The following is a 57,671-nucleotide window of genomic DNA, read 5'->3' as shown; positions in this document are numbered from 1 at the left end:
TTGACGATATTCCATTGTTCTTTATTCCAACTGTGGCCTATTACGGCGAACACTGGTTCTTCGACAATGGTAATTTAGGTTATACCTTAGCCGAGCAAGAAAGCTTTACAATTAACTTAGTAACAAGTTATAGCTTAGATAGAGCCTACTTCTATCAATGGGACCCATCAAATATCTTTTTGAATCGTGGTACTCAAGTTGAAGCCAAAGCCATAAATAGTATGTATTTATCGACTGAGCCCGAGCCTGAGTTTAATTCCTTAGAGACTCGGAACTTCACCTTACTTGGCGGTGCCGAAGCATTCATCTATACACGGCTCGGTATTATTAGATTGGCGTACACTCATGATATGTTTAATGTTCATCAAGGTTCAGAAGCACAAATAAAATGGACCTATGGCTGGGATTACGACCGTTTCATTTTTGAGTTTGCATTGGTATTTGATTGGAAAAGCCAAGATGTAGTGGATTATTATTACAGCGTTAGACCCAGTGAAAACGCCTATTGGAGCGAAAGATATCAAGCAAAATCAGGTTGGGATAAAGGTGCGGAAATGACGGCCCGTTACATATTAACTGACAATTGGGATCTACTGTTGGCAGTTCGTTACACTCTAATTGCCGATGAGATTGCCGCCAGTCCCTTGTTAGACCAAGACTATAGCAGCACCTACTTTATCGGCGCTGCCTATAGGTTCTAACGTTAGTGACACTGCCTCAGTTAAGCTTGCTTTGCTTTATAGGTCTAAGCCTCGGCTTGATGGGCCAAAGTTCAGCACAAGCCAAAACTCGCGACTCGGCACTCAAACTCACACCCGAAATTTGCATCACAAGTTCAGAAACTGAGGCCTGTGACGTCTATATAGAACTACAGTGGGAACTCGCTAAAGATGAGCTTATCTGTATCTTGTCCGACAACGCTGCCTACCCCAAATGGTGCAGTGATTCAGTTTCAACCCATACGTTAAGCATGAAAATCCACACTATGACGGATATTCAATTTGTCATGGTGAGTAAAGACAGTAACCAAACTTTGGCTGGTGCCAAACTTAAAATCACTTCTGCATCACAACCTCAGGTTCGCAGACGTTACCGCAACCCTTGGAGTTTATTTTAATGACAAGCCCACAATCGAACCACAGAGTATTATTGGTTGAAGACGACGTTCGCCTAGCAAACTTGATTGTAGATTACCTAAAATCCCATGGTATGCATGTTGAAGTTGAACGCCGTGGCGATACAGTGCTAACACGATTAATCAATTACAAGCCAGATATCATACTGTTAGACATTATGTTACCGGGCATGGATGGTCTCACTCTGTGTGAGAAACTGCCCGATTATTTCGCAGGTCCAATCCTATTGATGAGCGCACTTGGCTCAAGTGAAGATCAAATCAAAGGACTAGAACTCGGTGCCGATGACTATGTAGTCAAGCCCGTCGATCCTGCTCTGTTAGTTGCGCGGATCAACAACTTACTTCGCCGTCAGAATCAGCCACCACAGGCAGAATCACACTGTCTAACCTTCGGTAAATTGAGTATCGACCCGCATACCCATGCGATTCGTCTTAATGAAACTGAAATTGATCTCACCAGCCATGAATTCGAATTGCTGTGGTTACTGGCCTCGCAAGCGGGCCAAGTGCTCAGCCGTCAGTATATTTATCAGTTGTTACTCAATATTGATTTCGATGGTAAAGATCGAAAAATTGACGTGCGGATCTCTAGATTACGTAAAAAACTCAACGATAATATTGAGACACCTTTCAGAATTAAAACCGTTTGGGGACAAGGTTATCTCTTTGCTCCTGAAGCTTGGAATAACTAAGCACAAATACAGTGAAACGTCTCTTTATCAGTTTATATCTGCTACTCAGTCTCAGCGTGCTAGGGATTGGCTGGACACTCGACAGCCTGTGGCAGAAGAATGTTGATGACAATAATGCCCTCGATGCGCCGTTAGTGGCATTGGCGCAATTATTAGCGGAATTACCTCCCGATGCCCGCCAACGGTATCTGGAGGCGATCCCAGCGAACCCTGTGATGCCACTGCAATTACTCAATGCAGATCAAGTCGCGCTGGCAGATAATCAAGCGTTAAGCACAAGCAAGGTGTTCACCACCACGGCCAATGATGATAGCTTGCTGCAATTTATTCGAGTAGACGATCAAGTCTTAATGGCGGGGCCGCTGGACATAGATCCCAGAGCCAACCTTCGCAGCCTGTTCACCCTGTTCTTTTATTTATCACTCGCCCTTGTTGCGCTAATTTGGGTCGGCCCGCTTTCACGGGATTTGAGCATACTGCGTAAGGCCACCAAAGAATTTGGCGAAGCCAAATGGGACACGCGGATTACCCTGTCAAATCGCTCCCAAGTTAAGCCCTTAGCCAATACGTTTAACGAAATGGCGCGACATATCAGCGCCTTGATTGAGAACCAGAAACACTTATCTAATGCGGTATCCCATGAAATCCGCACGCCACTGGCGAGGCTCAAATTTGCTCTTGCACTTATGCCTATGTATTGTCAGCAAGATTCGGACGAACAGAAGCGACAAGACTTTCTCGATGAAATGCAGCTCGACATCAAAGAAATGGAAGACTTACTTCAAGAACTGCTGACCTACGCCAGCTTAGAGTCACAGCGAGAAGGTATCCAGTTGGATGAGTACGATTTAATTAATCTCATCAATCAAAGTATTAAGCGCCTAGAAACCTTAAGTCCAACGCCTATAACGCTCAAGGCCGAAGTCGAAAAACTGCCCTTATTCGGAGAACCCGCATTAATCGAACGGGCACTACAGAATTTACTGACCAATGCACAACGCTTTGCCCGCACTGAAATCATCATTGAAGTTAAGCAGACCCAGCACAGGGTCAATTTAAGTGTGAGTAACGACGGCGAACCTATCCCTGCGGTGGATTTACCGAAAGTGTTCGAGCCATTTTATCGAAGCCAATCGGTACAGAATGGCAATAAAGGACATGGTTTAGGCCTTGCGATCATCAAACGGATTATGCAACGACATCAAGGGAATGTAAGTGTTACCAGTGATGCACAACATACTCGATTTAGTTTAATCTGGCCGAAGAAGCGTAAGCTGTAATAGGAAGTGAGATTAGACTATTGTAAGTCAGTCATTAATCCCACTCGCGAATACAAAAAGCGAGTTAAACAAGTCAATTCAACCTATTAGTCTAGCTCGAAGCCACCAAAATCCAGATCGGCTTCGGGCTCAGGCTCAAAATTCAACTGTGGGTTTAACGCTGCCCTTTCTTGCTCTATTTGTGCTTGCCTTGCTTTCATCATCGCTAACTGGCGACGACGTTTACGTTGAGTACACAGGCGAATGACATCATACTTTTGCGCATCTGAAAACGTTAACCAATTGAATCTTTCGTCACGGCTTCGCAGGCAACCATTACAGTAACCGCGCGCATCGGTAACACACACACCGATACAAGGACTCGGGATATCAAAAAAGGCTAACTGTTCCATAACCCGCCGCTATTCCTATCTAAAAATGAACCATACTCAAAACGACCCGCGCTAAAAAAAGATACCGTTGGATTGCATTCAAAGCGATTCAAATACAACACACTTATCTAAAGTACTTGCAGAAACAACCTTAATCAAGGCACATTGAACAGAGTTTGTACAACTTGGAGCACTATCATGGGATACCGTCACTTTGCCAGTCTGCTCGTCGCTGTTGCCTTATTAAGCGCTTGCAGCAGTAAACCGAAAAACGATTATGATCTCAATTACGACTTCACCGCACTACGCAGCTTTACCCAGTTAACACCACAGCCGACGGATGACCCGTTAAGCGCCCAGCGTATTCAAGTAGAAATTAACAACCAATTGACTCAAAAAGGGTTTGTAGAAAATACAGCGTCGCCCGACTTTAACGTCGCCTACGCCTTACTCACCCAAGATAAGCCCAAAGATTCAGGGCTATCCATTGGATTAGGCACAGGCACATTCGGAAATTCGGGCGGGATTGGCATAGGCACCAGTGTTGGCGTGCCGCTGGGGAGTGATACCGCTAAAATTCAAACCATTCAGATAGATATTGTCGATCCTAAGACCAAAGCTCTTATTTGGCGTGGCAGCGACAGCTATGATTTCGATGCAGGCGGTAACGAGAAAGCCCAAGATACCGCCAAAGCCGTCAACCGAATTTTGGCGCAATTCCCACCGAAAAAATGATCACGTTTAAAAGGGTAAAAATGGGCGTGTCTCGCCCATTTTTACCCATCAAACATTCATACCGCTCAATATGCTTAAAGTAAAAATCTAGGACTCAGGAAAAAAGCCCTGACGAAAGGTAACGATCGCCCCTATCACAGACAATCGCCACGACCACAGAACCCGGATATTGTTTAGCAATCTCCAGCGCAGCAAACACGGCACCGCCCGAACTGACTCCTGCACAAATCCCTTCCTCTCGCGCTAAAGTTCTCGCCATGGCTTTTGCATCTTGCTCTTCAATATCCATAACTAAATCAACCCAAGAAGCATCAAAAATCCCAGGCAAATATGCCTGCGGCCAACGCCGAATCCCAGGAATAGCACTGCCATCGGCGGGTTGAAGGCCGACGATAGTAATGTCTGGATTACAACTTTTAAGGTATTTGGACACACCCATTATGGTACCTGTCGTCCCCATACTTGACACAAAGTGGGTAATTTTGCCTAGACTCTGTTGCCAGATCTCAGGGCCTGTCGTGAGGAAATGGGCATTAGCGTTATCTTGGTTATTAAATTGATCCAGCACCTTACCTTTGCCTTCGCTTTGTAACTGCAGCGCCAAATCCCGCGCAGTCTCCATGTTATCCACTAGCATGAGCTCTGCGCCATAGGCTTGCATCGCATCCTTACGCTCCTGAGTCGAATTATTCGGCATAATCAGGATCATCTTGTATCCTTTGATTGCCGCCGCCATAGCCAGTGCAATCCCAGTATTGCCACTCGTTGCCTCAATAAGCGTATCACCAGGGCTTATTTCTTGGCGAAGTTCGGCCTGAATAATCATATTGAGTGCAGGACGATCTTTTACTGAACCCGCGGGGTTATTGCCTTCCAATTTTAATAGTACAGTGGAAGTACCACAGTTAAGCCGCTGCAAGCGAACCAGCGGAGTTTGCCCAATGCAGGCTTCAATTGTCGGAAAGTCAGACACTAGGATTATCCTTTACTTGATAAAAACAACTAAGCGATAGCCTATTCTAAGTCGGTTACCACTGACAAACACGGTGAATACTGCTTATAACATAAAATAAATCGCTCATAGTTATTCAAAAAAGTTCTATTCAACTGGCTTTTTATAAACAATTAATTCTATTACTCTAGGTGCCATAACGCTGACAAAATTGCCAGATTAAGGAGTTAAAAATGTCCGTAAAATTGATAAAGGCCCTGCTAGGAACCCTCATTTTGGGAACCTCACTCAATGTGACTGCCGCAGATCAAACCCTGCTTAATTCCTCTTATGATATCGCACGGGAATTATTCAATGCCTACAACCCCGTTTTTGCCAAACATTGGGAAGAGAAAACAGGTAAAACCGTCGAAATTAAACAATCCCATGCAGGCTCATCTGCACAGGCACGCTCTATTCTGCAGGGATTACCCGCAGATGTGGTGACCTTTAATCAAGTGACAGACGTACAAGTTCTGCACGATCGCGGTAAATTGATCCCAGAAAATTGGCAACAATTACTGCCTAACGCCAGTTCACCTTACTATTCCACCATTGCATTTTTGGTGCGTAAGGGTAACCCAAAGCAAATCAGCGACTGGGGCGATTTAGCTAAAGATGACGTTAAACTGGTCTTTCCTAACCCAAAAACCTCTGGTAATGCTCGCTACACTTATTTAGCCGCATTAGGTTATGCTCAGAAAAACTATGGTAAGGATAATCAGGCTAAACTGGATCAATTCCTGAAAAAATTCCTCGGTAATGTCGCAGTATTTGATACTGGCGGCCGCGGTGCGACCACCTCCTTTGTTGAACGTGGGATTGGTGATGTATTAATTACCTTTGAATCGGAAGTGAACAATATACGCCAGCAGTATGGTACGGACGATTACCAAGTGGTTGTACCAAAAACCTCAATTCTGGCAGAGTTCCCCGTCGCTGTGGTTGAGAAAAATGCTAAGCGTAACGGTACACAGGAACTCGCAACTGAGTATTTAAATTATCTCTACAGCGAAGAAGCGCAGCGCCTACTTGCAGGATTCAGCTATCGTGTACACAACGAAAAGGTAAAAGCTGAGTTTGCTAAGCAGTTCCCTACCGTTGACCTACTGACTGTTGAGCAAATCATCGGTGGTTGGGATAATGCCATGAAAACGCAGTTTGCTAACGGTGCAAAACTAGATGAGCTATTAAAGCGCTGATATCGTCCTTAATGTAGTAAGATATCAACATTGAACCCGAGCAAAGTCTCGGGTTTATCGCTAATTGGCATTTATCAATCAGTGTTAGCCGTAAAGATTGCATCCAACAAATGGCTTGAGCCAACAACGAGCGAACCGTATAAATAGTATTGGTTTAACGCAATTAACCTGATCGGGTGATTATTCTGTGATTTTTAATAACGGGCGTTTACGCCATAAGCGGGTTCTTCCCGGTTTTACCATCAGCTTAGGTGTGTCCCTACTCTTTGTCAGCCTAATCCTATTATTGCCGACCACAGGCTTAATTATGCAGACCAGTTCAATGAGCTGGTCCGAATACTGGGGCGTGATTGCCGATCCCAGAGTGGTTGCCAGTTACCGAGTTACCATACTATCGGCGCTCGCGGCATCATTATTTAACTGCCTTTTCGGATTATTACTCGCATGGGTACTCGTGCGTTATGAATTTCCCGGCAAACGCATTTTAGATGCCTTGGTAGATTTACCCTTTGCCTTGCCGACCGCCGTTGCCGGTATCACCTTAGCCACCCTTTATGCGGAAAACGGCCAAATCGGTAGTCTATTAGCAGAATGGGGCATAAAAGTTGCCTACACCCCGCTAGGCATAGTGGTCGCGATGATTTTCACCAGTATTCCCTTTGTGGTTCGTACGGTACAACCCGTTCTCGAAGAGTTATCCCACGAGGAAGAAGAAGCGGGAATGACGCTTGGCGCCTCGGATCGTTCGGTATTCTGGCGGGTTATTTTGCCCTCCCTTTGGCCAGCATTAATGATTGGAACGGCACTGTCTTTTACCCGCAGTCTGGGTGAGTTTGGTGCAGTGATCTTTATCGCTGGCAATATGCCTTATATCAGTGAAATCACTTCGTTAATGATCTTTGTCCGCCTACAAGAATTTGATTTTGCAGGTGCCAGCGCCATTGCCTCAGTGGTTCTGATGACCTCGTTACTGCTATTACTGCTGATAAACCTGTGGCAGGCGCGTTATCTGCGCCGCATTCATGGACGATAAGGAGCAAATATGAACTCATTTAAACCCTTAAGAGTCGGTGAAGCGCCCCTGATCAAATGGAGCCTTATTACCCTCGCCGTGCTCTTAGGCTTGCTATTGTTGCTATTGCCGTTGGTGAGTATTTTTCAGCAAGCGTTTGTCGGAGGTTGGGAGCGTTATATTGGGCACCTAACTCAACCGGATTCGCTGCATGCGATTGGTTTAACACTGATGGTGGCAGCACTCACAGTACCGATCAATTTAGTGTTCGGAATCATGCTGGCCTGGAGCGTGACTCGCTTTGAATTCCCCGGTCGCAAGTTACTGATCACGCTAATTGATATTCCATTTGCGGTCTCCCCTGTCGTCGCAGGTTTGCTCTATTTGCTGCTCTATGGCAACAGTGGCTGGCTGGGCGAATGGCTATATGAGCACGATCTGCAGATCATGTTTGCTTGGCCGGGAATACTATTAGTGACCATTTTTGTCACTTGCCCCTTTGTGGCAAGAGAACTGCTCCCATTGATGCAACAACAGGGCGCATCGGAAGAAGAAGCCGCAGTGATCCTCGGGGCGTCATGGTGGCAACTCTTTCGCCGCGTGACCCTACCCAACATCAAATGGGCACTGATTTACGGTGTGATCCTCACCAATGCCAGAGCCGTAGGAGAATTTGGTGCAGTTGCTGTCGTGTCAGGCAACATTCGCGGCGAAACCAATACCTTACCTTTACATGTACAATTATTGTATGAAGATTATCAGGCAGAAGCCGCCTTCGCGAGCGCGTCATTACTGGCCCTGATCGCCCTATTTACCCTAATGTTAAAAGCCGTAGTGGAATGGCGGCAACAACGCAGTTTAACCGCCAATGACAATAAAGAGCAGAGCCAACTATGAGTATTCGTCTTACTAATATTTCCAAGAAATTTGGCCAATTTCAGGCGCTTTCCCCACTTAATCTCGATATTCAAGAAGGGGAAATGATTGGTCTGCTAGGACCATCAGGTTCAGGCAAAACCACACTGCTGCGGATTATTGCCGGTCTTGAAGGAGCCGATAGCGGCCAAATTCAATTCGGCAACCGAGATGTCACTCATGTGCATGTGCGTGAAAGACGCGTAGGTTTTGTGTTTCAAAACTACGCGCTGTTTCGCCATATGACGGTCGCCGATAACGTCGCCTTTGGACTCGAAGTCATGCCGAAAAAACAAAGGCCTTCGGCGGCAGAAATTCATAAGCGAGTGACACAACTGCTAGAAACAGTACAACTAGGCCATCTCGCACAGCGCTATCCTGAACAACTCTCGGGAGGACAAAAACAGCGCATTGCGTTGGCCCGCGCACTCGCAACCCAACCAGAAGTCTTGCTACTGGATGAACCCTTTGGCGCCTTAGATGCTAAAGTGCGTAAAGAACTACGCCGCTGGCTACGCAGCCTGCATGATGAATTGAAATTCACCAGCGTGTTTGTGACCCACGATCAGGATGAGGCGCTTGAGCTCTCAGATAGAGTGGTAGTGATGAGCAATGGTCATATAGAGCAGATTAATACACCTGCTGAGCTATACTCACACCCCAATAGTCGCTTTGTGTTTGATTTTCTTGGTAACGTCAATGTCTTTGAAGCCAGTTGGCAACAAAAACGTTGGGAAAATGGTCAAGCATTTTTAACACCTCCAGAACAGCAAACCCTGCAGCAAGATGGTGTTCTCTATGTACGCAGTCACGAATTAGCGCTGTCAAATAAGCCCAATAGTCAGGCCAATTTGCCGTTCAATATTGTCGCCATGACCCCCATTGGCGCCGAAGTAAGACTGGAATTAGCCCCACACGGCTGGCATAGCGAAGAACTGTGGGAAGCCAAATTCACCCACCATAATCTGCAGGAACTCGGGTTGCAAAAAGGCAGTGTAGTTTACGCTACCCCAAGAACAGCTTACTTCTTTGGTGCGCAGGGTGAGAGTTCACCGACGCGTCTTAACTGGCCATTCCTGACTCCGGGCAGTCTCGCCTTTGATATCTAATGTCATCATAATAGGAATAAGCAGCATTAGCGGTACCACAGGGAGTGGATACCGCTAAGATTCAAACCATTTAGAGAGATATTGTCACGCCAAACACTGAAGCACTCATTAGGCATTGCCGCGACAACTTGTGGTGATAGCGACAGCTTTGATTTTTGATGCAAGCGGTAACGAGAAAGCCCAAGATACCGCCAAAACGTCAGCTAGATCTTGGTGCTGTCCCCTCCGAAGAAGTAATTAATCATGGATGGCATATACAGCCCATCCATGCTGAATCAATAGAGCTGATAAGCAGGTTTACATGTAGTAATCAACATATTAGATGTTTATAACAAATAATTGTTGCAAAAGTACTCATAAAATCAGCGGGTAAACGAATTAACTAACCGAGGTTAATAATTCCAGTTTCAGCCTATACATTTCATCAACTGACACCACTTTCACGCTGCTTATTTCAATAGAACCTTCTTTCGCCCATAAAAATGGATAAAAGCTCAGGCATTTATCTGTAGCTATCTGTGAATAGGTTTTTTGAAAGCGTTCTTTACCTAAACTAGCATAAAACTCATTGATTCTCTTTGTAGCTGACCATTGAAAAAAATCTGTGAACCCGATTTCTAACCCTTCCCAATGAATTGAGTCTGGCGACCAATAGTATATATTCCCAACATCTGCACCTAAACCGCCGCCGTTGATAGCAAAAAATCCACCAACTACGTCATTCGCCACTAAAAGATAATGTGCACTTCTATTCCAATCAGTAAGGTTTCTAGACAATCTTTCATGTCCAGAGCCGAAAAAACGAATCCATCCATTGTCGATCAAAATCCCACCGGTTTCGTAGGCAATTGCCCCTAATACCGAACGAGTCGATACCTGAAGTGATTCAAGTACTTCAACCCGATCCTTTGAAGGCGGCAGTATCTCTACACAATGCTCAGCACCAGCAACCATTTCATTGACTACTTTTATGCCAGAGTCTTCGATATCAATCAGTTCATATATACTTTTCAATCTCTTATCCTTGTATCACTAATATCCAGTAAAACGACTCATCATTCATAACAGTACCTTGGAAATCTCGAAAATAACTAAGCCAATATAGCGTTTAAAAATGCTAGTTAGCACTCATGGTACTAAGCAAAAATCTTACTCATGGGCATTCACGGTTCGGCCTGCAGCCCATTGTCGTAGCGCATTGATTTTATCGCTCATGACCACAGATAAAGGCCGTGTCTTACTAAGTTCTTCAAGTAATAGCACTTGGTCGACACTGCGCTCGACACTTCTTGCGGTATACATGGCAGCAATAACTGCTTGTTCGATTTCGGCGCCGGAAAATCCTTGGCTACGCGCCGATAACTGGGCGAGATCTAAGCTCGCTACATCGATTCCACGGCGCTTACAGTGGATTAAGAAGATGGCTTTGCGTATAGCTTCGTCGGGTAAATCGACAAAAAAGATTTCATCCATCCTGCCCTTTCGCATCAACTCTGGCGGCAGAGCTTGAATATCATTAGCGGTAGCCACCACAAACACTTCAGATTTACGCTCCGCCATCCAAGTGAGTAAGGTGCCGAGTATCCGCGTCGATGTGCCCTCATCACTGCTACTCCCGCTTAAGCCTTTTTCAATTTCATCTATCCAAAGCACACAGGGCGACATCATGTCAGCCAGATCCAGTGCATTACGCAGGTTCTTCTCTGTTTCGCCTATGTATTTGTTATATAAGGCTGCCATATCGAGCCTAAGCAAAGGTCGTTGCCAAACGCCCGCAACCGCCTTAGCCGCGAGGCTCTTACCACTGCCCTGAACGCCCAGCAGTAAAATCCCCTTGGGCGCATCGAGCGCTTTGACGTGCTGAACTGGAGTCGGCTGGCCGCCTTGGTCAATGGCGCTGACAGCCACTATGGGCGAGCGCTGCTTGAGCCATTTTTTAAGGTTATGTAGTCCTGCGACCTGTGAAAAATCACTGGTGTCGTATTCAAATTGCAGCACACCATTAAGATCGAGTAGCTGAAACTTGGCTTTATTGATGGCATCGATATCTGACAAGGTAATAGCACCGTCATTGACTATGGCTTTGCGTACGAGACGACGGGCATCGTCTAAAGTCACGCCCCGCAGATTATCGGCTAATTTGACCACAGCCGCATCATCGACCTGTAGCGGCGTACCTTGGTGACGAATTTTATCAACTTCAAGATAAATCAGATTTTGCAATTGCACTGTACTTGGCAAAGTTAAGTGAAAATATGCGCAATAACGTTTGATTTCAGGCGGGATTTCAAAGGCATGGCTCACCAGCACTAATGTGTGTTGCAGCGTCTCGTACTCAAGGGCGATTTCTTTAAGCAAACGGACATTCTTAGGTGCATCAATCACAAAGGGATGGAAGTCGCACAGCACATAAATTCCCTGCTGCGAGGTTGATTTAATTTGCCCGAGCAAATCTATAGGTTCGCTATTAAACTTTTGCGCCGCCAAGGGCTTATCGACCCGTGCCAGACCTTGGGTGATGCTCCATGTAAACACAGGTTGATAAAGCACACTGGCGACCCGCTTAAGCAGCTCAACCACGCGATATTCTTCATAGGTTTCAATCACTACAATTGGCGTATTGGAGCGCAGCACTGAGGTTAAATCGTGAATATCTTGCATGCTTTCAAATTCCTTTTTATTCACCCAAAAATGTGTCACAAAAAAGTCCAGCGAACTGGACTTGATACAACAGACAAAAGTTAACCGATTAAGGGTTAATGTCCATCAAAAAACAAGTAATTCAACCAACCTTGCATCCTCAGCAATACTTTACGCATCACAGCGACATGATGGAAATGTTCAGTATAAATTGCAACCTGCCCAGAAACACCCGCAGGAAATTGCTTACGGATAGCATCATCTTCGATATCAATCAGCACAATAACGCGACCATTTTGAAATAAACGAGCCGATGACTGCAGCGCGCCGCCCATTTGAACTTCACCTTCAGCCATAGCGGGTAATATTTTCGCCACTTTCCCCTTAAAGATTTGTCCTGGAGCGGCATCCAATATCACTTCAGCTTCATCACCTTCCTGCAAACGCATTAACGAGTTTTGCCAGAATGCCCCCGCAAAGTAGCGCTGCTCGTCGGGAATAAAGCTCATTACTGGGCGTAATGGTAAAGGCACTGCCATCGCTCCCGCACGAAGTGCCATTTGCGTCACCACACCATCAGCAGGTGCCCGCACGACTGTCTGTTCTAAATCGTAGAGTGCACTGGCTAAATCAGCTTGCAAGCCAGCCACTTTAGTATTGACACCATCAATATTAGATTCATAGGCCAGCTTGACACGCAGTTCTTCAGCATTCGCGACGGTCAGTTGTGCCTCTGAGGCTAAGTACAATTGACGCCTATTATCGAGTTCCAGTTCAGTAAAAGGCGAATTCGCGCCCCCTTTCTTGCGGCCTAACTCATAACGCTCGAAGGCAGATTTATTACGGTCTTTATCGGCCCTAGCGCGCTCTACATTAGCCTTAGCAGACTCCCACGCCGCGGCGAGTTGTGGCACTTGGAGCTCAGCTTCCATCAAAGCTGCGCGTTTACGTTTAACAACGGCCTCGAAGGGAATAGGATCGAGACGAAATAACACATCCCCTTGTTTAACAGGCATATTAGGCTGCACTTCCACCGAAGTCACTAAGCCTTTTACTGCGGGTGTGATAGGGATAGTGACAAAATATTCACGGGCAAAACGAGAATAAGGATGGTTGTAATTCATCACGAGCAATAAGGTACCAATAATGAACACCCCGCCCAGCACTGCGGTGGGAACAGTCCATTTATTCATCGGAATTTTAAAGACTTTAAAGATAGCAATACACACGGCCGCATAGGTGAGTATGAGTAATAAATCCATGTTATACCTCAACTTTGTCTGTTTTTATCGCATCCACAGCAGGCGCTATATTCATGGGAGTTATTTGCTCTAACTGTTCAAGCCGAGTCTGAAGCCCTCTGACCGTCTCGCGCAATGAATTCACATCCTCCTCTAAAACTAATTCTCGCTTCATTACAGTATTGAACCCCCAACCGCGATCTTCACGGTATAAAGTCGCCCAGATCCATAAAAATGGCCAAATTGCATGTAGGGTGAATAGACTCACCCACCCGGCGATATGCAATGCATCTTGCTGGGGATGATTACGCTTTTTGGCTATTTCATAGGGGATATCATGAATGGCAATGACACCATAAAACATGATAATGATGACAAAAAACAAAATACCTAACGCAAAGTAATCTAAGAACATCCGCATCTCCTTGTATTAATAATATCTATTCCATCCCAAAGATTAGTGGATGGTCCCCAAACATGCTACCAACATGACATTAACATTTGACTTTACTCTCAACCTCAGCCCCAATATTAACCAAAGATATGCTGTTTCGTTTTTGCCCCCAGTGATCCGGGACACACTTGTCGATTTACTCCATGATCCTAAAGCCTGTTCAGGCTAAACTAGCCACATCATTGCGGCATAGAACGCAAGCATAAAACTCATCATCCCTACAATCTCAAAGGTACCCACACATGATAGGCACTCCCTACACTGAGGGCGCACGACGCGCCATGTTGCTCGGCTGCGGTGAACTTGGCAAAGAAGTTGCCATTGAACTACAACGCTTAGGCGTTGAAGTGATTGGCGTTGACCGTTACGCCAACGCCCCCGCCATGCAAGTCGCGCATCGCTCCCATGTGATCAATATGCTCGATGCCAACGCCCTGCGTGCGGTTATCGAGTTAGAAAAACCGCACTTAGTCATCCCAGAGATTGAAGCCATCGCCACCCAAACCTTAGTGGATATGGAAGCCGAAGGGGTGAATATTATCCCAACAGCTCGGGCAACGAAGCTCACTATGGACAGGGAAGGTATTCGTCGTCTCGCCGCTGAAACCTTAGGTTTACCGACTTCTCCGTATTTTTTCTGTGATACCGAAACCGAATTTAATCAAGCGATTAGTGAAATTGGCGTTCCCTGTGTGGTGAAGCCAGTCATGAGTTCCTCGGGCAAAGGCCAAAGCGTTATTCGCGATATCGCCCTCAGCCATAAAGCGTGGCAATACGCCCAAGAAGGCGGACGCGCCGGCGGCGGTCGCGTGATAGTTGAAGGCTTTATTCCCTTCGATTATGAAATCACCCTGTTAACCATCAGCGCAGTCAACGGCATTCATTTTTGTGCTCCCATTGGCCACAGGCAAGAAGATGGCGATTATCGCGAGTCATGGCAGCCACAAGTCATGTCTGATGAAGTGCTAGCAAAATCCCAAGCGATTGCGAGCAAAGTCGTCGAAGCCCTTGGCGGTTATGGACTATTTGGCGTAGAACTGTTTGTTAAAGGCAATGAAGTGTATTTCTCTGAAGTCTCGCCAAGACCCCACGACACAGGCTTAGTCACACTCATCAGCCAAGATTTATCGGAATTTGCCCTGCATGTTAGAGCGATTCTCGGCCTACCTATTCCCAATATCCATCAGCATGGTCCAAGTGCCTCAGCGGTAATTTTGGCCGAAGGCACCTCAAGCAATATCCGCTACCAAGGGATTGGTGCGGCATTAGAAGCGGTCAACACTCAGCTTAGATTATTCGCCAAACCCGATATTGATGGTCGCCGCCGTTTAGGTGTCGCGCTTGCCCGTGATATCGATATCGACAGCGCAATCAGCAAAGCTCTCGATAGCGCCAGTAAAGTGAAAGTCATCTTTTAAGCGGGTTTAACCGTTTAAAATTGGCTTTAAGTACAAGCTACACATCAAAGGGAAATGCGCTTTAATGCCATTTCCCTTTTTCAACACAGAGCCACACCAATAAAAAGTGACTGCCCAAAATCGACAGAGTAAACTAACGCCCTTTCTTGCTTGCCCTCAGCTTGCATTTAGGTAAATCCTAAGTTGTGGCTTAACTCTGATAATTACCCCAGATAAGTAAAACCAACAGTAGACCCCAATATGCATCTTCAGCCTTCTTGCTTTACCTCTTTCACACAAGCCATTGATGCCTATGCCCTGCCGCAACGTTTTACCTTTCCTTTCTATTACGAACCGCATCCATTATGCGTGATCGCAGCCAACGAATTACAACGCCACCTTGAGACTCAAAACGATTGGCAACATAACTTTGGCCTCACGGGGGAGTTAACCGGTGCCATTGGTAAAATGTTTGGTGTACTTTTAGTGCAAGATCCGCAGGGGAAAGTGGGCTATTTGTCGGCATTTTCGGGCAAGTTAGCTGAGCAGAACCATTGGCCACGCTTCGTTCCACCTGTGTTTGATATGCTGGCTAAGGACAATTTTTTCCACGCCGAAAATCTGCAAATCAACCAAATTAACGAGCAGCTACTTGCAGTAGAAAATCATCCCGATATTCCTCGGCTATCGAGCGAACTCAACGCTGAGCAAGCTCAAGCACAAGCCAAGCTTGCCGCCCACAGGCAAGTGATGATCGACGGCCGTCAATCCCGCAAGACGCAGCGCAATCAACTCGCAGTGCAATGGGCTACCAATCCAACTGATGAGACTTTAGGTGAAAATACTGTAATCGAAGCCAAACTCAGCCAAGAAAGCATTAATGAAAAGAATCAGTTAAGAGATATTAAACGCTATTGGGATGAACGTATCCATGCCATCAGCCAAGCGTTAACTCTGCTCACTGATAAGCGTGACGCGTTAAGACTACAGCGTAAACAGCTCTCGGCGGCGCTGCAGCAAAAGCTGTTTGAGCAGTATCGTTTTTTGAATATTCGCGGCTCAGAAAAAAGCCTTAACGGCATATTTAACGGGACGGTTGAGTTAACACCGCCCGCAGGCTCGGGAGAATGTGCCGCCCCTAAGTTGCTACATTACGCCTTTAAACATGGTCTTAAACCATTAGCGATTGCCGAATTTTGGTGGGGGGCGCCGCCAAAATCAGAAATTCGCCAACATAAGCAATTTTATCCCGCCTGTCTGCGTAAATGCCAACCTATCTTGGGGCATATGCTCAACGGGCTCGTCGTCGATGATAATCCGCTGCTGACGAACCCCGCAGAAGGCAAAACCTTAAGCATCCTCTACCAAGACGAGGCGATGGCGATTGTGAACAAACCCGCCGAATTTTTATCAGTGCCCGGCAAAGAGATTGAAGACTCAGTGTATTCGCGCATGCGGCAAACGTTTCCCAATGCCACAGGACCACTTATCGTCCACAGGCTCGATATGTCGACCTCGGGATTAATGGTGATCGCATTGACAAAAGACGCCCATAAACAGCTGCAAAAACAGTTTATCCAGCGCACAGTGACTAAGCGTTATGTGGCACTTTTAGCAGGGATCCCTACAGCAATGGCAGATAAGCAGGCAGCGGGACAAATCTCTTTACCCCTACGTGGCGATTTAGACGATAGACCGAGACAACTCGTTTGCCATGAGTTTGGCAAAGCGGCCCAAACCTATTGGGAATTAAGCCATATCGATGAAATGGCACGTACAGCCCGCGTATATCTATCCCCAAAAACGGGCCGAACCCATCAACTCAGAGTTCACTGCGCCCACTCAGAAGGGCTAAATACGCCCATTGTGGGTGACGATCTGTACGGCACTCGCGCCAATCGCCTGCATCTGCATGCCGATTTATTGATGCTTCAACATCCCGTCACCCGTGAACAGATGCGCTTTCAAGTCGATCCTGATTTTTGAGATCTGAGTTCTGATATTGATTAACAAGGCACCAAAAGGAAAACCAAGCTTAGTGGGCATTATCAGAAGTTTGACCGCGATGTATAAGTGGCATTTTTCGGGCATAGTAATGCCTCACTCAAAACGAAATCGACAGCGGTAGTATGGGCATAGGCAATCTGGTTAAAAACATAAGCCGAAATCAATGGTTCTTATTTGCTTTGTTGAGCGCCACCGTATTTATGAGCGCCTGTCAGCCAGCATCGAACGCTAATGAAACCACGGCTAGCCCAAATACCAGTGTCGCAGTAAAAGCCGCTACAGAAGCAACAACGCTTCGAGCGCCACTTTCGCAGCAAGTCTATATCTGGCAGCGCCAATGGCGCCCCGCCAATCAAACGGCATTAGTGCAAAGCCAAGGTGCATTCCAAGGATTACGTATTTTAGCGCTGCAAGCGCATCCAAAACCCAATGGTGCCGATATTTGGTTTGAAGTTGCGGTCAATCATGCTTGGTTGCAGGCGGATCCTAGGCCAAAAATTGCCGTGATTCGCTTAGATGGTCAGTTCGTGCATTTAAATGATGAACAAGTGATCAATAAAATCAACCAAGTACTGACAGATTGGCAGGCAAAAGGCACGCACATCGCGGGGGTTGAAATCGACCACGACAGTGCCAACAGTAAACTGCCAGCCTATCGGGATTTTCTTACAAAGCTTAAAGCGCAGTTACCCACAGAACTCAAACTCAGCATTACTGCACTGCCCGCTTGGCTCAATAGTGCCGATTTCCCCGCATTACTCACCAGTATTGATGAACTCGTGCTACAAATTCACAGCGTAAGCGATCCACGCCTCGGGCTATTCGATGCTACTCAAGGTTGGCAGTGGGTGCAGCAACTCTCAAATATCAGCACTGTGCCTTACCTTATTGCGCTCCCCGCCTATGGTTCGGCGGTCATCAGTACAGCTTCAGGTTATCAAGTTGAAAGTGAAACACCGCTGCGCGATCAACTCCAATCAGCCAATGTAGTACAGGAACTGATGGCCGATCCTCTAGTATTACAAGCCTTTGTGCAAAAACTACACACTCAAAAAGATGCCAAACTCAGAGGCATTATCTGGTTTCGGCTGCCGCTGGAAGGGGATAAAAGGGTTTGGCCACTCGACACCTTAATCGCCGTTGCACAGCAAGGTGAACTTGCCGCCAAGATTGAATTAGTGATCTCGAGCGATAACAAGGCCACAACCCAAACGACATTAGCCGCTGAAAATAAGCCAAAAAATCTGGAAATCCGCAAGCCACAGCTATTCCAACTGAGCTTAATGAATCACGGTAATATTGCAGGTGAAATTCCTCCTCTTTTGTCGCTAGCGGGACAAGCTTGCAGCGGGTATGATGCGCAAAATGGCTATAGCGTAATACAAAAAGATGGGCTGTTAACGTGGCAATGGCGAGCTGAGAATACAGCAGCGTTGACACCAACCAAAACAGTTTCACGCACTGCAATCATGCCTATGCCGCAATCAAACAGAGACATTCAAACACACATGCTCAACCCTGGCGGCCAAAAAGTGATAGGCTGGGCACGTTGTGAGTCATTATATTTACAGGGAATTTATGCGCCATAAGCCAAAACTATCGTTTACCATGGCAACACCCAATCGGGCTTTTATGCTTAAAAAGACCACGCTCATTTGTTTAAGCTTATTTTCCCCTATGCTATTGGCCTGCGGCCCCGATTTTCCTTTGCAACTCACTCAGGATAGGCAGAGCAATCTCAGTTATTTACCGCAAACCTCCTTTAGCCAACAGCTCACCGCCCTCGCAAAACCTTTGCCTTGGCAGTATCAAGATGCACCCGCTGCACAAGAATATCTCTGGGATGAAGTGCATAGCCGTTATCTTTCACAAACTCGCGCCTTTGAAAACAGCGAGTTAAGTGATGCCCATTTGGCCTTAGTGAACACTTTGCGGGATGCAACGGGTCCCATTGAAGCCGAGCAAATGGCCGCTAAGTTAGACAAAGATCTACCACAAGCGCTAACTTGGTACACCTTAGGTGCCGTAGCGTTTGAAGCAAAAGATTATGAGAGGGCGAGTAACTATTTCAGCAAAATCATTAAATTACCACAAAACGAACGCGCATCTCGTAGCCTGTGGGCACTCTATTCGCTGTCGCGTATTGAGCTTATCTTAAGCAAGACTTCGGCTGATCCTGAACATTTTAATCGTGCCAATGCTTACCTAACACAATTACAAACCGAAGTCGCACAAGGCGCCGCCGATCCCCTGCGTTTGAGTTTAGCGAGCTTAGGTGAGCAAGCCTATATCCTGCTACACCAAGGCCAGCCGCTCCCGCAATTGACCAATCTAGGGGCAGGTGAAACTGAGTCAGAGCTGAAAATGACTCTCACCCCTGATGCACTGAATAAAGCTATTGAGCTCTACGCCACCCAATCGGTACAGGGTGATAGCGGCGGTTATGATTCCTTATTGATGTTAAGCCGCACTTTGATGGGTAAAGAGATTGCTGAACTTAAACCGCTACTGCAACAGGCGAGCGTGCAGCAGTTATTGATTGCCTATTGGCAAAGCAGCACTAATGAATTCGCCTACAATGGCCAGCTTTCAGAAATGGGATTAAAGGTTGCAGAGCTCCTTAAAGTATTTCCAACCGATGGCTTACAGCTCAACCATGGCGATAAATTAGCGGCGATTTATTACCAGTTAGGTGATTATGCCAGTGCTGAGCGCCTATTAACGCTAGCGAAACCGAGCGGCCTCACTTGGTGGCTCAACGCAAAATTAATGCTACAAAAGGGCGATCAAGCAGAAGCGGCCAAGGCCTATGCTCAGGCAGCGCGTCACTTCCCTGAGCAACTCAATAAGATCTCGGCCACTGTTGACGCTAAAGAAACTCAGCAACAAGCCATTAATGCCGATGAAGATACAGCCACTTACTGTCGTATTCGTGCCGAGCAAGGAGTGTTGTCACTAGAGCGTGGCGAATATGTCGATGCGCTCAATCACTTACTCGCCAGCGGTGATGAGTACTGGCAAGACATCGCCTATGTGGCGGAGCGCGTGCTCACCACGGCTGAACTTAAGTTATTTATCGACGAACATGTGCCATTTATCGCCTTTGAATACCCTAAAGACAGCGACTGGTACGATAATATTGAGCCAATTAACAACCGCTTGCGCTACTTGCTAGGTCGCAGGCTATTACGCGAAGGCGCGATAGCTGAAGCGCCGGTTTACTTCCCTAATCCTAAACTGAATGCCAGCGCCCTTGCCTATGGCACAGAGTTGAATGCAGCGAAAAAAACAAAAGGCATTGATAGCGCTAAGGCCTATTGGGCTGTTGCCGAACTTGCCCGCCACCAAGGCATGGAACTCTTAGGGTTTGAATTAGCCCCGGATTACACTATTTACCAAGGTGTCTTCGATCTAAGCGATTGGAATGAACCGAGCAAACTGGCAGAGAAAGAACAGCTGCGGATCAGTGCCAGCCAAGCAATCCCCGATAAACGCTTCCATTATCGCTACACGGCAGCAGAACTAGCCAACAAGGCATCGGATCATGTACCCCACAACAGCCAAGCCTATGCAGCGCTACTCTGCCAAGCCACAGGTTGGGTATTGTATCGAGATCAAGAACTTGCCCTACGTTACTATAAAAAATACGTCGCCAACGGCCCCTTTGTGCCTTGGGCCGAGAACTTTGGTTTGCAGTGTGAAGCGCCCGATTTTGACGGTGCAGTAAAACGAGCGCAGGCGAATGAAATGGCAGAATGGAACGCCCTGTACCACAAGCTGAAAAAGCCCGTCGTATTTGGCGTATTAGCCCTCACAGGCTTATTGGGTGTGTGGTGGATGCGTAGAAGAAAAACTCAATAATAAATAACCATTTACGTCTTTCTCTCTCAACATCGACATGATGAAAAGAGAGAAAGACGCATACCGCTTTACTTGTTCACACAGTTAATCACGTCACCCTTCAAATAACCGTTCAAATTCGCCACGGCAATATTGAGTAGACTTTGTCTGGCTTCCTTAGTCGCCCACGCATTGTGGGGACTAATGCTGATATTCGGTGCATACAATAAGGGATTATCCGCGCTGGGCGGCTCGGTCGATAATACATCGACACCGGCAAATAAGCGGTTTTGTGAAAGCGCAGCAGCAAGCGCGGCCTCATCAATTAATCCACCGCGCGCCGTATTAATCAGCAGCGCATTAGGCTTCATCAAGGCAAGAGTTTGTTGATTGATAAATTGCTCAGTTTCAGGGGTAAGTGGGCAATGCAGCGAGATAATATCTGATTCGCTCAGCACAGTATCACGCGGTACCCAAGTGGCACCTTGGGGCAAGTCTTTGATAACTGAACGCGTATTGACGAGCACTTTCATCCCGAATGCGAGGGCGAGTGTTCCCACCTGCTGACCGATATCGCCATAACCTATTAAGCCTAAAGTCTTGCCTTTTAAAGATTGCAACGGCATTAAAGTAAAACAAAAATCTTGGCAGTTCACCCACTGGCCATCGACCACAGCTTGATGATGGGCGGCCACGGCTTGGGTGTGATGCAGTATATGGGCAAACACCATCTGCGCTACGGCATCGGGCGCATAGGCCGGCACATTCGTAACCACTATGCCTTGCGCTTTAGCTGCCGCGATATCAACAACGTTCGTGCCCGTTGCCAATACACCTATATATTTAAGTACGGGAAGTTGCGCCAGAGTCTTAGCATTAAGCGGCGTTTTATTGGTGAGAATGACTTCAGCACCTTGGGCTCGCGCGACAATATCAGCGCCACTTGTGCGGGGAAAACACGCAAACTCGCCTAATTCATTTAAGGATTGCCAGCTGAGATCGCCAGGATTTAAGGTTTCACCATCAAGTACGACTATTTTCATGCCACTAAATCTCCTTTTAAGACGATGTGTTAGTGCTAAAAACTGACTTTGAACCCAAGGTTAGCCTGAGCCTGCCACATCACATCTGACGTAATATGCCATAGGCAATCATCTTCATTGCAAAACAGCGAAGTGTCACTGTTGATAAACGTCGCATAACCCCGAATATCCGCAAACAAGCCAAAGTGTGGCGTTACTTGATACTCTACCCCGCCACCAATCCCCATGGAGAAACGCGTTTCGCTCGACCAACCGCTGGGCAGCATGCGAGTGATCCCCGCGCTGGCAGTGACATAGGGCTGGATATCGCCACGGGGGAAATATAAAGTGCCACCCAAATGGATATAATCTAAATCTAACGAGGTAAGAAAGTCTGGCGTAAACAAGCCGCCACTTTTCAGTTCAGAGGCTTGATGACTATATAAAAGATAAATATTACCGGGATCATTCGTACCAATACCCACCATCAAACCGTAATGACTCGACTCCTCGACCTTCACATCGGCCTTATCACCCGTTTGATCTGTGTTGACCTCATATTGATTCACATCAAATTGACCGCCCCCCAGACTATAACCACCAAAAGGAGCGATAAACACCTCGGCCTGCGTAGACATAGCCACAGGTAACAAACTCGCCAACAGCAACAAACGGTAAGTGTTTTTCATAATGAATTCCTTATCTTTTACAAAAACCAATTTTATCAAGGCTAACGCATACCGCGCTCAGACTTGACTCTGTCATAGGCTGCTTGAATATCCTGAGCCTTACGATTAGCTAGCTCCATCATTTCCGGTGGCAACCCTTTCGCCACTAACTTATCGGGATGATGTTCATTCATCAATTTACGGTAAGCCCGTTTAACTTCTTGGTCGCTAGCTTCGTTCGTAATGCCAAGTAAACTGTAGGCATCAGTAATCGATGTTTTATTGCCACTCGATGTTTGATGGAAACGAAACTCCGCCTGCCAGCGTTTAAGTAATTCATCTAACTGCGCTCGACCATAACCTAACTCTTGAGCAATCGTCATCAAGATAGCGTGCTCAGCGGGATCCAATTCACCATCAGACAGTGCCGTTTGGATCTGGATTTCGATGAACATCTGCACTAACTCTTTGCGTCCCATCGTAATAACACGGAAAGCTTGTAAGCTGCTACGTAGATCAAAATCCGCCGATTTACCTTCACGAAATGCCTGTTGCGCCTCTTTACGGGCTTCTCCCGTTAAACGCATTTGATCCATTAATAAGGTCGCAATGCGAATATCGGTTTCGGTAACATGTCCTGATGCTTTCGCCACATGCCCCATTACTGCAAATGTGGTATTAAAGAAAATGGCTTGGCGATTCTTAGCCTGCCCTAGAATCTGTCGAAAACCCACGCCCGATGCTGCACGCTTATCGTAAAGATGACCGAGCCACAAACCTAGCAGCGCACCAAAAATACGGCCGAACATAAAGCCAATGACAAATCCAAAAAACTTACCCCAAAGCCGCATCTTATTTCCTGATTTCTATTATGTATTTGATGCACTAGCTTAATCCTATGGATATGCCAGCACCGAAATTTACTTGTTACTTTGTAACCTTAGTTCAAGCGCTTGCAATCGTGCAATGGTACCGACATCACACCAAAATCCATTAAACAAGGCACCACTAACTCTGCCTTGAGCCATTTGCGATCGGAGCAACGGACCCAGTGCAAAGGCGCCCTGCGGCGTGTCATGAAATAGCGCAGGGTGATACATGCCCATGCCCGAAAACGTGTACTTAACATCGCCACGCTCCTGCACTTGATGACCATTCAAAGCAAAATCGCCATTTGGATGCTGCTCAGGATTAGGCACTAACCATAAGTGAGCGAGCCTATCCGCTGCCAGTTGCGTGATTGGCGGTAAAGCATCAATAAACACATCACCATTAATCACTAAAAAAGGTTCGTCGCTTCCGTCCTCACACAATAAAGACAAAGCGCGTTTAATACCGCCGCCGGTTTCTAACGCACTCTCTTCAGCGCTATACCGAATGCGCACCCCAAAAGTGCTGCCATCGCCCAGAGCTTCGACTAACTTATGCCCTAGCCAAGCATGGTTGATGACGATATCGACTATGCCTTTCGCGGCAAGTTTTTCAATATGATAAACAATCAGCGGCTTACCTAACACTGGCACCATAGGTTTAGGCAAACTGTCCGTTAACGGCCGTAACCTTTCCCCTCGTCCAGCGGCCAAGATCATGGCTTTCATTGCTTAACCTCAGATGAAGACTGACTCACACTAAACGCAGGTAACACACGACGAGTTAACCAGTGTGCAAATGGCACGAGTTCAGGATACTGCAGCGAGATGTCAACAATATACGTTAATGTCAGTGGAATATCCGCCATATACGCAGGTTTACTATCGCGATAGTTTAATCGTGCAAAAATCCCCACCGCCTTAATGTGGCGCTGTAAGCCCATGAGATCAAACCAAGTTTGATATTGCTCAAAAGGAGTCTGTGCAGGAATAAAACCAAGCGCTAATGCTTGCTGATAATGATACCGCATCAAGTCTGCGACTAACGGCTGCGGCCAACGAATATAACAATCGCGTAGTAGTGATACCGCATCGTAAGTCACAGGACCAACGACAGCATCCTGAAAATCAATCACGCACAGCTTGTCCGCTTGCAGCATAAGATTACGGCTATGGAAATCCCTATGCATTCCCACACTAGGTTGAGACAGCGCATTGCCGACGAGGCGATCAAAAGTATCATTCAGCAACTGCAACTCTGCCGCGTCCAAAGACAAATTAAGATGTGTTCCTAACAGCCACTCAGTAAAAATGTGTAATTCACGGCGCACAAAGGCTTCATCGTAGTTAGGTAATGCCTGTACTAAACCGCTATCAAAATTCTTACACTCAATCACAGCGGCCACTTGCGGTAATAAATCGAGCGCCTGACGGTAAAACCCTTCCACATTTTGTACTGTCAATACAGATAAGAGTTGGGTATCGCCCAAATCACTCATCAACATAAAACCCAAATCGGCATCGGCGTGGATTACTTTTGGAACTGTCAGTCCCACGGCTGAATAAGCATTCGACAGGGCAATAAAGGGGGCGATAGGCACTAACTGAGGCGGTGAATCGGCGGCGATAAAGGTAGCATCAGGCATCGAAATCCGAAAGTAACGCCTAAAACTTGCGTCTCCGGAAATCAACACAGGCATCACCTCACAGGAAAAATAAGCATTCAGCCACTGATTAAGGGAAAGAAATCTCGGATCGGATAAAGTCATTTCATGGCTCTTAAAGAAAAATTGCTTTATTATAGCTGGCATAGAATTTGGAAACAGCTAAGAAATTGAGAGATTTATTAAGCGATGTTGCGTTTGTCAATTGCAACTTTCCCCATCCATACTTGTCCAGAATAAGAAATCATAATTACTGACCTAAAGATGCAGATCCGATACCTTCTGGCCCTGAGCCTGTTACCGCAATTAGTCCTGGCAGACGACTCTCTAACCGCTTCGGCATCCCAATGCTTAATCGAACCGCCAGTACCCCGTATCGTATCTCAAACCCAAGGGATGAGTGCGGCTGAACTCAACAAAATTCGTATTGCGTCTGATAACACCAATGCCGAAATGGGGAAGCAGGCGATTTTCCGTGGCGATGTGGTTTTTAGCCAAGGCGATAGGCACATAGCAGCCGATGAGGCGATTTTAGATCAAGCCACTGAACAGTTTGATGCCAATGGTAATTTAGTCTTTCAAGACAGTAACTTCACCGTTACAGCCGAATCCTTACAAGCTCAAATGCGGACAAACCGTGCCACCCTTAAAGGCGCACAATATTGGATCCATGGCCAACAAGTTCACGGTGATGCCGAAAAACTGCAAATTACTATCAATAACAATTTAATTTTAACGAATACCAACTTCACTACTTGCCCTCCTGACAATGTGTCTTGGCTACTCGAGGCCGAAAAGATCAAGATCAACAGTGAAGAAGAATGGGGCGAAATTTGGAATGCCAAACTAAGAATTGGCGGTGTACCTGTATTCTATATTCCCTACATGACAGTCCCCGTTTCAGACAAACGTAAATCTGGCTTTCTCTACCCTAGTTTTAGCACTAGCACTACTGATGGTGTCGAAATTTCCGCACCCTATTATTGGAATATTGCCCCAGAGTACGATTTAACATTTACGCCTAGCTATATGTCAAACCGTGGTTTATTCACTAAAACAGAGTTTGGTTATCTGGCGGGTGCAGCCCAAAATGGCCGAGTCAATCTAGAATATCTAGGCAATGACCAATTGATCGATGGTAGCCCGAATCGCTATTTATATAACTGGCAGCATCAAGGGGCGATCGACAAAAATTGGCGTGTATTAGCGAATTTTACCGATGTATCAGATAACAATTATTTCAATGACTTAAAGTCAGATGTTAACCGTGCAACCGATAACCAGTTATCACGCATAGGTGAAATCAGCTACTTCGAAAGTAACTGGGATCTAAGCACCCGAGTACAAGATATTAAAGTACTGGGTGAGGATGAAAAACCATATCAAGTCATGCCTCAGGTTAACTTTAACTATCGTGCCGCTGATTTTTGGAACAATTTAGATTTTGGTTTCAATTCAGAGCTAACAAATTTTGCCCATCAGGACAACAATGTTAATACGGCGACTCGTTTGCACATGTCACCGAGTGTAACTCTGCCAATACATGGGCCTTCAGGCTCGCTCACCAGCCAAGTTAAGCTGATGCAGACCAATTATTGGCAGCATAACGAAGATCCTGACATAGTTGTTGACGACACAGTGAATCGCACCATCCCGCAGGTACGGATTAATGGTCAAATCAACTTCGAACGTTTTACTGAGCTTTTCGATCAAAACTACCGCCAAACGCTCGAGCCACAATTTCAATATCTTTATGTCGGCTACGAAGATCAACGCAACATAGGCATTTATGATACGGCTCAATTACAGGACGACTACTTTGGTCTATTCCGTGATCGTCGCTTCTCGGGTCTGGATCGAATTTCCGATGCAAATCAAGTCACTCTAGGTGTTACCACACGCCTATTTGATAGTCATAACCAAGAAGCCACTAAATTCAGCCTAGGACAAATTTTTTACCTGCAAGACAGTAAAGTCGGTTACGAAGACAGTATTTTTGAGTCTAATCAATCAACTTCAGTACTTGCTGCAGAGTTAGATACCCGCTTGTCCCATGATTGGTATATGGGGGCTGCGATTCAGTACGATACCAACACCAGTGACAATAAAAAATCTGAAGTCACCTTAGATTTCAGACCTGAAGCGAATAAATTGCTGCAATTTAGCTATCGCTATGTTCCAGATTTATTGAACTCAAATACCAATGATACAGTGAACATCTCCCAAGCGGGCGTTCGTGGCGCTTGGCCAATCAGTGATGACCTCTACTTTGTTGGTAATTGGTATTATGACCTTAACGAAAGTCGCAGTATTGAAACTTACACAGGTATCCAGTACGAATCATGCTGTTACGCAGTAAGACTTAGTTATCATTACCGCATTAAAACCAACTATGACGACAATATAGGTTCTGCCACAATTGATCCTCGTGAGCAGTTTGATAGTGGTGTCTACCTGAACTTAATCATTAAGGGACTCGGTGGTTCTGGCCCATTAGGCGTATCCGATATGCTCAATGACGGCCTGTTTAACTACAGAAAACCGCTTTATCTGAGGAATTAGCAAAGAATTGTGATAGATTGCTGAACCTCAACAAGGACTAAGAGTCCAAACAGATTAATGAGTGCTTTACCGTTCACCTTTTGCTAAAGCGAATAAAAACGGATCTTAAGGTCTAACCTTGCACTCAAATGCGTCGCCAAAAAATTACATTAGGGCAACTCACTGTAATTTCGATATAAATGGTAAAGTTATTTCAATTAAGCCGTCGAACCTGACCTTAGAACGTGCCAAGGATTTTGTGGATGAAACCCAGTAAACATCTGATTTTTGCTTTATTTGCACTCGCGATCAGCCAACCTACATTGGCCGCCCCCCAGCCGCTCGACCGCGTTGCAGTCCAAATTAACGACGGCATAGTGCTCGAAAGTGAAATCACTAACATGATTGACACTGTTAAAGCGAATGCCAAAGCAGCAAACCAATCATTACCTTCTGACAGTGCCCTGCGCACTCAGGTGATTGAGCGTTTAATCTTAACTCGCCTACAATTGCAAATGGCCAGTCGTATAGGGCTGAATATTGGTGACTTACAACTAGACCAAGCGATTGAAAACATCGCGCGTGAACAAAAAATGTCTGTCGCGCAGATGCAACAAAAAATTGAAAGCGAAGGTTTAAGTTTCAGCCAATACCGCGAACAATTGCGCGAAGAAATCACTCTAGGTGAAATTCAACGTATTCAAGTACAACGCCGTATTCAAGTATCACCACAGGAAATTACTAGCCTAGTCAAACTCATCCAAGAACAAGGGATGAAAGATGTGGAATACCAAATTGGCCATATCCTGATTGACGTGCCTAATAACCCCACCAGTGAACAACTCGAAGCATCAAGCAAACGCGCCAATATCGTCTTAGAACGTTTGAAGAGTGGTGAGGATTTCCGTCGTACCGCTATCGCTTCTTCTTCAGGTCCTAAAGCACTCGAAGGTGGTATTTGGGATTATATGAACATCAACGAAATGCCAACTCTGTTCGCCGAAGTGATCAACGGTGCGAAAATAGGTGACATTATCGGCCCGATTAAGAGTGGTGCAGGTTTCCATATTATTAAGATCATGGATGCTCGCGGCCTACAAACCAAAGAAATCGAAGAAGTTAGAGCGCGCCACATTTTGCTCAAGCCATCGCCGATCCTGTCAGAAGACCGCGCTAAAGCCATGCTTGAGCAATTCCTGAAGCAAATCCGCTCAGGTGAAGCTAAGTTTGAAGACCTAGCGCGTCAGTACTCAGAAGACCCTGGTTCGGCCACAAAAGGTGGTGAATTAGGTTGGGCAGAACCAAGCATTTACGTACCTGAGTTTGCTCAAACGCTCAACAGTTTGAAAAACGACCAAATTAGTGAGCCATTCCGTACCACTCACGGTTGGCATATCACTCAGTTAGAAGAACGCAGAAAAACCGATGCCACAGATCAGTTCAACAGCAACCGTGCGCACCAGTTGATCTTCCGTCGCAAATTTAACGAAGAACTGCAAAACTGGCTAGACGAAATGCGTTCAGACGCATACATTGAAATCTTCCAGCCAGAGACCAATCGAGGTTAATTCTAATTGAGCACTAAACGTATTGCCGTTACCCCTGGTGAACCCGCAGGTATTGGCCCCGATTTAGTCGTACAACTCGCTCAGCAGGCTTGGCCTGCTGAGTTAGTCGTTTGTGCGGATCCAGAATTATTAACCAGCCGTGCTAAACGACTCGGTTTGCAAGTGACTTTCCGTCCTTACCAGCCAAATCAAGCGCCTAAACCGCAAGAAGCGGGCACATTAACCATAGCGCCCTTCAAGCTAGTAAGCGAAGCAATTTGTGGTCAACTCGATGAGCAAAACAGCACTTATGTGGTTGAGACCTTGCGTTATGCGGGCGAGAAAAACATGAGCGGCGAGTTCGATGCAGTCGTGACAGGTCCGGTACACAAAGGCATTATCAATCAAGCGGGTATTTCCTTTAGTGGCCATACTGAGTTTTTTGCCCATCAAGCAAATTGCCCAGATGTGGTGATGATGCTAGCAACGCCGGGATTACAAGTGGCACTCGTGACCACACATATCCCGCTGGCCTATGTTGCAAAAGCGATAACACGTCAACGCCTACAGCATATTATCAAGATTTTACATGCCGATCTCATCAGCAAATTTGGCATAGTTTCACCGAAAATTTATGTTTGTGGCCTCAATCCACACGCAGGTGAAGACGGCCATTTAGGGCGTGAAGAAATCGACGTGATTATTCCTGCACTCAACGAGTTGCGAGAAGAGTTCCAGATGAATATTGTCGGCCCATTACCGGCCGATACCCTGTTCCAACCTAAATATTTACAGGACGCCGATGTCGTCTTGGCCATGTACCATGACCAAGGACTTCCCGTTCTCAAGTCACAAGGATTTGGCAAATCGGTAAACATCACCTTAGGTTTACCTTATATTCGTACCTCGGTTGACCATGGTACGGCGCTCGATCTCGCGGGTACAGGCAAAGCCGATATTGGCAGCTTTGTGTGTGCTCTGAATAAAGCCATTGAGTTATCCTCAAAGAACTAAACGATTACATTATTAATGAGCAACAAAGTACATTTAGGCCACACGGCCAGAAAGCGTTTCGGACAAAACTTCCTTACCGACGGCAATGTGATTGACCGCATTGTGGGTGCTATTGCCCCCGATAATCACCATGTGATGGTCGAAATCGGTCCAGGCCTTGGCGCCTTAACCGAACCCGTAGCCGAAGCTGTAGATAACCTGACCGTCGTCGAACTCGACCGCGATCTGGTTGAACGCTTACATCAACACCCTGTCCTTAAAGATAAACTGACCATTCACCAAGGTGATGCTCTGCAGTTTGATTTTGGCCAATTGAGTGTGCCTGGCAAAAAGATGAAAGTGTTCGGTAACTTACCTTACAACATTTCAACGCCGCTAATGTTCCACCTGTTCGAATTTGCCGAACAGATTGAAACCATGCACTTTATGCTGCAAAAAGAAGTGGTGCTGCGTTTATCGGCAAGCCCTGGCTGTAAAGCCTATGGTCGATTAACGGTAATGGCACAATACTTCTGCCAAGTGGTTCCGGTTCTCGAAGTGCCACCCCACAGCTTTACGCCCGCACCTAAGGTCGACTCAGCAGTCGTACGCTTGCTGCCATACGCGGTCAAGCCATATCCTTGCAAAGATGTGACCGTACTACGTCACCTTTGTACTACGGCGTTCAACATGCGTCGTAAGACTCTGCGTAATAACTTAAAGCACATGTTATCTGACGATGAGTTCGAGCAATTAGGGATTGACTCAAGTCAACGCCCAGAGCAGATTAGCGTGCAGCAGTATGTTGCTATGGCTAACATGGTTTGCGATAAGAAAGCATAAATATGTCTGGGCACTTAGGTGCCCTTTAACCAGAGCCTAGGAACAAGAATGAGCGCATTGGACACCTCCATTCGGGTTGAAGTTAAAACTGAATATATAGAGCAGCAGTCCTCACCCGAGGATGAAAAATACCTCTTCAGCTATACCATCACTATCATCAATTTAGGTGAGCTGGCCGCAAAACTCGAGACCCGTCACTGGATAATCACAGATGCCAATGGCAATACCAGTGAAGTCCAAGGCGCCGGAGTTGTCGGTGAAACGCCCACCATAGCGCCAAATACCGCCTATCAATACACTAGTGGCACTGTGCTCGATACGCCACTTGGCATAATGCATGGCACTTATGGCATGGTCAGCGAATCGGGTGAGCGTTTCCAAGCGACGATCCGTCCCTTCCGTTTAGCGACCCCAGGCTTACTACATTAATATCATTAGGAAAGGGGCACTGTGGCGCATTATTTTGTTGGTGATATTCAAGGCTGTTTCGCTGAATTACAAAAATTACTCGCTAAGGTTGATTTTAATCCCTCCCGTGATGAACTCTGGGCTGTAGGTGATCTTGTTGCTCGCGGACCAGACTCCTTAGCTACACTGCGCTTTTTTCGTTCTTTAGGTGATTCTGCAAAAACGGTTTTAGGCAATCACGATCTCCACTTAATGGCGTTGCACGGCAAGCTCAAACGCGCAAAGCCCAGCGATAATTTAACTGACATTCTTGAATCACCCGATATTTCAGCCTCAATTGACTGGCTGAGACAGCAACCCCTAATGCGTGAATTACCCGAACACCAGCTCATCATGAGTCATGCGGGTGTGCCACCGCAGTGGTCGCTTGAGATATTAAGAGAAGAAACCGCACTCGTCAGCCGTGCACTCAAACAAGATGATTATCTTGAGGTACTGATAGCCCAAATGTATTCGGATAGCGCCGAGCAATGGGACCCAAGTGCAATTGGCATAGAACGCTTACGTTACTGCATCAATGCATTAACACGCATGCGCTACCTCTATGTCGATGGCCGACTCGATTTTGATTGTAAACAACCTCCTGAAAACTGTACTAATCCACAACTCAAACCTTGGTTTGAGTTTGCTTCGCCCCTGCGCCAGAGTCACACCTTGGTTTTCGGCCATTGGGCTGCGCTGATGGGCAAGGTTGGCGATACTAAATTAAAGGCTTTAGATACAGGTTGTTGTTGGGGTGAACACTTAACACTATGGCATCTTGAAAAAGACCAAAAAATTACCCAAAAAAAGTTAAAAAAGAGTTAAACTAAAACAGCTTAAAGTCGATAACAGACTGAGCCGCCTAACCCTGAAATCGCCCTGTTTTCATTTGGAAAAATATAATAAAAATCGGAGTATCCTATGAAATTTAATGTAGCCACCAGAGTGATTGGCGGTTTTGGTATTGTCACGCTTTTGCTCGTGGTGCTGGGATTTACATCCTACCTCACCAACAACAGCCTAAAAGTCAGCTCTGCTATGATGCAAGAATTAAGCTTACCTGCGCTTAAGTCGACCACTCACCTCAGTGAAACCTTGAGCGAGCAACAAAGACAAATCCTGATTGCTTATCACACGCCTAAATCGGCCAATATTCCCAGTATTCGTAAAGTGTTCGATGATCATGCGACTCAATTTAAAAATGAGATAGCCAATGTCACTCAATTAGTGAAAAGTCAGCCAGCGCTCTCCTCCTTAATCAGTCAATTAAGCGGTAGCTTCTCAACCTTTGAGCAAGACAGCCTTGCCATGATCGCCGAACGTGAAGCTTCATTAAGCAAGCAAGAACAGTTAGTTAATCTAAAGAAAAAACTCGAAAATGCCGCAGATGATGCCTCATCGGAACTGCTCGATATTGTTGATTTAGAAAGCAGTCAAAATCCCGATGAGCAGAGTCTAGCCGCATCAGCCAGCGCGATTGATACTAGCCTCGGGAATATCATCACCACTATCGCAGACTTAGTGACTAATGAAGAAAACAGTAAACACGAACTGATCTCTAAAGAACTGGACTACATTATCAGCGAAACGAAGAATAAGCTTGAATATGTAAATCGTCACGGTCAAAGTATCATCGATGCGGATACTTTAAGCTCAGTCGCTAAAAATATTGAAAAAGTTTTAGCGCTCGTCACCGGTCCGCAATCTATGTTGCAGCTGAAATCGAGCCAGCTTTCCCATGCTAAAGAAGCCACAGTCAAGCTCGGTATTATCGAAAAAGATGTGAAAGTCATTAATTCCAACATGGAGGACGTAAGTAATAACATCGAACTTGTTGCCGCCAACATGAGCAACGACACCATAGCTAAGATTGACTCTGCTAGCATACAAACCATGGTTGTAGTGTTAATTGCCATTGTTGTCGCTGTCATTGTGAGTTTTGCTGTAGTGAATCCGCTCAAACGCTCACTCAGCCAAGTGAACAATGCCCTAAACGTCTTAGCCTCAGGCAACCTTACCCATAAGCTGGATGACTCTGGACACGATGAATTTGCGGAGCTAGCGAAAAACTGCAACCGACTCGTCGATAGCTTGCGCAGTTTGATTATCGGTATCTTGGATAGATCGAACCAACTGGCCGCGGCAGCTGAACAAACGTCGGCAATCACAGCGCAAACGACCTCAGGTATTCAAGAGCAAAAAAGCCAAGTGGACCAAGTGGCCACAGCAACCACAGAACTGAGCTCTAGCGCGCAACAAGTGTCGTTAAGTGCCGATCAAGCCCTTGAGCAAATCAAACAAGCCGACCAAGAAACTCAGCATATGCGCGCCATTGCCGAAGAGAACAAACTGACGATTTTGGCTTTAGCCGATGAAGTCGCAAAGGCAGGCGTTGTGATCAATAAAGTACAGTCTGATAGTGCCTCAATTGGTTCAATTTTGGATGTGATCCGCGGCATTGCAGAGCAGACTAACCTACTCGCCCTTAACGCCGCCATTGAAGCTGCTAGAGCAGGTGAACAAGGTCGTGGCTTTGCGGTGGTTGCCGATGAAGTCCGTAGCTTAGCCTCACGCACTCAGGTATCGACCCGAGAGATCCAACAGATGATCGAAGTGTTACAGCAAGGTGCAGAGCAAGCCGTTGCCGCCATGGATATGGGACGCGCTCAGGCAAATGCCTGTGTTGAAAAAACGGAACAAGCCAACATTGCCCTCGAAACCATTAGCCAGTCTGTACATAAGGCCTACGACTCAGGCACTCATATCGCCCATGCAGCTCAAGAGCAGAATTTAGTGAGTCAGCAAGTGTCTGAGAAACTGGAGCATATTGCTGCCATTTCGGAAGAAACGGCTATCGGCGCAGATCAAACGGCTCAGTCTAGCCATCAAGTTGCTAAATTAGCCGAAGAGCTTCAAGCTTCAGTCGGCGAATTTAGAGTCTAAATTTTAATGATTAAAATCCTCTAAACCAAGGGTCGCTTAGCGGCCCTTTCTTTTGAGCATAATTCACTTCCCCGATCTTACCGAACACTCAGCTTGACCGACTTTACACAAATTAAGGGCATAAAAAATGCCGAACTTAAGTTCGGCATTTATCTAATTCAAGGCAAAGCGTTTAATCCAAAGCGCTTAATACTCGTGAAACTAAGCAGCAAAATAGGCTAAAGTGCCGCTAGTTTGGAGCAACAAGTTCAGCTCAGCGATTACTCTTCTTCGCCGCCCGCTGCAGCGCCAAGACGCTCTTTCACTGCTGCAGTGATAGGACTATCTGCATGACCGTTTGCTTCGGCCCAAGCTTGGATAGTCATACCATCGGCCTCTGCGACACTCAGTTCAGTCACAGACAAACGTTTAGCAACAAACTCACCAGCGTCATTCGCACTCGCGCCGTAGGCAGTACGCAATAGACTTGCACCATCGCAACTGATGCCACTGTAAATCTGACGTAGCTTAACACGGCTTTCTTTTAATTTTTTACGTAGACGGTTTTTATCGTTAGCTTTTACGTAATCGCAAATACTCGCTACGAGTGGGTCAACACCCGCAACAGCAGGGGTTGGTACAGCAATATAGCTAAATCCAATTAACGCAGCCAAGGCCACAGGCATAAGACGCATCCGATACTCCTTAATACTTTCTTATAGTTTTATTATCAATTTTGTATGGGCTGCATCTCGTCTCTAAATAGTATTGATCTCTTAGCTTTAGCTCTTGTTCGAAATCTAGGATAACGGAATAGGCTATCTCTTTCCGTGAAAACTAAATGTCCGATATGATGCAATACGTTAGATAAACTGACGCCCCATACACACAGGGTACACAACAGAAGCTGCAATTTAACATTTTTTTACCAAATTGATAAAGCGATATTCCAAACCAGCCGCATTTATACTCGTCAAAGATTCAGTTTCCTTCCAAGTCCCATCGTCCCAGTGGGGGAAAAATGTATCGCCTTCCACCTCAAGATTGATTTGCGTCAAATATAAGATATCGGCGCAGGGCAATAACTCGGCATAAAGCTGGCCACCACCTATAACCACTAACTCTTCACACTCACCAGCAGCTTGTTTGGCTGCATCAAACGAGGTCACACAGGTCACGCCCTCAATCACAAGATCCGTTTGGCGTGAAATCACTATGTTATGTCGACCAGGAAGGGGCCTACCGATTGACTCAAAGGTCTTACGTCCCATCACAACAGGCTTGCCTAGGGTCATCGCTTTAAAGTGACGTAGATCTTCTGGAAGATGCCATGGCATTTTATTATCTTTTCCGATGACTCGATTGTTTGCCATCGCGGCTATCATAGCAATGCGCATGCTCACTCCTGTTTTATAGAAATAGAATTATTGAATGACGGGGCGGGTCCTGAAATACAGCAAACTCGGCATGGCCAAACCCACGGCTAACGCCCCTAGAATAAAGACGGTTTTGAGGCCATTACTAATCACTTGCCCCGTCAGTTCAGGACTGACTTGAGATTGAGCGGTCAATTGCACTAAGGCAATCACAGTATTAAATGCATAAGTGCCTGGGATCATAGGAATAATCGCGGCGACAGCATACATTAAAGGTGGCGCTAAGTGGCGCTTACCAAACCCTATGGTAATAATCCCTACTAATGCCGCGGCGGCGAAGGTTGCCCACTCGATTGGCAGACCAAACTGTAACATTAAAGTACGGGAACTATGGCCAATGGCTCCCGCTAAAGCGCAGTAAGGAAGAAATCGTTTAGGAACATTAAATACCATAGCAAATCCTACGGCGGGGATGGCAGAGAAAAAAGCATCGTGCAAAAGAGCTATCAATAATTCCATCATAGGAAAATTCCGCCGATCTGCATCGCAATTGTAATCCCTATCACTGAAGAAACGGTCAGCAAAGTTGCATGACCCCAGCGGGATATACCGACATTCATGTGCCCTTTTACCATGTCGGAAATCGCATTAATCATCGGAAAACCCGGCACTAACATCAGCACACTCGCGGCCATAGCAGCCTTAGGAGTTTCACTTAATTCAAACAAATAACCCGTTTGAGCCAGCATACTGGTGACGAAAGCTGTGATGGCAAAATTGACTAATAAATTAAAATGCCGCTTAGCAATTGCTAAACGTACTGACATACCCACTGCCGCGGCAAAAAAAGTAATCACGCATGCAGTGAGATCGCCATTAAATAAATGACAGAAGCTAGCGCACGACAGGCCAATCATGAATACCACTAAGCTAGGAGGATAGGTTTTAGGTTCAATCCGCGCCAAGCGTTTACGCACTTCATTTGGGCCATACAACCCCTTTTCAGCGAGTAAACAGATACGTTGTAATTCACAGACGACTGTCATGTTAATGCCATGCTCACGAATACGACGAGTAGTTGTGATACAGCGACCATGAACCAAACTGGTTAACACGAGGGAATTAGAGGAAATAGAGAGTTCTACGCTGGCAAGACCTAAAGCCTGACCTAGACGCTGGCTGATTTCTTCAACTAAATCAGATTCCGCGCCGTAGGCCAGTAGCAATTGTGCAGCACGCACAACTTGCCGAGTAATATCATTTTGAGTATCAGCGTACACAGAACTCTCAAAACTCAAAGATTACTATTATCTTTGGTAAATAACTTCTACGTCGTAGTCGTCATCATCAAAGTCATCGTCATCATCTTCATCAACATAGTCTTCATTCAATGAATCAAGATTTGCTTGATGATAATTATCCCACTTGAACTCAACTTCACTATCTGGGTCGACTTCATTGTCTTCTGGTGGAAGACTCGCAATGTAATCGAGGAGTTTTAATGCCAACTCACTGGTACCGTCGCGGTTATAGGCGGAGATAGTATAAACATCGCCTTCCCAACCCATTTCTTTAACGATACGATCAACCTTCTCTTGCAGCTCCTCTTCAAGCAGCAGATCGGTTTTGTTAAAGACTAACCAACGTGGCTTACTCGCCAACTTTGGAGAGTATTTCTCAAGCTCACCTACGATAGCGCGCGCAGACTCAACCGGATCGGTTCCGTCAATCGGCTCAATATCTATGATGTGCAGCAGAATACGACAACGCTCAAGATGCTTTAAGAAGCGAATACCTAAACCCGCACCATCGGCAGCGCCTTCGATGAGACCAGGAATGTCCGCAATCACAAAGCTTTGACCAGGACGTGGATTAACCACACCTAAGTTAGGCACCAGTGTTGTAAACGGATAATCAGCCACTTTCGGCGTTGCACGGGAAACCGCACGAATGAATGTCGACTTACCCGCGTTAGGCATGCCAAGCAAACCAACGTCAGCCAGCAGTAACAACTCTAATTTAAGGCTACGAACTTCACCGGGTGTCCCTAACGTCTTTTGACGTGGGGCACGGTTAGTACTGCTCTTAAAACGGGTGTTACCTAAACCATGGAAACCACCTTTGGCAACCAATAGCTTTTGACCGTGGGTTGTTAAATCCCCAAGGACTTCTTCAGTATCATGATCGACCGCGCGAGTACCAACAGGAACTTTTAAGATCAGATCTTTACCGCTATGACCAGTACAATCACGGCCACGACCATTTTCGCCACGTTCAGCCATGTGAAAACGTTCAAAACGGAACTCGATCAAAGTGTTGAAGTTTTCGTCAGCCTGCAGAAAAACACTGCCACCGTCGCCACCATCACCACCATCAGGACCACCATCAGGTACATACTTTTCGCGCCTAAAGCTAACACAACCGCTACCGCCGTCGCCTGCTTCGACCCTAATTACTGCCTCATCGACAAACTTCATACTTACTCCTGGCACCACTGAATGAAGCAATTATACCGTCTAACTTCATTGGTCGCCAAAAAACTCGAGATACTTTGCTCCCAATCTTACCTGTCAATGCTCATTCTTGGTAATCATTTACCAACTCAAGCATCTACACGGCGTAAATAGAAGCACAAAAAACAGAAAGCCCCACCAATGGCGGGGCTTTAACAGTATAAACTAGGTTCGAAAGTTAAGCTTCGATGCTAATAAACTTACGGTTATTAGCGCCTTTAACTTCGAATTTAACTTTACCGTCAGTCAGAGCAAACAGAGTATGGTCACGACCAATACCTACGTTTACACCAGCGTGGAATTTAGTACCACGTTGACGAACAATAATGTTACCAGCTAGAACTGATTCACCGCCAAAGCGCTTAACACCTAGACGTTTACTTTCTGAATCGCGGCCGTTACGAGTAGAACCGCCAGCTTTTTTATGTGCCATGAGTTAGACTCCTATTATGCGTTGATAGCAGTAATTTTAACTTCAGTGAACCACTGACGGTGGCCCATTTTCTTGTCGTGGTGCTTACGACGACGGAACTTAACGATAGTAACTTTATCGCCACGACCGTGACTTACAACTTCAGCAACGACTTTACCGCCAGCTACTAAAGGAGCACCAACATGCACTGTTTCGCCATCAGCGATCAAAAGAACTTGATCGAACTCGATAGTTTCGCCAGTTGCAACTTCTAACTTTTCTAAACGTACTGTGTGGCCTTCAGCTACACGGTGTTGTTTACCACCACTTTGAAAAACAGCGTACATAGCTATTTTACTCCAATTCCTAACACGCGGGCTCATTCTTGGATGAGGCAGGGTGCTACAAAAACTTTATTGACAATGGGCGCGGAGTTTACGCGAAGAATCCAACTCTGGCAAGCCCTAATTAGGAAAGAATAAAAAAAGACCGGATTAACTCTCACATTAGTTGAGCTAGTGCTGTCATATGTCAGAATTTTAGGTAAAATTCATTTCATTATAACACGTGAGCCTAAACAGGGGCCGGGTACGTAATGACCCCACAACCAGAGTCTATTATGGATTTAAACGCTATTCGTCAACTGGCTGACACTGATATGCAAGCAGTCAATCAGCTGATATATAAACAGCTTGAATCAGATGTCGCCCTAATTAATCAATTAGGTTTTTACATTATTAATGGTGGTGGTAAACGTCTTCGTCCTCTGCTGTCGGTTTTAGCCGCACGTGCAGTGAGCTACGAAGGCGAAGCACATCTTAAGCTAGCGGCGATTATTGAGTTTATCCATACAGCCTCATTGCTCCACGATGATGTAGTTGATGAATCGACGTTACGCCGCGGACGAGAAACCGCCAATGCACTGTTTGGCAATAGTGCCAGTGTGCTAGTCGGGGATTTCCTTTATACCCGCTCATTCCAGATGATGACCGAACTTGACAACATGAAAGTGCTCAGAGTGTTAGCTGATACGACTAACGTGTTGGCCGAGGGTGAAGTCTTACAGCTGATGAATTGTAATGACCCAGACACCACTGAAGAAAGCTATATGCGGGTCATTTATTGCAAAACAGCCAAGTTATTTGAAGCCGCTACGCTACTCGCGGGCGTGCTAGCAGGTGCAACGCCTGAGCAAGAAACCGCCTTAGGCAACTATGGTAAGTATCTCGGCACTGCCTTTCAGCTTACCGACGACTTACTCGACTATACCGCCGACAGTGACGAGCTAGGTAAGAATATCGGTGATGACCTTGCCGAAGGTAAACCGACTCTGCCACTCATCTATGCCATTGCCCATGGCACAGACGAAGAGAAACAGCTCATACGTCAAGCAATTGAGCAAGGTGATGGTACTCAGGCCATAGATAAAATCGTAGCAGCACTGCACCATTGCGGCGCGTTAAACTACACCCAACAAAAAGCAATTGAAGAATCAGAGAAAGCGATCGCGGCATTATCTGCTTTACCCGATAGCGACTATAAGCAAGCCTTAGTAACGCTAGCTAAGATTTCGGTCGACAGAAACCACTGATTGCTAACTAATGTAGTTTCGCCCCCAAAATAAAGGTCTTACTCAGTAAGACCTTTATTATTGCTTTAACCGCAATCCTAAAATCAAACCTGCCAAAGGATCGGCGTTTCGCCTCGCTCAAGCAATAATTGATTCACTTGAGAGAAATGCCCACAACCCAAAAAACCGCGATAAGCCGATAAAGGTGAAGGATGTGGTCCTGTGAGCACTTGATGTTGCGGTGCGTTAATAACTTGACCTTTTTTGATGGCATGACTACCCCAAAGCACGAAAATAATCGGCTGAGTCTGCCGATTTAATAATTCCAGCACCGCAGTCGTAAATACTTCCCACCCGGCTTTGGCATGGGAATGCGCCTTGCCTTGCTCAACGGTCAGCACAGTATTGAGCATCAATATCCCCTGCTCCGCCCATGCGGATAAATCGCCATGGGATGGCACAACAAAACCGTCAATATCCGTCGCTAATTCTTTGTACATATTGGCTAAAGATGGCGGTGGTTTTATCCCGCATTTAACCGAAAAACATAAACCATGGGCTTGATCTGGGCCGTGATAGGGATCTTGGCCAATCAAAACCACTCTGACTTGTTCAAGGGGCGTCATACTAAAAGCATTGAAAACATCAACTTCGGGTGGATAAACCACTTTCCCAGCCCTGCGTTCATTGTCAACAAATGCGCTTAGTTGCTGAAAATAAGGCAAAGCTCTTTGCTCATCGATAAATGTTTGCCATGTCGCCTGAGTCACTATTTTACTTCCTCAATTCTATAATCGGGTTAGCTTAAAAGTCCTGTAGTAGTATGGCAAGTTTGCAGACCTTACCTGCCGCTAAGTAATACCACTAAACCTGCTAGGTCTCACGTTAAGACTTTCAATTTAAAACATTCGAAATTAAGTGATATAGTGCGCCCATTCTCGCACACTCTGATACGTAATGATGATCCAACATTCTGATAAATCAATTCAAAGACATCAAACGGGTTTCACCTTAATTGAACTTGTGGTGGTCATCATAGTGCTCGGTATTTTAGCCGTAGTGGCCCTGCCAAAATTTATCAATGTGCAACAAGATGCTCAAATTGCAACAGTTAAAGCGGCAGGCGGAGGCTTTAAATCAGCCATCAATCTGGCACGTTCCGTATGGGCTGTAAAAGTGGGCTCAGGTCCAAAAGAGGATTTACCCGTATTTGGTACGGCACAATCCGAACAAATAGATTTCAACGCCTTCGGTTGGCCAGCACAACACTATATCCATGGCAATGAGGCCTCTCCGGCACTCGATAATGTCGAAGACTGTATATCGGTATGGGAAGTATTATTTCAAAATACCCAGCCGAGTGTCTCGCGCTTGAATATTGATGCGACTGAAACCGACTATAAAGCCAGTTATACCGATCCTGGCCAGTGCACTTATTTGTTTCGAACAAACGATAAACTGTCGATTAATTATGACTCCCACACAGGAGTCGTCATTACCGACACAGATCCCAATAGTTAATGCCTGACGATTCCTTCTTACACCAATTAAGTTAGAATCGAACTTTAATCTGTTACTTTTTTAGAGTGAACGCCATGACCGACACGAGCAGCACCACCATTTACGAACTTGCCGATCAGTTTATTGCCTTAGCCAATCAGCTAAGCCAACAAGAAGCAGATGTAGGTAAAGTTGGCACAGCACTCCGTTTTGCCGCAGCACGTTTTAATGCCTTCGAAGCCGCGATTAAATCAGCGGATCTCGGTGCAGAAAAAGAGAGCGCATTAGAATGGTTTAGCAGTGAATTCAAAGAAATGCTGAGTGACAACTTAGACGACCACATTGCCAATCCACCCATTATCCAAGAAAGTGTGGCAGAAGAAGCTGATAATTCTGTGCAAATGTTTAAAGGCTAATCACGCCTTGATTTAAATGCATAGCCATCAACAAACACGCCATCGATTGATGGCGTGTTTGTTATTTAAAACCAATGATTTTAGATAGATCACTAAAGCGTGTACATCACACGGATCGCCAGCAATATTAATACTACGCCGGATAACTTATCAATTAACCCCGCTTTCTCTCTCAATTTAGGCAACACACTCGAGTGGGATAGCAATAAGGCTATCAAAGTGTACCAAAGACCATCGACCACTAACGGTGTAAAGACAATTAATGCTTTAGCCGTCATGCTGTCGGCGACCATCACAAATTGGCTGAATAACGCAAGAAAAAATAGCATTATCTTAGGGTTGAATAAAGAAATGGCGATACCATCACGGGCGGCAGTTAAGGTATCCGTCGCCTCCCCTGCAGCCAATTTAGCTTGCATACCGCCATTAGAACGCAGCGCTTGAACTCCCATCCAAGCAAGGTATAAGGCACCGAGAATCGCAATGCCATTAAAGACTAAGGGCGCCTTTTTAAGGACTACGGCTAAGCCCAGTAACGTCACCAGCGCATAGATCCCAATCCCTATCGAGTGTGCCCAAGCACAGACGATCCCCTTTCCCCGCCCACCACCTAAAGTATGACGTACTACCATAGTCAAACTTGGGCCCGGCGACATAGCCCCCAAACAACAAATAGCCAATAAACCTAACCAAGTACTCCAACTCATTGATGACACCTTTCGCCGAATAAAAAAGCCCACTGCTGGGCCTTAAACTTGCTTGCTATTCTAACATCGCGCCATCAAGGCGTTAACGCTAATAAATCCATTTTCAATAAATGAACAGTTATTTAAGAGAACCCCAAATGCGATAATCCCATAAATTCACACTGATTTAAGCCGTTAACCGCTAAGATTAGCGCTAACCTAAGTCTTTATAGCCAAACCTTAATACCTAAGCCTTCATCGCTATTATCACAAAGGCGATTCTCAATCAGGAAATTTTATGAACACTATAACGCTGACCAGTATTTTTATTCTTTGCCTATTAATAGGTGCGATCTTATTGCTGCTTTGGCAAAGACAAAAAGGTAAAACCATACCACTGACGGTGATTTTTGTGCTGGGATTTTTCGCCTTAGGACTCAGTGCTATTATTGGATTTGTGCACAAAAGCGAGGATTACCAAGCCTATCAAAAACTACAATGGCACACCTTAGCCCCAGAGAAAATCGCGCCTCTGGTTGCCCAAGGCTATACCGTCTTTGTCGATATTACCTCTGATTGGTGCACCATCTGCCAAACGAATAAAGCGGAAGTCACCCACAGGGAGCAAATTGTAAATGCCTTGATGGCCGACAATATCATTCTGATGCAAGGTAACTGGAGTGAGGCGAATAAAACGATTGAAACCTATATGCGCCACGAAGGAGTGCCCGGCACGCCCTACAATAAAATTTATGGTCCAAGCGCCCCTAATGGGATTCTCTTGCCGTCAAAACTCAGTATGAGTGATGTGTTAAATGGTTTAGTTGCCGCGCAAACGAATCGTAACTAAGCACTAAACCATATTTAGGACGAGTCAAATACGAATAAAAAAGGCTGCATTGCAGCCTTTTTGCTTACTTCACTTCTATTTATAAAAGCCAAATTTCTTGAAAGGTGGGTTAGAAATCGCTTCTATAAATTGGCTTACTCATTAAAAACGGTAATTCACTCGACCATAGTAGAAACCGCCGTTGTAATCGAATGGCCCACTTTCATAATAAACGCCACCGAGTTCACCCAAGGTCCCTTCTTTCAGCTTTTGCGCTTCTTGATCAAATAGATTATTAGCCCCCACCGCCAGCGTTAAGCCATCAAGTAATTGATAGCTCATTTCAAGATCGACGGTCACCGCAGCATCAGCCATTTCAGAGCCCCAATCAGAGGTATCGTCAGCATGAGTCGCATAGTACTCGCCAAAATAGTTACCACGCAGTAACAGGGTTAACTTGTCCCATGACTGTGCCCAAGTTAAGGTGGCACGATGTGCGGGGATACCATCTTCTAAACGGCGAACCTTGCCTTCATCAGTGGTTTCGGGATCGTATTTATCAACGCTGGTATCGGTCCAACCATAAGCAAGACTGAACTTAGCATTACCCGATAGGATTTCCGCATCATAGGAGGCGACGATATCGATACCTTGAGTCGTAGTATCAAAGTCATTGGTGTAATAGCTCACGCCTTGGATCAACTCAGGGAACTCAACCCCTGCGGCACGTAAGGCATCATAATCTGTAGCCTCAACATCAATCTTACTCGACTGTGCAATACGGCCCTCTACGCCAATGTTGTAGTAATCGACCGTTAAGAAGAAGCTTTCGTACTCATATACAGCCCCAATCGCATAACTAATCGACTCTTCTGGCTTTAACACTTCACCACCGTAAAATGCCGCAAGCGGATCGGTTGGGGGGGCAATAAAGGTCTGGATCAATTCACCATCGATGATCGATGTCTGGGTATTCACCACGTTTTCTTGGCCAACCGTTGGAGCACGAAAGCCGGTGCTGTGTGAGGCGCGGAACGACAATTCATCCGTTGCAGAATACTGCAACGTCAATTTGTAATTTAACGTATCACCAAAGGTTGAAAAGTCTTCGTAGCGCAGTGCTAAACCGAGTAACCAGTCATCACTTAAATAAGCTTCTAAATCAGTATAAATACCTATGTTATGACGTGAGTTTTTACCCGCAGACTCTGGGCCAAAGCCTTTAAAACCATGCGCACCAATGTTGAAACCTTGACTAGCATAAGGGCCAGCAATCCACGAGGCTTCATCACCTTGAGAAATCTCAAACGACTCATTTCGCCATTCAAAACCAGAAGCAAAGCTAATGTCTTCAATGCCTCCTAAGGTTATGAAGCGCGAGAAATCGAGGTTAACGGTAGTTTCAACTTGCTCATAAGCCCCCGTATCAAAATCGGTCGGAGTGTCTAATCCTAGTGATGGATTCAACGAATTTTTAAGACCAAAACTGGCTTTGTTACTGCCCGTACCAGCACTGAAATCATAATTCCATTCACCGATATCGCCTTTTACACCTGCGAAGAAGGACATATCTTCAATGGTGCCGGTGAACTGCGGTGTATAACCCCCTGGGAAAATTTGGTTCATGGCAAAGCAATTGGGATCGGCAACCATCGCCTTGTATGCATCAGTGTCGAGTACGTTGCCGTCACTTCCATCAGCATTTTTAGGGATCGGTACGAGTCCACATGTTGATGGATCACCATTTACAGCGCCCACAAGTAAATTCTGGCCATCATCATTGGAATACACATTGCTACGATTTTGCGGGTAACGATAATAGAAGCCTCCCACGGCATCGCGGGAAGACAGATTACCAAAGGCATAGGCATGCATATTGGCATTAATGTCTAAGCCTGAGTTGATGAACACTGAATAGTCATCATTAATTTCAGGATTACCCCACACTTGAGCGGGGTCATTAATCGCGGTATTACCCTGCTCGGCTAAGTTAGCCGCATCAGGACGCTGCACACTACGGCTAGTGGAGTCAGCATTTTTATACTGGAAGCTCAAATTGACGAAGCCATTTTCAGTCACAGGTAAACCGACATCACCTTCGACCGTAGTCGTAGCACCATCACCCTCGTAATATTCTCCTTGGGTCACAGTGATAGAACCACCCTCGGAATTATCTTTTAAAACAAAGTTCATGACTCCGGCAATCGCATCCGACCCATACTGCGCCGCAGCGCCGTCGCGCAACACTTCAACTTGCTTTAATGCAGAACCAGGAATAACTGAGATATCAGGACCTTGAGCGCCATCGTTAATACCACCACCTTGGAACGCAATCACAGATGCACGGTGACGACGCTTACCGTTGACTAGCACTAGCGTACTGTCTGATGGCAAACCCCGTAAATTAACGGGACGAACTAAGGTTGCTGCATCACTAATGGGTTGAGCGCGTGAGTTAAACGATGGCACCGAAGTCACTAACATATCAATCATGTCAGTCGAACCATTCTTTTTAAGGTCGTCACTACTAATAATATCAATAGGAACGGGGGAATCGCCGATTGAGCGTGGCGCAGCACGGGACCCTACAACTGCAATTTTTTCAACGTTCTCATTTTTAACAGCCGTCTCATCTTCTTCTGCTATTGCCTGCGGACTGATTAAACTACCAGACAAGGCTAGAGTAATCGCCAAACTCACTGCACTTAATCCAAACTTCTGCTTCTTTGAGGTCATCATATTCATCCCAACTGCTTATTATTTTTAGAATACCTGACCTGCTTTGTGCGATTCTCGTCCCTAAACCTTGCTACCACGGCCAACACAAAATCACATTACACAAACATTTTTATAACACAAATTAAACAATATCCAATGTTAAATCAGACTTTTGAATGAATATTAGTCATTTATCTTTTATATCAATTTCTTAGATGAAAATATTTTTTAGAGTATGGCACCAAGTAAAATGTACTCGAACGGCAAAAAGTGTGAGCAGAAAAATCACCAAAGGAAAAATGCTTAAAGGGCATAATCAAAAACACGATATATCGCGTCACAGTACTTAAGGTATACTCAGAAAATACCGCCAAAACCAGAGTAAGACAGATGACCAATAAGATTTCAGTCAATAATGAAAAATCGATAGATAAGCATTTCTTACCGGAAAACCAGTTACTGCTCAACGCTGTCGGCGAAGGTATTTATGGATTTGATTTAAGCGGTAATGCGGTGTTTATCAATCCGGCAGCCGAACGCATGACGGGTTGGAAGAATGAAGAGCTACTCGGTAAAAACATCCATAACTGCCATCATCACAGCCATGCAGATGGCAGTCATTATCCCCAAGAGGATTGTCCAATTTACAACACCTTAAAGGATGGGATCACCCGAGAAATCACCCACGATGTATTTTGGCGTAAAGATGGCAGTAGCTTCCCAGTTCATTACAGTTCCACCCCTGTTTACCGTGACAATCAACTGATTGGCGTAGTCGCGATATTTCGCGACATTAGTATTCAAAAACAAACAGAGCAGTCATTACGCCAAGCCCTAGCCCAAGTACAAGCGCTCTCGGAGCGACTCGCCTCTGAAAATCATTATCTACAGGCAGAGTTGGCAGACAAAACGGGTGATGTGGATATTTCGGGTGCCAGTACAGTGATCCGCCATATGATTCAGCAATTGCACATGGTGGCCAATACCGACAGTACTGTGCTCATTTGTGGTGAAAATGGCACAGGAAAAGAACTCGTTGCCCGTAACTTACATCAGCTCAGTCGCCGCAAAGATAAACCCATGATCAGTGTCAACTGTGCCGCGTTTTCGGCATCTTTACTAGAAAGTGAACTCTTTGGTCACGAGAAGGGGGCATTTACTGGCGCCACAAGCCGCCGTAAAGGTCGCTTCGAACTTGCTCATCAAGGCACACTGTTCCTCGACGAAGTCGCTGAACTCAGTTTAGAAGCCCAATCAAAGCTACTGCGAGTCATCCAAGAACAATCCTTTGAACGTCTCGGTGGCAGCGAAACCATTCAAGTGGATATTCGCTTAGTTGCCGCCAGTCACCACGATTTACTCAAGCGAGTCGAACAGGGATTATTTAGGATGGATCTCTATTACCGTTTGAATGTATTCCCTATTCAAGTACCACCACTGCGCGCAAGAATCGAAGATATTCCCGAACTCGTCAGCCATATTCTGCACAACTTGAATCGTAAGCTAGGTAAAAAAATCCGTGGAGTGAGCCAAAAAGGGCTACAAAAACTCATGGCTTATACTTGGCCGGGCAATGTGCGCGAACTGCAAAATATCCTCGAACGCGAAGCCATTCTATCCCAAGGAGATATTCTGCAGATCCACGCTATGCCGAGCAATAATCCCTTAGCTCAAACCCAAGGGCAAACCTTAGCGGAAGTGGAAGCGCTGCATATAGAACAAACCCTTAAGCGCTTAAACTGGCGCATATCTGGCCCACTCGGCGCAGCGAATGTCCTCGGTGTGCCCGCAAGTACACTGAGATCGCGAATGAAAAAACTGGGGATCCAGCGTCAATCGAGTGAAATCTAATTCAAAACGAGCACACTAAAAACGCGATATATCGCCAATGTGTGATATATCGTGATCCGCATTTAGTTCCAATCACAAAATAATCATAAATATCATGATGTTGAGCAAATTAAAACTTGGCCTAGCGCTTGCTATAGGGAGGCGAATCTTATTTAAGCCGTTAGGACCCTTTATGCCCAAGAGCGAAGTTACCCCAAATTCTCCAAGTGTAAATAAGAGTGTGGGCGCGAAACCTGCCTCAGTAGAGCTACACATTCCGGTTAAAAACCTCTCTACTGAAACCGCAGCAAAGAGTCGTCTCCCCTCTGGCAATATCCATTTCCGAGAGCAAAAAGGTGATTTTCAGCGCCTGCGAACCATGATGAATAGCCTATTGATCGTGATGTTTTTCGCCCTGCCGTTTATCTCTATTGATGGCCGCCAAGCAATACTGTTAGATATCAGCCAACAACAGTTTTTCTTCTTTGGTATCACGCTCTGGCCACAGGACTTTACCTTGCTGGCATGGATTTTTATCGCCGCCGCCTTCGGTCTGTTTTTCATTACCGTATTTTGGGGCCGTGTTTGGTGCGGTTACCTTTGCCCACAAACGGCGTGGACCTTTATCTATGTGTGGATAGAAACGCGCATCGAAGGCAGCAGTAATAAACGTAAGCAGCTCGACAAAGCCCCTTGGACTAGCAGTAAAATCGGTAAAAGAAGTGCAAAACACTTACTTTGGGGTCTAACAGCTCTGCTCACTGGCTGTGGTTTTATCGGTTATTTTATTCCCGCCCGCGAACTTTATGCGGACATCTTGACAGGTAATGCCAGCTTCTGGGTGACAAGCTGGGTGTGGTTTTTCGCCATTTGTACTTATCTCAATGCGGGCTGGATGCGCGAGCAAATGTGCTTACATTGCTGCCCCTATTCACGTTTCCAAGCTGTGATGTTTGATGCCAACACTAAAACCGTGACCTATGATGCACAGCGCGGTGAAGCCCGTGGCCCTCGCAAACGTAAACAAGAGAACAATCAAGATAACAATACTTTAGGTGACTGTGTTGACTGTAATTTGTGTGTCGAAGTTTGCCCGACAGGGATAGATATTCGTAACGGCTTGCAATATGAGTGCATCAACTGCGGCGCCTGTGTCGATGCCTGTAATGAGACTATGTTGAAGTTCGATTACAAGCAGAATCTTATCGGCTATATGAGTGAAAATGATCTTAAGGGAGTGAATTACTCCTATTGGCGCTCGCCGCGTTTCTTAGGCTACGGTGCAGCGGTCATTATCATGTTTATCGTCATAGGGTTAGACTTAAATAGCCGCAGCGAGATCCAACTTAACGTGATCCGTGATCGCCAAAGCTTGTACCGTGAAACCTCAGATAATAAAGTTGAAAATACCTATCAGCTGAAGATCCGCAACAAGACACAAGATACTAAGCAATATCAACTCGCCGTCGACAGTGAAATGCCCTTTAGCTTGATTGCCGATCCTATTATTACCTTGGCAGCGGGTGAACAAGTGGACTATCCCGTCACAGTATTAGCCGATAAGGATGCCATCCCCTCGGGGCGCAAAATGATCCAATTCTCGGTGACGGATGTTAAACAACCAACACAACAAGTGAGCCAAGAAACCGGATTCTTCAGTCCTTAGCACTGGGCTTTTAGCGCTTAATATGAGTTACCGTAACATTGGTCATCATCAAATTAACTACCCAATCGGCGCTTGAGGAATCAACTCAAGCGCTGGTTAAAGGCAGAAATTCATCCCCAAATGACAACCTGATCTTTAACGTCTCATACATCGGAATCAAACCTTAAACGCCTACAAAGCTGAAAATTTCCCCGTTAAACGGCGCATAGACAAAGCAAATTGAGCACATTCAATCTTAATCCTTAGAAACATAACGGTTACAAATTTTAAATTGTCTTTCCTTCAACTCTTATTTAGGTTTTGTGGTTCATTAGATAACTAAGATTCTAAGATAACTAAGCTATAGTTAAGCACTTAGCTTTAGAGTAAAAATACTATTTTTTACATAAAGATACCGTTATTGGCATAAAGATGTTTTTCGCGATAAGCATTGACCTCTAGTGCTAACACCCTCTAATCTAAACACCTGTTTAACTCTAAAATAATAACAACTAATAAACATCATCTTTGAGGTAGTTCAGCATGGCATACGATCAAGACTCTCAACTCAAACTAAACTACTCATCACTGGTCGATCTGATCGAGAAAACCAGCCTGCGTTACGGTGATAAACCCGCCTATGCCTGTCTCGGTAAAACCAGCAGTTTTAACGAGATAGAACGCGACTCTCGTTACTTTGCCGCCTATTTACAAAATAAGACCACACTCAAACCGGGCGATCGCATCGCCATTCAATTGCCTAATATCACCCAATTTGTCATCGCGGCCTACGGCGCAATCAGGGCTGGGCTTATCTTAGTTAACACTAATCCCCTATATACCGAGCGTGAGCTCATCCATCAGTTCAATGATTCTGGTGCCAAAGCGATCGTGGTGTTATCCGATCTATTACCGACCTTAGCCAAAGTCATCGACAGCACCAAAATAGAATACGTCATTTCAACCCACCCTTTAGATTTGATCGATCCGCACGTACAGCCTAAGACAGGCCTGAAGAATGTGGAGTTTTGCCAAATTTTAAAACAAGGCGCAGAACTCCCCTTTAGCCGATTTATCTCAAATCTCGACGACCTCTCGGCATTGCAATATACGGGCGGCACCACAGGATTATCTAAAGGTGCCATGTTGACCCACGGCAATATGCTCGCTAATGCGGCGCAGGTAAAATCCCGCATCGCGAGCGTGATCACCGAAGGGGAAGATATCTTCGTTGCACCGCTACCGATTTACCATATTTATGCGTTTATGGTGAACTTAGTGCTGTATTTCGAGTGTGGCGGCTGCTCGGTATTAATTCCAAATCCACGGGATATTAGCGGCTTAATTAAGACACTCGCCAAATATCCCTTCACTGGATTTGCAGGACTCAATACTCTGTTTGTCGCCCTATGCCATCAACCCGAGTTTAAAGCACTCGATTTTAGCCATTTAAAAATCACCATCTCGGGCGGCACAGCACTGACAGCCGCGGCGGCCAACATTTGGCAACAGACGACAGGCAACATGATCAGTGAAGGTTATGGGCTATCTGAAACTTCGCCGGTGATTTCACTCAATGCACCCGGTTATCAAAAACTAGGCACTATTGGTAAACCTGTGATTGGCACTGAGGTTAAACTCTTAGATGAAAACGACATTGAAGTGCCCTTAGGTACGGCCGGAGAATTAGCTGCACGCGGCCCACAAGTCATGCGGGGATATTGGAATAATCCGCAGGAAACCGCCAATGCTATGACTCAAGATGGCTTCTTCAAAACTGGGGATATTGCCATAGCAACAGCGGAAGGTTTCCACCAAATAGTTGATCGTAAAAAAGATATGATCATAGTCTCAGGTTTTAATGTCTATCCCAACGAAGTGGAAAACGTCCTAGCGAGCCACCCTAATGTGATCGAATGCGCCGTGGTGGGAGTAAAAGATGAGCACTCGGGCGAAGCGGTTAAAGCCTTTATCGTGCTAAAGGATGATAGCCAAGATCATCAACAGGCTAAAGAGGCCATTCTAACCTATTGCCGCGAGCAGTTAACCGCCTATAAATTGCCAAAAGTGATTGAATTTATGGCGCAATTACCTAAAAGTACCGTCGGCAAAATTTTGCGCCGCGAGCTAAAAGATAAAGCTTAAAAAACGCATTTAAAGGCAAAGCTAAGAAACAAAAACACAATAAAAGACCCAGTAAGCTAGCCTGAGCGTTTCAGCTAGCAACTGGGTTTTATTTTACCTACACGGTCTCATTCAAGGCGCTGGCATTGGCCTCTTCGGTTAACAATTGCAGACTGGCAAATTCACGATATAACGCATTAGATTGCATTAACTCTTGGTGGCGACCGCTGGCGACAATCTCGCCCTTATCAAACACAAAAATCCTATCGGCATTGATTACCGTCGATAAACGGTGAGCAATAATCAAAGTCGTTTTACCCGCCATCAATACATCCAGCGCTTGCTTCACTTTCTGCTCGCTTACCGCATCTAAAGCGCTGGTCGCTTCATCGAGTAACAATATCGGTCTGTTGGCTAAAATCGCCCGCGCAATGGCAATACGTTGCTTTTGTCCACCAGAAAGCCGCACACCACGCTCACCTAAATAGGTTTGATAACCTTCAGTAAACTCGCTAATAAACTCGTGGGCACGGGCCGCAATACAGGCATCTATCACTTCTTGCTCGGTGGCATCGACTCGACCATAACGCACGTTTTCAAGTACGCTAGTCGCAAAAATTACCGAGTCCTGCGGCACTAGAGCAAACTGCGACCGCAACTCCTGCGGCAGAAGATTAGCAATATCAATACCTTCCAGTCGAATACTGCCAGCGCTAGGCACGTAAAAGCGTTGCAATAACTGGAACAAGGTACTTTTACCCGCGCCACTTGGCCCGACTAAGGCAACCCGTTCACCCGCGGCAATAGCCATATTGAGCTGTTTTAGCACTAAGACATCATGCTTTGGATAGGCAAAATTGAGTCCTTCAATCATTAACTCCCCACTGACCTTGGCGGGCAAAGTCACAGGATGAGTTGCAACGGGAATATCCACTTGCGTTTCAGCCAGTTCGATTAAACGTTCGGCGGCGCCAGAAGCCCGCTGGATCTCGCCTATCACTTCGCTAATGGTCGCTACTGCGCCCGCGACCATGACAGCGTAAAACATAAAGGCAGATAACTCACCGCCCGTCATCTTACCCGCCATCACATCGTGGGCACCGACCCAAGTCACCATAGCAATTGCGGCGATACTTAAAAACATCACGGTTGAGATCAATAAGGCACGGTAACGGATCCGGCCACTGGCCGCAGACATGACATCTTCGACGCGGCGATTGAACAAGCTACGGTCTTTATCTTCATGCCCATAGGCTTGTACCGTATGAATTTCATGAAGTGTTTCATCAACATAAGCGCCGAGATCAGCAACCCTATCTTGGCTTTCCCGCGCCAGCGTACGGACTTTACGGCCGAAAAAGATCACCGGCCCTAACACTAAGGGCACAGCCAACAACACCAGCAATGTCATCTTAACGCTAGTGATACCCATCATGACTAAACCACCAAGCACAGTTACGCTAGAGCGCAGCGCCATGGAAAGACTCGAACCCACCACAGTTTGTAACAAAGTAGAATCGGCGGTAAAACGGGAGATCACCTCACCGGTGCGTACCTTAGCGTAAAAGGCGGGAGAGAGTTTAAGCAGTTGATTGTAAACCGTTAGACGAATATCGGCGCTGACCCGCTCGCCAAGCCAAGTCATCAAGTAGAAGCGGCAAAACACCGCTGTGCCACTGACGGCGGTAATTCCGAGCACTAACAGTATGATTTCATTCAGCCGCTGCGCATTATCCCTTACAAAGCCTTCATCGACCATCAAACGCACACCTTGGCCCAATGATAACCAAGCGAGCGACCCTATCATCAAGCAGATAATCGCCGCGACAACTTTCAGTTTGTAGGGTTTAAGAAAACCCATAATCCAAGGCAATACCGATCTTTGCTGCGCCGAGGTCCGTTTAGCCTTCGATGTATCAGCGCTTGTTGTAGACGTGACTGCAATTAACTTTTCGGGCAATGGCTCAGCCCCCGCTTTAATGGGTTCAGATGATTTGGCGAGTTCGTGTGTCGGCTCGGTCACGGGTGGCATCCTTGAGGTAGGTAAGGCAATTCAAATATAACATCAGCATGAATGGGATCATCTGCAACCGTTAACCGCGCAGCATTACTTAAAGCATATAAGTGAGATGCTACCTCTTGCAGTGGAATTCAAGGGCTGTGTGGTTTTACTCAAGAGAAAAGCATAAAACAAACCCGCAGCGAGTGCGGGTTTGTTTTATTACAATAGCTTAGCGCGGCTTAAGCGACTTGCTTGTTTTCCGGCGTTTTTGGCGTGCCGTGGTGGCCATCGCGCTTCCAATCCACATCTAACAACTCTGCGCCGCTCAGGCTAAATGCTTGGCCAAAACCTTTGACGTAAAGACCCTGATGGGGCGCGAGCTTGTATAAGTTAAAATCGGTTAATGCCGCAAGGTTATCGGACATTTCGCCAAAACGGGCCGACAACACACCAACACCTTTACTGAAGGCGGGCGTATCGCGGGGTACTGCCTCGGCAATCGCATCGAAGGTTAAACGCTTGCGGGCAAAAACCGATTTGGCCGCAGTTTCGTCTTCAACTAACATCACAGAGACCTTAGATGATTGCTTTAAATTATGACCGTGACGGGCTAAGTCACTCACCAAAATATAAAAACCATCATCTGCCAGTGCGAAGGGCGCATAGCTCGCATTCGGCTGGCCATCTGTACCAATGGTGGCTAGTTGTAAGGTCTCGCGCTGCTGTTTAAAGGCTTCGATTTCGGGTAAGAGTTTGTCTCTTAAACGCTGTTCTTGTTCGGTAATTTCAGGCTTCATTTACTGTTTTCCTTAATACTTTTGTTAATGCTGCAATTCAGAGGTGTGATTGCACCGAGGCAAAGGCTGTCGCGAGCGCTTTAAATTGGCGAACTTGCTCAGGAAACAGTGCTCTTTGTTTATCACGGCCTAAATACACTTTGAACACCACCTCACCTTCACTGCCGAAAAAGTTAATCGAATGGCTCTCGCTGCCTCTAAAAGGTCTGCTGATCAAAGCGATACCACTCATGGCATCTAATTTGAGATGACCATGCAAACCGTCCCCCTTGCTGTAGAGGTTGTAATAACCGTGGGCGTATTTTCCCTCGGGGAAATCTCCTTTAAATTCAAATACGCTGCCAGATAACATCACAATAGTGGTTAACTTTCCCCATTTGGGTAAGGCTTGCAGTAATGTATCGAGCTGAGTTAACGGAACAAACACCACTTGTTCGGGCGGCAGCGCTGCAACCACTTCGAGCTCGGCAATGCCTAATTCACTGGCGAGCTGCGCTGGCATTAAATCAGCTTGTTGTTCAAATCGTTGTCGCAATTGCGCCTGTTGCTCACTTAGCTGACGTTGCTCAGAGTTTAAATCTGGCGCGACATTGAGCTCGGTATCGAGTGTCATCTTCATTTTACTGTCTCCAGCGGTAGTGACTATTGAGTGGCTTAGAACATATAGCGCGCCGATAACTTCATATTACGACCCGGTTGATACAAGGTTTGCCACGCTTGTTGATACTTCTCATCACCGATATTTTCGATTGCGAAATCCACTCTCACACCCGCCATCGCGCCCATAGTCGGCTCCCACGCTACATACACATCCCATAGAGTGTAATCGTCGTATTTCGCCACTTTAAAGCCGTCAGGCGTATTCGACTGAGTCGCCACATAAGTGACGCGAGTGCCGAGTTTCATGTCGCCTTCCATAATGCCTTGGGATAAATCGACATTGAACTTATTGGCGGGTATACCTTCTATGTCATCGCCCGTTTGACGATCTTCGCCATGGGTTTGGCCGTAATTCATCGCTAAGCGAGTTTGGCCAATACGGTAACGACCGCTAATTTCAAAACCTGTTAAACGTGCATCTTCAACGTTATTCCATGAGGTCGTTTGCTCGAATCCAGGAATGCCACGCCAAGGATTAGACACTTGCTGCACGATAAAATCGTCCACATCGTTACGGAAAACGTTAAACGTTAGCGCCAGTTCATCATCACCCGCTAACTCACTGAAACGTAAGTCCGCTTTGATTTCTTTATTGCGCGCAGTCTCTGCTTTTAGATCCGAATTCACCGCGAAGGTGTTACATAAACCTTGGGGTAAAAATCCGGGGATTGGCGGGATGCAATAGTGGGTACCACTGGAGAACATTTCCTCTACCGTAGGTGCGCGGAAAGCTTGATCGTAACGGGCACTTAAGGTCAACCAAGGCTGAGTCTGCCACACCAAGCCAAGCGATGGTGATAACTCATTGTCATCTGAGGATAAGTTGAGATTATGGCTGTCATTTTTAAAGCTGTCATAACGCAGACCCGCATCAAGATTTAACGTCTTAGTCAGCTCGATATCCGCACGCGTAAAAGCGCCCCATACTGTGGTTTCGCCATCGATATTCTCTGGACGCTGGCCCACTTGGCCCGAATCATCACGCGTCGTTTGTATGGTATCGCGAAAACCATCGACCCCGTAGGTCAACAGAGTATTACCTAAACGCGAACTGTTATTAAGGTTAATCCCCACAGTGCGGAACTCAGTACTGTCTTGCTGACCTTTCGTAATACGGTCTTCATCGTAGTCGGTACTGTTCCAATACACTTGTATCTTAGTATCCAGATACGGGTTATTAGCAGGATTGAGACTGTAGTTTAGGGTGAGGTTTTGATCGTCAGTCTTGCGGCGCACCAAAGGCACTGAACTACTCACAGCAGCAGAAGGATTGCTCGGTACTAATTCATTGTTTTTGCTGGCTCTTGCAGATAACTCTAACCGTGATGCCTCGTCGGCTTGCCAACCGAATTTAGCTAAACCACTGCTGCCTTGGGATGCACTGTTGTTTAGAGTTTCGTCATTACCGGTTTTTATATTGTTTGAATCGTAATAGGAACCATTGAGTAACCAATCGATGCTGTCTTGTTGACCATAAATAGCGCCACTGGTTTTAGTGCGGGAGCCATTGGTCTCATAACCTTGTTTGAAATAACCACCAAAGGTCTCGTCTGGTGCTAAAAAATCTTGTGCCGACTTAGTATTCTGCGCTACGACGCCACCGAGGGCACCACTGCCCCACAAGCTACTCGCAGGGCCGCGCAGCACTTCGATGGATTTGAGCAACTCTGGGTCCATAAAGTAGGTACCTCTGTGACCAGAGCTGGTATTTTGTCTTGCACCGTCAATTGTTTGCAACACACGATCGCCACTTAAACCACGGATTTCAACCCCTTGAGATGAAGCTCTTGGGCCATTAGTCAACGTAATATTCGCCTCATTTTTAAGGGCATTGGCAACTGATGATGCTTGGGCGACCGTAAGTTGCTCTTCATCCATCACTACCACGCTACGGCTGGTTTCGGAGGCTTTTTCACTGATGCGTGTTGCACTCACCAATACTTCATCAAATTCAGTCGTGACCAGTTTTTTATTCGCATCCTGTTGAACAACGGGCTTAACACTTTCCTCTGCCGCTAACGTAAAACTTAGGGCCGTACCACTCAGTGCT

At 46.0% G+C, this 57,671-nt stretch carries 52 protein-coding genes (2 of these 52 cut by a window edge); 27 read left to right on the top strand and 25 right to left on the bottom strand.

Features of this window, described 5'->3' with window-relative positions:
- The 4 genes in view from L5M71_RS15990 to L5M71_RS15975 are tightly spaced (at most 11 nt apart) and all read left to right on the top strand, a layout consistent with a single transcriptional unit that may run on beyond the window.
- A protein-coding gene (locus tag L5M71_RS15990) for a MipA/OmpV family protein (RefSeq protein ID WP_113939918.1) crosses the window boundary here: on the top strand, positions 1-701 show its 3' portion. Its footprint begins 163 nt before the window's first position; 701 of the gene's 864 nt are visible here — the last part of the coding sequence; the start codon falls outside the window, past its left edge; the stop codon is at positions 699-701.
- A 5-nt stretch (positions 702-706) separates the two neighbouring features.
- Positions 707-1,117, top strand: a complete 411-nt coding sequence (locus tag L5M71_RS15985) for a DUF3019 domain-containing protein (RefSeq protein ID WP_028759258.1) — start codon at positions 707-709, stop codon at positions 1,115-1,117.
- Positions 1,117-1,830, top strand: a complete 714-nt coding sequence (locus L5M71_RS15980) for a response regulator (protein WP_006080570.1) — start codon at positions 1,117-1,119, stop codon at positions 1,828-1,830. The genes L5M71_RS15985 and L5M71_RS15980 overlap by 1 nt, the downstream gene beginning before the upstream one ends.
- Positions 1,831-1,841: 11 nt before the next feature.
- Entirely contained in the window at positions 1,842-3,110 is a 1,269-nt protein-coding gene (locus tag L5M71_RS15975; RefSeq protein ID WP_212600362.1) for an ATP-binding protein, read from the top strand.
- Between the two features lie 86 nt (positions 3,111-3,196).
- On the opposite strand, the gene L5M71_RS15970 is transcribed toward L5M71_RS15975, so the two are convergent.
- Positions 3,197-3,502 carry a DUF1289 domain-containing protein gene (locus L5M71_RS15970; protein WP_028759256.1) on the bottom strand — a complete coding sequence of 102 codons (306 nt, stop codon included), beginning with the start codon at positions 3,500-3,502 and terminating at the stop codon, positions 3,197-3,199.
- Positions 3,503-3,679: 177 nt separating this feature from the next.
- Between L5M71_RS15970 and L5M71_RS15965 the strand changes: the two genes are divergently transcribed.
- Complete coding sequence (locus tag L5M71_RS15965; protein WP_219250280.1) at positions 3,680-4,216, top strand: DUF4136 domain-containing protein; 537 nt, start codon at positions 3,680-3,682, stop codon at positions 4,214-4,216.
- 94 nt (positions 4,217-4,310) lie between these two features.
- Here L5M71_RS15965 and cysM read toward each other — a convergent pair whose 3' ends face one another.
- Positions 4,311-5,189, bottom strand: a complete 879-nt coding sequence (gene cysM, locus L5M71_RS15960; protein WP_105249981.1) for a cysteine synthase CysM — start codon at positions 5,187-5,189, stop codon at positions 4,311-4,313.
- A 212-nt stretch (positions 5,190-5,401) separates the two neighbouring features.
- Between cysM and cysP the strand changes: the two genes are divergently transcribed.
- The 4 genes from cysP to L5M71_RS15940 all read left to right on the top strand — a co-directional run bounded on the left by cysP (position 5,402) and on the right by L5M71_RS15940 (position 9,445).
- Positions 5,402-6,409 (top strand): thiosulfate ABC transporter substrate-binding protein CysP, encoded by a 1,008-nt coding sequence (cysP, locus tag L5M71_RS15955; RefSeq protein ID WP_168825039.1) that lies wholly within the window; start codon positions 5,402-5,404, stop codon positions 6,407-6,409.
- A gap of 187 nt (positions 6,410-6,596) precedes the next feature.
- Positions 6,597-7,442, top strand: a complete 846-nt coding sequence (cysT, locus tag L5M71_RS15950; RefSeq protein WP_105249982.1) for a sulfate/thiosulfate ABC transporter permease CysT — start codon at positions 6,597-6,599, stop codon at positions 7,440-7,442.
- Positions 7,443-7,451: 9 nt separating this feature from the next.
- Positions 7,452-8,318: a sulfate ABC transporter permease subunit CysW gene (gene cysW, locus L5M71_RS15945; RefSeq protein ID WP_113939912.1), complete on the top strand. Its 867-nt coding sequence runs from the start codon at positions 7,452-7,454 to the stop codon at positions 8,316-8,318.
- Entirely contained in the window at positions 8,315-9,445 is a 1,131-nt protein-coding gene (locus L5M71_RS15940) for a sulfate/molybdate ABC transporter ATP-binding protein (protein ID WP_263208674.1), read from the top strand. The genes cysW and L5M71_RS15940 overlap by 4 nt, the downstream gene beginning before the upstream one ends.
- A gap of 378 nt (positions 9,446-9,823) precedes the next feature.
- Here the strand turns inward: L5M71_RS15940 and L5M71_RS15935 are convergent, their stop codons facing one another.
- From L5M71_RS15935 to L5M71_RS15920, 4 genes are all read right to left on the bottom strand, one after another.
- Complete coding sequence (locus L5M71_RS15935) at positions 9,824-10,459, bottom strand: DUF2625 family protein (RefSeq protein WP_113939910.1); 636 nt, start codon at positions 10,457-10,459, stop codon at positions 9,824-9,826.
- 135 nt (positions 10,460-10,594) lie between these two features.
- Positions 10,595-12,106, bottom strand: a complete 1,512-nt coding sequence (locus tag L5M71_RS15930; RefSeq protein WP_263208672.1) for an AAA family ATPase — start codon at positions 12,104-12,106, stop codon at positions 10,595-10,597.
- A 95-nt stretch (positions 12,107-12,201) separates the two neighbouring features.
- Entirely contained in the window at positions 12,202-13,347 is a 1,146-nt protein-coding gene (locus L5M71_RS15925) for an HlyD family secretion protein (RefSeq protein WP_168825036.1), read from the bottom strand.
- 1 nt (position 13,348) lies between these two features.
- Entirely contained in the window at positions 13,349-13,741 is a 393-nt protein-coding gene (locus L5M71_RS15920; protein ID WP_028759246.1) for a DUF3302 domain-containing protein, read from the bottom strand.
- Between the two features lie 281 nt (positions 13,742-14,022).
- Between L5M71_RS15920 and purT the strand changes: the two genes are divergently transcribed.
- From purT to L5M71_RS15900, 4 genes are all read left to right on the top strand, one after another.
- Positions 14,023-15,198: a formate-dependent phosphoribosylglycinamide formyltransferase gene (gene purT / locus L5M71_RS15915; protein WP_263172391.1), complete on the top strand. Its 1,176-nt coding sequence runs from the start codon at positions 14,023-14,025 to the stop codon at positions 15,196-15,198.
- A 240-nt stretch (positions 15,199-15,438) separates the two neighbouring features.
- Positions 15,439-17,163, top strand: coding sequence for an RluA family pseudouridine synthase (locus L5M71_RS15910; RefSeq protein WP_263208669.1), 1,725 nt, complete (start codon positions 15,439-15,441; stop codon positions 17,161-17,163).
- A gap of 143 nt (positions 17,164-17,306) precedes the next feature.
- Positions 17,307-18,773, top strand: a complete 1,467-nt coding sequence (locus tag L5M71_RS15905; protein ID WP_263208668.1) for a DUF3142 domain-containing protein — start codon at positions 17,307-17,309, stop codon at positions 18,771-18,773.
- Positions 18,763-21,045, top strand: a complete 2,283-nt coding sequence (locus L5M71_RS15900; RefSeq protein ID WP_263208667.1) for a hypothetical protein — start codon at positions 18,763-18,765, stop codon at positions 21,043-21,045. Before L5M71_RS15905 ends, L5M71_RS15900 begins: the two co-directional genes overlap by 11 nt.
- A gap of 68 nt (positions 21,046-21,113) precedes the next feature.
- Here L5M71_RS15900 and L5M71_RS15895 read toward each other — a convergent pair whose 3' ends face one another.
- The 5 genes from L5M71_RS15895 to L5M71_RS15875 form a co-directional block, all read right to left on the bottom strand.
- Complete coding sequence (locus tag L5M71_RS15895; protein ID WP_263208666.1) at positions 21,114-22,067, bottom strand: D-2-hydroxyacid dehydrogenase; 954 nt, start codon at positions 22,065-22,067, stop codon at positions 21,114-21,116.
- 35 nt (positions 22,068-22,102) lie between these two features.
- Positions 22,103-22,735 (bottom strand): porin family protein, encoded by a 633-nt coding sequence (locus L5M71_RS15890; RefSeq protein WP_263208665.1) that lies wholly within the window; start codon positions 22,733-22,735, stop codon positions 22,103-22,105.
- A gap of 41 nt (positions 22,736-22,776) precedes the next feature.
- Positions 22,777-23,565: a co-chaperone DjlA gene (gene djlA, locus L5M71_RS15885; protein WP_113939902.1), complete on the bottom strand. Its 789-nt coding sequence runs from the start codon at positions 23,563-23,565 to the stop codon at positions 22,777-22,779.
- Between the two features lie 69 nt (positions 23,566-23,634).
- On the bottom strand, positions 23,635-24,312 hold the full coding sequence (gene murU, locus L5M71_RS15880; RefSeq protein WP_263208664.1) for an N-acetylmuramate alpha-1-phosphate uridylyltransferase MurU: 678 nt from the start codon (positions 24,310-24,312) through the stop codon (positions 23,635-23,637).
- Complete coding sequence (locus L5M71_RS15875; protein ID WP_263208663.1) at positions 24,309-25,394, bottom strand: aminoglycoside phosphotransferase family protein; 1,086 nt, start codon at positions 25,392-25,394, stop codon at positions 24,309-24,311. Before L5M71_RS15875 ends, murU begins: the two co-directional genes overlap by 4 nt.
- Before the next feature lie 117 nt (positions 25,395-25,511).
- Between L5M71_RS15875 and lptD the strand changes: the two genes are divergently transcribed.
- The 7 genes from lptD (at position 25,512) to L5M71_RS15840 (ending at position 34,564) form a co-directional block, all read left to right on the top strand.
- Positions 25,512-27,809, top strand: coding sequence for an LPS assembly protein LptD (lptD, locus tag L5M71_RS15870; protein ID WP_263208662.1), 2,298 nt, complete (start codon positions 25,512-25,514; stop codon positions 27,807-27,809).
- Between the two features lie 242 nt (positions 27,810-28,051).
- Positions 28,052-29,356 (top strand): peptidylprolyl isomerase SurA, encoded by a 1,305-nt coding sequence (surA, locus tag L5M71_RS15865; RefSeq protein ID WP_263208661.1) that lies wholly within the window; start codon positions 28,052-28,054, stop codon positions 29,354-29,356.
- A gap of 6 nt (positions 29,357-29,362) precedes the next feature.
- On the top strand, positions 29,363-30,349 hold the full coding sequence (gene pdxA, locus L5M71_RS15860) for a 4-hydroxythreonine-4-phosphate dehydrogenase PdxA (protein ID WP_259581771.1): 987 nt from the start codon (positions 29,363-29,365) through the stop codon (positions 30,347-30,349).
- Between the two features lie 15 nt (positions 30,350-30,364).
- Entirely contained in the window at positions 30,365-31,171 is an 807-nt protein-coding gene (gene rsmA, locus L5M71_RS15855) for a 16S rRNA (adenine(1518)-N(6)/adenine(1519)-N(6))-dimethyltransferase RsmA (RefSeq protein WP_263208660.1), read from the top strand.
- A 48-nt stretch (positions 31,172-31,219) separates the two neighbouring features.
- Positions 31,220-31,600 (top strand): Co2+/Mg2+ efflux protein ApaG, encoded by a 381-nt coding sequence (gene apaG, locus L5M71_RS15850; protein WP_259581772.1) that lies wholly within the window; start codon positions 31,220-31,222, stop codon positions 31,598-31,600.
- Between the two features lie 21 nt (positions 31,601-31,621).
- Complete coding sequence (locus L5M71_RS15845) at positions 31,622-32,446, top strand: symmetrical bis(5'-nucleosyl)-tetraphosphatase (protein WP_263208659.1); 825 nt, start codon at positions 31,622-31,624, stop codon at positions 32,444-32,446.
- A 96-nt stretch (positions 32,447-32,542) separates the two neighbouring features.
- Complete coding sequence (locus L5M71_RS15840; RefSeq protein WP_263208658.1) at positions 32,543-34,564, top strand: methyl-accepting chemotaxis protein; 2,022 nt, start codon at positions 32,543-32,545, stop codon at positions 34,562-34,564.
- A 260-nt stretch (positions 34,565-34,824) separates the two neighbouring features.
- Here L5M71_RS15840 and L5M71_RS15835 read toward each other — a convergent pair whose 3' ends face one another.
- The 7 genes from L5M71_RS15835 to rplU all read right to left on the bottom strand — a co-directional run bounded on the left by L5M71_RS15835 (position 34,825) and on the right by rplU (position 39,191).
- Complete coding sequence (locus L5M71_RS15835; protein ID WP_106649681.1) at positions 34,825-35,238, bottom strand: DUF3718 domain-containing protein; 414 nt, start codon at positions 35,236-35,238, stop codon at positions 34,825-34,827.
- Positions 35,239-35,457: 219 nt separating this feature from the next.
- Entirely contained in the window at positions 35,458-35,940 is a 483-nt protein-coding gene (gene folA / locus L5M71_RS15830; RefSeq protein WP_263195840.1) for a type 3 dihydrofolate reductase, read from the bottom strand.
- 27 nt (positions 35,941-35,967) lie between these two features.
- Positions 35,968-36,441 (bottom strand): threonine/serine exporter family protein, encoded by a 474-nt coding sequence (locus L5M71_RS15825; RefSeq protein ID WP_028761533.1) that lies wholly within the window; start codon positions 36,439-36,441, stop codon positions 35,968-35,970.
- Positions 36,438-37,199, bottom strand: coding sequence for a threonine/serine exporter family protein (locus L5M71_RS15820; RefSeq protein ID WP_113939893.1), 762 nt, complete (start codon positions 37,197-37,199; stop codon positions 36,438-36,440). Before L5M71_RS15820 ends, L5M71_RS15825 begins: the two co-directional genes overlap by 4 nt.
- Positions 37,200-37,226: 27 nt before the next feature.
- Positions 37,227-38,396 carry an Obg family GTPase CgtA gene (gene cgtA, locus L5M71_RS15815; RefSeq protein ID WP_105250000.1) on the bottom strand — a complete coding sequence of 390 codons (1,170 nt, stop codon included), beginning with the start codon at positions 38,394-38,396 and terminating at the stop codon, positions 37,227-37,229.
- Positions 38,397-38,610: 214 nt separating this feature from the next.
- Entirely contained in the window at positions 38,611-38,865 is a 255-nt protein-coding gene (gene rpmA / locus L5M71_RS15810; protein WP_006080527.1) for a 50S ribosomal protein L27, read from the bottom strand.
- A 14-nt stretch (positions 38,866-38,879) separates the two neighbouring features.
- Positions 38,880-39,191, bottom strand: a complete 312-nt coding sequence (gene rplU, locus L5M71_RS15805) for a 50S ribosomal protein L21 (RefSeq protein ID WP_006080526.1) — start codon at positions 39,189-39,191, stop codon at positions 38,880-38,882.
- A 272-nt stretch (positions 39,192-39,463) separates the two neighbouring features.
- Here rplU and ispB point away from each other — a divergent pair, with 272 nt between their 5' ends.
- Positions 39,464-40,435, top strand: a complete 972-nt coding sequence (ispB, locus tag L5M71_RS15800; protein ID WP_049821790.1) for an octaprenyl diphosphate synthase — start codon at positions 39,464-39,466, stop codon at positions 40,433-40,435.
- A gap of 83 nt (positions 40,436-40,518) precedes the next feature.
- Here ispB and ung read toward each other — a convergent pair whose 3' ends face one another.
- Positions 40,519-41,184 carry a uracil-DNA glycosylase gene (ung, locus tag L5M71_RS15795; protein WP_263208657.1) on the bottom strand — a complete coding sequence of 222 codons (666 nt, stop codon included), beginning with the start codon at positions 41,182-41,184 and terminating at the stop codon, positions 40,519-40,521.
- Between the two features lie 187 nt (positions 41,185-41,371).
- On the opposite strand from ung, the gene L5M71_RS15790 reads away from it, so the two are divergent.
- Positions 41,372-41,935, top strand: coding sequence for a Tfp pilus assembly protein FimT/FimU (locus L5M71_RS15790; protein WP_263208656.1), 564 nt, complete (start codon positions 41,372-41,374; stop codon positions 41,933-41,935).
- 74 nt (positions 41,936-42,009) lie between these two features.
- A complete protein-coding gene (locus L5M71_RS15785; RefSeq protein ID WP_105250001.1) occupies positions 42,010-42,330 on the top strand; it encodes a DUF3144 domain-containing protein in 321 nt (106 codons plus the stop codon).
- A gap of 92 nt (positions 42,331-42,422) precedes the next feature.
- On the opposite strand, the gene L5M71_RS15780 is transcribed toward L5M71_RS15785, so the two are convergent.
- Entirely contained in the window at positions 42,423-43,037 is a 615-nt protein-coding gene (locus L5M71_RS15780) for a LysE family translocator (RefSeq protein ID WP_263208655.1), read from the bottom strand.
- A gap of 277 nt (positions 43,038-43,314) precedes the next feature.
- Between L5M71_RS15780 and L5M71_RS15775 the strand changes: the two genes are divergently transcribed.
- Positions 43,315-43,866, top strand: a complete 552-nt coding sequence (locus L5M71_RS15775) for a thioredoxin family protein (RefSeq protein ID WP_219255264.1) — start codon at positions 43,315-43,317, stop codon at positions 43,864-43,866.
- A gap of 141 nt (positions 43,867-44,007) precedes the next feature.
- On the opposite strand, the gene L5M71_RS15770 is transcribed toward L5M71_RS15775, so the two are convergent.
- On the bottom strand, positions 44,008-46,584 hold the full coding sequence (locus tag L5M71_RS15770; protein WP_263208696.1) for a TonB-dependent receptor plug domain-containing protein: 2,577 nt from the start codon (positions 46,582-46,584) through the stop codon (positions 44,008-44,010).
- Between the two features lie 369 nt (positions 46,585-46,953).
- Between L5M71_RS15770 and L5M71_RS15765 the strand changes: the two genes are divergently transcribed.
- The 3 genes from L5M71_RS15765 to L5M71_RS15755 all read left to right on the top strand — a co-directional run bounded on the left by L5M71_RS15765 (position 46,954) and on the right by L5M71_RS15755 (position 52,183).
- On the top strand, positions 46,954-48,414 hold the full coding sequence (locus L5M71_RS15765; protein WP_263208654.1) for a sigma-54 interaction domain-containing protein: 1,461 nt from the start codon (positions 46,954-46,956) through the stop codon (positions 48,412-48,414).
- Between the two features lie 172 nt (positions 48,415-48,586).
- Positions 48,587-50,059 carry a cytochrome c oxidase accessory protein CcoG gene (gene ccoG / locus L5M71_RS15760; RefSeq protein WP_263208653.1) on the top strand — a complete coding sequence of 491 codons (1,473 nt, stop codon included), beginning with the start codon at positions 48,587-48,589 and terminating at the stop codon, positions 50,057-50,059.
- 522 nt (positions 50,060-50,581) lie between these two features.
- A complete protein-coding gene (locus tag L5M71_RS15755; protein WP_263148345.1) occupies positions 50,582-52,183 on the top strand; it encodes an AMP-binding protein in 1,602 nt (533 codons plus the stop codon).
- Between the two features lie 97 nt (positions 52,184-52,280).
- Here L5M71_RS15755 and L5M71_RS15750 read toward each other — a convergent pair whose 3' ends face one another.
- The 4 genes from L5M71_RS15750 to L5M71_RS15735 form a co-directional block, all read right to left on the bottom strand.
- Positions 52,281-54,185 (bottom strand): ABC transporter transmembrane domain-containing protein, encoded by a 1,905-nt coding sequence (locus tag L5M71_RS15750; protein WP_263208652.1) that lies wholly within the window; start codon positions 54,183-54,185, stop codon positions 52,281-52,283.
- A gap of 218 nt (positions 54,186-54,403) precedes the next feature.
- Complete coding sequence (gene hutZ, locus L5M71_RS15745) at positions 54,404-54,961, bottom strand: heme utilization protein HutZ (protein ID WP_263178475.1); 558 nt, start codon at positions 54,959-54,961, stop codon at positions 54,404-54,406.
- 37 nt (positions 54,962-54,998) lie between these two features.
- Positions 54,999-55,580, bottom strand: coding sequence for a heme utilization cystosolic carrier protein HutX (gene hutX / locus L5M71_RS15740; RefSeq protein ID WP_375539963.1), 582 nt, complete (start codon positions 55,578-55,580; stop codon positions 54,999-55,001).
- A gap of 35 nt (positions 55,581-55,615) precedes the next feature.
- Positions 55,616-57,671, bottom strand: the 3' portion of a protein-coding gene (locus tag L5M71_RS15735; protein WP_263208651.1) for a TonB-dependent hemoglobin/transferrin/lactoferrin family receptor. 35 nt of this gene lie beyond the right edge of the window; only the last 2,056 of its 2,091 coding nucleotides appear in the window; its start codon lies off the right edge, out of view; it ends in the stop codon at positions 55,616-55,618.

Source organism: Shewanella sp. SW1 (assembly GCF_025653545.1).
Taxonomy (GTDB): Bacteria; Pseudomonadota; Gammaproteobacteria; order Enterobacterales; family Shewanellaceae; genus Shewanella; species Shewanella oncorhynchi.
Note: the sequence above shows the minus strand (reverse complement) of the source record. Positions and strands in the feature narration are given on the sequence as shown.

Bases quoted from the DNA above. Each gene is read 5' to 3' on its own strand.
- L5M71_RS15980 (WP_006080570.1), top strand. From the start codon at position 1,117: ATGACAAGCCCACAATCGAACCACAGAGTATTATTGGTTGAAGACGAC.
- L5M71_RS15970 (WP_028759256.1), bottom strand. From the start codon at position 3,502: ATGGAACAGTTAGCCTTTTTTGATATCCCGAGTCCTTGTATCGGTGTG.
- L5M71_RS15965 (WP_219250280.1), top strand. From the start codon at position 3,680: ATGGGATACCGTCACTTTGCCAGTCTGCTCGTCGCTGTTGCCTTATTA.
- cysP (WP_168825039.1), top strand. From the start codon at position 5,402: ATGTCCGTAAAATTGATAAAGGCCCTGCTAGGAACCCTCATTTTGGGA.
- cysW (WP_113939912.1), top strand. From the start codon at position 7,452: ATGAACTCATTTAAACCCTTAAGAGTCGGTGAAGCGCCCCTGATCAAA.
- L5M71_RS15940 (WP_263208674.1), top strand. From the start codon at position 8,315: ATGAGTATTCGTCTTACTAATATTTCCAAGAAATTTGGCCAATTTCAG.
- L5M71_RS15930 (WP_263208672.1), bottom strand. From the start codon at position 12,106: ATGCAAGATATTCACGATTTAACCTCAGTGCTGCGCTCCAATACGCCA.
- L5M71_RS15925 (WP_168825036.1), bottom strand. From the start codon at position 13,347: ATGGATTTATTACTCATACTCACCTATGCGGCCGTGTGTATTGCTATC.
- L5M71_RS15920 (WP_028759246.1), bottom strand. From the start codon at position 13,741: ATGTTCTTAGATTACTTTGCGTTAGGTATTTTGTTTTTTGTCATCATT.
- purT (WP_263172391.1), top strand. From the start codon at position 14,023: ATGATAGGCACTCCCTACACTGAGGGCGCACGACGCGCCATGTTGCTC.
- L5M71_RS15910 (WP_263208669.1), top strand. From the start codon at position 15,439: ATGCATCTTCAGCCTTCTTGCTTTACCTCTTTCACACAAGCCATTGAT.
- L5M71_RS15905 (WP_263208668.1), top strand. From the start codon at position 17,307: ATGGGCATAGGCAATCTGGTTAAAAACATAAGCCGAAATCAATGGTTC.
- L5M71_RS15900 (WP_263208667.1), top strand. From the start codon at position 18,763: ATGCGCCATAAGCCAAAACTATCGTTTACCATGGCAACACCCAATCGG.
- L5M71_RS15895 (WP_263208666.1), bottom strand. From the start codon at position 22,067: ATGAAAATAGTCGTACTTGATGGTGAAACCTTAAATCCTGGCGATCTC.
- L5M71_RS15890 (WP_263208665.1), bottom strand. From the start codon at position 22,735: ATGAAAAACACTTACCGTTTGTTGCTGTTGGCGAGTTTGTTACCTGTG.
- djlA (WP_113939902.1), bottom strand. From the start codon at position 23,565: ATGCGGCTTTGGGGTAAGTTTTTTGGATTTGTCATTGGCTTTATGTTC.
- murU (WP_263208664.1), bottom strand. From the start codon at position 24,312: ATGAAAGCCATGATCTTGGCCGCTGGACGAGGGGAAAGGTTACGGCCG.
- L5M71_RS15875 (WP_263208663.1), bottom strand. From the start codon at position 25,394: ATGCCAGCTATAATAAAGCAATTTTTCTTTAAGAGCCATGAAATGACT.
- lptD (WP_263208662.1), top strand. From the start codon at position 25,512: ATGCAGATCCGATACCTTCTGGCCCTGAGCCTGTTACCGCAATTAGTC.
- surA (WP_263208661.1), top strand. From the start codon at position 28,052: ATGAAACCCAGTAAACATCTGATTTTTGCTTTATTTGCACTCGCGATC.
- rsmA (WP_263208660.1), top strand. From the start codon at position 30,365: ATGAGCAACAAAGTACATTTAGGCCACACGGCCAGAAAGCGTTTCGGA.
- apaG (WP_259581772.1), top strand. From the start codon at position 31,220: ATGAGCGCATTGGACACCTCCATTCGGGTTGAAGTTAAAACTGAATAT.
- L5M71_RS15840 (WP_263208658.1), top strand. From the start codon at position 32,543: ATGAAATTTAATGTAGCCACCAGAGTGATTGGCGGTTTTGGTATTGTC.
- L5M71_RS15835 (WP_106649681.1), bottom strand. From the start codon at position 35,238: ATGCGTCTTATGCCTGTGGCCTTGGCTGCGTTAATTGGATTTAGCTAT.
- folA (WP_263195840.1), bottom strand. From the start codon at position 35,940: ATGCGCATTGCTATGATAGCCGCGATGGCAAACAATCGAGTCATCGGA.
- L5M71_RS15825 (WP_028761533.1), bottom strand. From the start codon at position 36,441: ATGATGGAATTATTGATAGCTCTTTTGCACGATGCTTTTTTCTCTGCC.
- cgtA (WP_105250000.1), bottom strand. From the start codon at position 38,396: ATGAAGTTTGTCGATGAGGCAGTAATTAGGGTCGAAGCAGGCGACGGC.
- rpmA (WP_006080527.1), bottom strand. From the start codon at position 38,865: ATGGCACATAAAAAAGCTGGCGGTTCTACTCGTAACGGCCGCGATTCA.
- rplU (WP_006080526.1), bottom strand. From the start codon at position 39,191: ATGTACGCTGTTTTTCAAAGTGGTGGTAAACAACACCGTGTAGCTGAA.
- ispB (WP_049821790.1), top strand. From the start codon at position 39,464: ATGGATTTAAACGCTATTCGTCAACTGGCTGACACTGATATGCAAGCA.
- L5M71_RS15790 (WP_263208656.1), top strand. From the start codon at position 41,372: ATGATGATCCAACATTCTGATAAATCAATTCAAAGACATCAAACGGGT.
- L5M71_RS15785 (WP_105250001.1), top strand. From the start codon at position 42,010: ATGACCGACACGAGCAGCACCACCATTTACGAACTTGCCGATCAGTTT.
- L5M71_RS15780 (WP_263208655.1), bottom strand. From the start codon at position 43,037: ATGAGTTGGAGTACTTGGTTAGGTTTATTGGCTATTTGTTGTTTGGGG.
- L5M71_RS15775 (WP_219255264.1), top strand. From the start codon at position 43,315: ATGAACACTATAACGCTGACCAGTATTTTTATTCTTTGCCTATTAATA.
- L5M71_RS15770 (WP_263208696.1), bottom strand. From the start codon at position 46,584: ATGATGACCTCAAAGAAGCAGAAGTTTGGATTAAGTGCAGTGAGTTTG.
- L5M71_RS15765 (WP_263208654.1), top strand. From the start codon at position 46,954: ATGACCAATAAGATTTCAGTCAATAATGAAAAATCGATAGATAAGCAT.
- ccoG (WP_263208653.1), top strand. From the start codon at position 48,587: ATGCCCAAGAGCGAAGTTACCCCAAATTCTCCAAGTGTAAATAAGAGT.
- L5M71_RS15755 (WP_263148345.1), top strand. From the start codon at position 50,582: ATGGCATACGATCAAGACTCTCAACTCAAACTAAACTACTCATCACTG.
- hutZ (WP_263178475.1), bottom strand. From the start codon at position 54,961: ATGAAGCCTGAAATTACCGAACAAGAACAGCGTTTAAGAGACAAACTC.
- hutX (WP_375539963.1), bottom strand. From the start codon at position 55,580: ATGAAGATGACACTCGATACCGAGCTCAATGTCGCGCCAGATTTAAAC.